At 62.3% G+C, this 55,648-nt stretch carries 57 protein-coding genes, 2 tRNA genes and 1 pseudogene (1 of these 60 cut by a window edge); 23 read left to right on the top strand and 37 right to left on the bottom strand.

Going from position 1 to position 55,648, the window contains the following annotated elements; translation table 11 throughout:
* From JWP26_RS07260 to JWP26_RS07250, 3 genes are all read left to right on the top strand, one after another.
* Positions 1-552: the 3' portion of a GntR family transcriptional regulator gene (locus JWP26_RS07260; RefSeq protein ID WP_299725278.1), read on the top strand. Its footprint begins 138 nt before the window's first position; 552 of the gene's 690 nt are visible here — the last part of the coding sequence; the start codon falls outside the window, past its left edge; it ends in the stop codon at positions 550-552.
* Between the two features lie 449 nt (positions 553-1,001).
* Positions 1,002-2,288: a CHASE3 domain-containing protein gene (locus tag JWP26_RS07255; protein WP_299725175.1), complete on the top strand. Its 1,287-nt coding sequence runs from the start codon at positions 1,002-1,004 to the stop codon at positions 2,286-2,288.
* A 68-nt stretch (positions 2,289-2,356) separates the two neighbouring features.
* Complete coding sequence (locus JWP26_RS07250) at positions 2,357-3,511, top strand: sugar ABC transporter substrate-binding protein (protein ID WP_299725173.1); 1,155 nt, start codon at positions 2,357-2,359, stop codon at positions 3,509-3,511.
* Positions 3,512-3,831: 320 nt separating this feature from the next.
* On the opposite strand, the gene JWP26_RS07245 is transcribed toward JWP26_RS07250, so the two are convergent.
* From JWP26_RS07245 to JWP26_RS07210, 8 genes are all read right to left on the bottom strand, one after another.
* Positions 3,832-4,347, bottom strand: coding sequence for a hypothetical protein (locus tag JWP26_RS07245; protein ID WP_299725171.1), 516 nt, complete (start codon positions 4,345-4,347; stop codon positions 3,832-3,834).
* Between the two features lie 742 nt (positions 4,348-5,089).
* Positions 5,090-5,908 (bottom strand): SDR family oxidoreductase, encoded by an 819-nt coding sequence (locus JWP26_RS07240; protein WP_299725169.1) that lies wholly within the window; start codon positions 5,906-5,908, stop codon positions 5,090-5,092.
* Positions 5,909-5,995: 87 nt separating this feature from the next.
* On the bottom strand, positions 5,996-6,559 hold the full coding sequence (locus tag JWP26_RS07235) for a TetR/AcrR family transcriptional regulator (protein WP_299725167.1): 564 nt from the start codon (positions 6,557-6,559) through the stop codon (positions 5,996-5,998).
* Between the two features lie 252 nt (positions 6,560-6,811).
* Complete coding sequence (locus JWP26_RS07230; RefSeq protein ID WP_299725165.1) at positions 6,812-7,918, bottom strand: ABC transporter ATP-binding protein; 1,107 nt, start codon at positions 7,916-7,918, stop codon at positions 6,812-6,814.
* Positions 7,919-7,926: 8 nt separating this feature from the next.
* Positions 7,927-9,855, bottom strand: a complete 1,929-nt coding sequence (locus JWP26_RS07225) for a beta-L-arabinofuranosidase domain-containing protein (protein ID WP_299725164.1) — start codon at positions 9,853-9,855, stop codon at positions 7,927-7,929.
* A gap of 22 nt (positions 9,856-9,877) precedes the next feature.
* Positions 9,878-10,690: a carbohydrate ABC transporter permease gene (locus JWP26_RS07220; RefSeq protein WP_299725276.1), complete on the bottom strand. Its 813-nt coding sequence runs from the start codon at positions 10,688-10,690 to the stop codon at positions 9,878-9,880.
* Between the two features lie 62 nt (positions 10,691-10,752).
* Complete coding sequence (locus JWP26_RS07215; RefSeq protein ID WP_299725162.1) at positions 10,753-11,661, bottom strand: carbohydrate ABC transporter permease; 909 nt, start codon at positions 11,659-11,661, stop codon at positions 10,753-10,755.
* 75 nt (positions 11,662-11,736) lie between these two features.
* Complete coding sequence (locus JWP26_RS07210; protein ID WP_299725160.1) at positions 11,737-12,990, bottom strand: sugar ABC transporter substrate-binding protein; 1,254 nt, start codon at positions 12,988-12,990, stop codon at positions 11,737-11,739.
* Positions 12,991-13,277: 287 nt separating this feature from the next.
* On the opposite strand from JWP26_RS07210, the gene JWP26_RS07205 reads away from it, so the two are divergent.
* The 6 genes from JWP26_RS07205 to JWP26_RS07180 all read left to right on the top strand — a co-directional run bounded on the left by JWP26_RS07205 (position 13,278) and on the right by JWP26_RS07180 (position 19,817).
* On the top strand, positions 13,278-14,315 hold the full coding sequence (locus JWP26_RS07205; RefSeq protein ID WP_299725158.1) for a LacI family DNA-binding transcriptional regulator: 1,038 nt from the start codon (positions 13,278-13,280) through the stop codon (positions 14,313-14,315).
* A 233-nt stretch (positions 14,316-14,548) separates the two neighbouring features.
* Positions 14,549-15,475, top strand: coding sequence for a galactofuranose ABC transporter, galactofuranose-binding protein YtfQ (ytfQ, locus tag JWP26_RS07200; protein ID WP_299725274.1), 927 nt, complete (start codon positions 14,549-14,551; stop codon positions 15,473-15,475).
* A gap of 95 nt (positions 15,476-15,570) precedes the next feature.
* The gene (locus tag JWP26_RS07195; RefSeq protein WP_299725156.1) at positions 15,571-17,088 is read left to right on the top strand and encodes a sugar ABC transporter ATP-binding protein; all 1,518 of its coding nucleotides are present in this window, start codon (positions 15,571-15,573) and stop codon (positions 17,086-17,088) included.
* Positions 17,085-18,089 (top strand): ABC transporter permease, encoded by a 1,005-nt coding sequence (locus tag JWP26_RS07190; RefSeq protein ID WP_299725154.1) that lies wholly within the window; start codon positions 17,085-17,087, stop codon positions 18,087-18,089. Before JWP26_RS07195 ends, JWP26_RS07190 begins: the two co-directional genes overlap by 4 nt.
* Positions 18,086-19,063: a galactofuranose ABC transporter, permease protein YjfF gene (yjfF, locus tag JWP26_RS07185; protein ID WP_299725152.1), complete on the top strand. Its 978-nt coding sequence runs from the start codon at positions 18,086-18,088 to the stop codon at positions 19,061-19,063. The genes JWP26_RS07190 and yjfF overlap by 4 nt, the downstream gene beginning before the upstream one ends.
* Before the next feature lies 1 nt (position 19,064).
* Positions 19,065-19,817: a FadR/GntR family transcriptional regulator gene (locus tag JWP26_RS07180; protein ID WP_299725150.1), complete on the top strand. Its 753-nt coding sequence runs from the start codon at positions 19,065-19,067 to the stop codon at positions 19,815-19,817.
* A 223-nt stretch (positions 19,818-20,040) separates the two neighbouring features.
* Here JWP26_RS07180 and mepA read toward each other — a convergent pair whose 3' ends face one another.
* From mepA to JWP26_RS07115, 13 genes and pseudogenes are all read right to left on the bottom strand, one after another.
* Complete coding sequence (gene mepA, locus JWP26_RS07175) at positions 20,041-20,898, bottom strand: penicillin-insensitive murein endopeptidase (protein ID WP_299725148.1); 858 nt, start codon at positions 20,896-20,898, stop codon at positions 20,041-20,043.
* 136 nt (positions 20,899-21,034) lie between these two features.
* Positions 21,035-21,381, bottom strand: a pseudogene (locus JWP26_RS07170) (oligopeptide/dipeptide ABC transporter ATP-binding protein); the annotation flags it as partial.
* On the bottom strand, positions 21,308-21,808 hold the full coding sequence (locus JWP26_RS07165; RefSeq protein WP_299725272.1) for an ABC transporter permease subunit: 501 nt from the start codon (positions 21,806-21,808) through the stop codon (positions 21,308-21,310). The pseudogene JWP26_RS07170 and the gene JWP26_RS07165, both read right to left, overlap by 74 nt.
* Positions 21,809-22,182: 374 nt before the next feature.
* Positions 22,183-22,569, bottom strand: coding sequence for an ABC transporter permease (locus tag JWP26_RS07160; protein ID WP_299725146.1), 387 nt, complete (start codon positions 22,567-22,569; stop codon positions 22,183-22,185).
* A 15-nt stretch (positions 22,570-22,584) separates the two neighbouring features.
* Entirely contained in the window at positions 22,585-23,349 is a 765-nt protein-coding gene (locus JWP26_RS07155) for an enoyl-CoA hydratase-related protein (protein ID WP_299725144.1), read from the bottom strand.
* Positions 23,349-24,542 (bottom strand): CoA transferase, encoded by a 1,194-nt coding sequence (locus JWP26_RS07150; protein ID WP_299725142.1) that lies wholly within the window; start codon positions 24,540-24,542, stop codon positions 23,349-23,351. The genes JWP26_RS07155 and JWP26_RS07150 overlap by 1 nt, the downstream gene beginning before the upstream one ends.
* A gap of 12 nt (positions 24,543-24,554) precedes the next feature.
* The gene (locus JWP26_RS07145) at positions 24,555-25,325 is read right to left on the bottom strand and encodes an SDR family NAD(P)-dependent oxidoreductase (protein WP_299725140.1); all 771 of its coding nucleotides are present in this window, start codon (positions 25,323-25,325) and stop codon (positions 24,555-24,557) included.
* A complete protein-coding gene (locus JWP26_RS07140; protein WP_299725138.1) occupies positions 25,325-26,506 on the bottom strand; it encodes an aldose 1-epimerase family protein in 1,182 nt (393 codons plus the stop codon). Before JWP26_RS07140 ends, JWP26_RS07145 begins: the two co-directional genes overlap by 1 nt.
* Before the next feature lie 10 nt (positions 26,507-26,516).
* A complete protein-coding gene (locus tag JWP26_RS07135; protein ID WP_299725136.1) occupies positions 26,517-26,849 on the bottom strand; it encodes an L-rhamnose mutarotase in 333 nt (110 codons plus the stop codon).
* 4 nt (positions 26,850-26,853) lie between these two features.
* Positions 26,854-27,744, bottom strand: a complete 891-nt coding sequence (locus JWP26_RS07130) for a carbohydrate ABC transporter permease (protein ID WP_299725134.1) — start codon at positions 27,742-27,744, stop codon at positions 26,854-26,856.
* 7 nt (positions 27,745-27,751) lie between these two features.
* Positions 27,752-28,687, bottom strand: a complete 936-nt coding sequence (locus JWP26_RS07125) for a carbohydrate ABC transporter permease (protein ID WP_299725132.1) — start codon at positions 28,685-28,687, stop codon at positions 27,752-27,754.
* Between the two features lie 29 nt (positions 28,688-28,716).
* Positions 28,717-29,991 carry an ABC transporter substrate-binding protein gene (locus JWP26_RS07120; protein WP_299725130.1) on the bottom strand — a complete coding sequence of 425 codons (1,275 nt, stop codon included), beginning with the start codon at positions 29,989-29,991 and terminating at the stop codon, positions 28,717-28,719.
* A 36-nt stretch (positions 29,992-30,027) separates the two neighbouring features.
* Positions 30,028-31,179 carry a mandelate racemase/muconate lactonizing enzyme family protein gene (locus JWP26_RS07115; protein WP_299725128.1) on the bottom strand — a complete coding sequence of 384 codons (1,152 nt, stop codon included), beginning with the start codon at positions 31,177-31,179 and terminating at the stop codon, positions 30,028-30,030.
* Positions 31,180-31,276: 97 nt separating this feature from the next.
* On the opposite strand from JWP26_RS07115, the gene JWP26_RS07110 reads away from it, so the two are divergent.
* A complete protein-coding gene (locus JWP26_RS07110) occupies positions 31,277-31,951 on the top strand; it encodes a GntR family transcriptional regulator (protein ID WP_299725126.1) in 675 nt (224 codons plus the stop codon).
* A 389-nt stretch (positions 31,952-32,340) separates the two neighbouring features.
* On the opposite strand, the gene JWP26_RS07105 is transcribed toward JWP26_RS07110, so the two are convergent.
* From JWP26_RS07105 to JWP26_RS07085, 5 genes are all read right to left on the bottom strand, one after another.
* Positions 32,341-33,027 carry an outer membrane protein gene (locus tag JWP26_RS07105; RefSeq protein ID WP_299725124.1) on the bottom strand — a complete coding sequence of 229 codons (687 nt, stop codon included), beginning with the start codon at positions 33,025-33,027 and terminating at the stop codon, positions 32,341-32,343.
* A 131-nt stretch (positions 33,028-33,158) separates the two neighbouring features.
* Positions 33,159-33,242, bottom strand: a tRNA-Leu gene (locus JWP26_RS07100).
* Between the two features lie 75 nt (positions 33,243-33,317).
* The gene (locus tag JWP26_RS07095) at positions 33,318-33,935 is read right to left on the bottom strand and encodes a hypothetical protein (RefSeq protein ID WP_299725122.1); all 618 of its coding nucleotides are present in this window, start codon (positions 33,933-33,935) and stop codon (positions 33,318-33,320) included.
* A 75-nt stretch (positions 33,936-34,010) separates the two neighbouring features.
* The gene (locus JWP26_RS07090) at positions 34,011-34,319 is read right to left on the bottom strand and encodes an AzlD domain-containing protein (RefSeq protein WP_299725120.1); all 309 of its coding nucleotides are present in this window, start codon (positions 34,317-34,319) and stop codon (positions 34,011-34,013) included.
* Positions 34,303-35,031, bottom strand: coding sequence for an AzlC family ABC transporter permease (locus tag JWP26_RS07085; RefSeq protein ID WP_299725118.1), 729 nt, complete (start codon positions 35,029-35,031; stop codon positions 34,303-34,305). The genes JWP26_RS07090 and JWP26_RS07085 overlap by 17 nt, the downstream gene beginning before the upstream one ends.
* A gap of 288 nt (positions 35,032-35,319) precedes the next feature.
* On the opposite strand from JWP26_RS07085, the gene JWP26_RS07080 reads away from it, so the two are divergent.
* Positions 35,320-36,675, top strand: coding sequence for an MATE family efflux transporter (locus JWP26_RS07080; RefSeq protein ID WP_299725116.1), 1,356 nt, complete (start codon positions 35,320-35,322; stop codon positions 36,673-36,675).
* Here JWP26_RS07080 and aac(3) read toward each other — a convergent pair.
* The 3 genes from aac(3) to JWP26_RS07065 form a co-directional block, all read right to left on the bottom strand.
* A complete protein-coding gene (aac(3), locus tag JWP26_RS07075; protein ID WP_299725114.1) occupies positions 36,659-37,438 on the bottom strand; it encodes an aminoglycoside 3-N-acetyltransferase in 780 nt (259 codons plus the stop codon). The two genes, JWP26_RS07080 and aac(3), sit on opposite strands and share 17 nt — an antisense overlap.
* A gap of 3 nt (positions 37,439-37,441) precedes the next feature.
* Positions 37,442-37,858, bottom strand: a complete 417-nt coding sequence (locus tag JWP26_RS07070; RefSeq protein WP_299725112.1) for a helix-turn-helix domain-containing protein — start codon at positions 37,856-37,858, stop codon at positions 37,442-37,444.
* 170 nt (positions 37,859-38,028) lie between these two features.
* The gene (locus tag JWP26_RS07065; RefSeq protein ID WP_299725110.1) at positions 38,029-38,598 is read right to left on the bottom strand and encodes a type 1 glutamine amidotransferase family protein; all 570 of its coding nucleotides are present in this window, start codon (positions 38,596-38,598) and stop codon (positions 38,029-38,031) included.
* Between the two features lie 166 nt (positions 38,599-38,764).
* Here JWP26_RS07065 and JWP26_RS07060 point away from each other — a divergent pair, with 166 nt between their 5' ends.
* A complete protein-coding gene (locus tag JWP26_RS07060; RefSeq protein ID WP_299725108.1) occupies positions 38,765-39,931 on the top strand; it encodes a D-alanyl-D-alanine carboxypeptidase family protein in 1,167 nt (388 codons plus the stop codon).
* Here the strand turns inward: JWP26_RS07060 and JWP26_RS07055 are convergent.
* The 3 genes from JWP26_RS07055 to JWP26_RS07045 all read right to left on the bottom strand — a co-directional run bounded on the left by JWP26_RS07055 (position 39,928) and on the right by JWP26_RS07045 (position 41,577).
* Entirely contained in the window at positions 39,928-40,158 is a 231-nt protein-coding gene (locus JWP26_RS07055) for a sulfurtransferase TusA family protein (protein WP_299725106.1), read from the bottom strand. The two genes, JWP26_RS07060 and JWP26_RS07055, sit on opposite strands and share 4 nt — an antisense overlap.
* A complete protein-coding gene (locus JWP26_RS07050; protein ID WP_299725104.1) occupies positions 40,148-40,636 on the bottom strand; it encodes a CAP domain-containing protein in 489 nt (162 codons plus the stop codon). Before JWP26_RS07050 ends, JWP26_RS07055 begins: the two co-directional genes overlap by 11 nt.
* Before the next feature lie 173 nt (positions 40,637-40,809).
* Positions 40,810-41,577 carry a fumarylacetoacetate hydrolase family protein gene (locus tag JWP26_RS07045; RefSeq protein WP_299725102.1) on the bottom strand — a complete coding sequence of 256 codons (768 nt, stop codon included), beginning with the start codon at positions 41,575-41,577 and terminating at the stop codon, positions 40,810-40,812.
* A 272-nt stretch (positions 41,578-41,849) separates the two neighbouring features.
* On the opposite strand from JWP26_RS07045, the gene JWP26_RS07040 reads away from it, so the two are divergent.
* From JWP26_RS07040 to JWP26_RS07000, 9 genes are all read left to right on the top strand, one after another.
* Positions 41,850-42,065: a hypothetical protein gene (locus tag JWP26_RS07040; RefSeq protein ID WP_299725100.1), complete on the top strand. Its 216-nt coding sequence runs from the start codon at positions 41,850-41,852 to the stop codon at positions 42,063-42,065.
* 37 nt (positions 42,066-42,102) lie between these two features.
* Entirely contained in the window at positions 42,103-42,378 is a 276-nt protein-coding gene (locus tag JWP26_RS07035) for a hypothetical protein (protein WP_299725098.1), read from the top strand.
* 371 nt (positions 42,379-42,749) lie between these two features.
* Positions 42,750-42,839, top strand: a complete 90-nt coding sequence (gene kdpF, locus JWP26_RS07030; RefSeq protein WP_299725096.1) for a K(+)-transporting ATPase subunit F — start codon at positions 42,750-42,752, stop codon at positions 42,837-42,839.
* A gap of 18 nt (positions 42,840-42,857) precedes the next feature.
* Positions 42,858-44,561, top strand: a complete 1,704-nt coding sequence (gene kdpA, locus JWP26_RS07025; RefSeq protein WP_299725094.1) for a potassium-transporting ATPase subunit KdpA — start codon at positions 42,858-42,860, stop codon at positions 44,559-44,561.
* A 131-nt stretch (positions 44,562-44,692) separates the two neighbouring features.
* Positions 44,693-46,765, top strand: a complete 2,073-nt coding sequence (gene kdpB, locus JWP26_RS07020) for a potassium-transporting ATPase subunit KdpB (RefSeq protein ID WP_299725092.1) — start codon at positions 44,693-44,695, stop codon at positions 46,763-46,765.
* Positions 46,766-46,837: 72 nt separating this feature from the next.
* Positions 46,838-47,407, top strand: a complete 570-nt coding sequence (gene kdpC / locus JWP26_RS07015; RefSeq protein WP_299725090.1) for a potassium-transporting ATPase subunit KdpC — start codon at positions 46,838-46,840, stop codon at positions 47,405-47,407.
* Positions 47,408-47,471: 64 nt separating this feature from the next.
* Complete coding sequence (locus JWP26_RS07010) at positions 47,472-50,177, top strand: sensor histidine kinase KdpD (RefSeq protein WP_299725088.1); 2,706 nt, start codon at positions 47,472-47,474, stop codon at positions 50,175-50,177.
* Complete coding sequence (locus JWP26_RS07005; RefSeq protein ID WP_299725086.1) at positions 50,174-50,902, top strand: response regulator transcription factor; 729 nt, start codon at positions 50,174-50,176, stop codon at positions 50,900-50,902. The genes JWP26_RS07010 and JWP26_RS07005 overlap by 4 nt, the downstream gene beginning before the upstream one ends.
* 14 nt (positions 50,903-50,916) lie before the next feature.
* A complete protein-coding gene (locus JWP26_RS07000) occupies positions 50,917-51,384 on the top strand; it encodes a PTS sugar transporter subunit IIA (protein WP_299725084.1) in 468 nt (155 codons plus the stop codon).
* Between the two features lie 27 nt (positions 51,385-51,411).
* Here JWP26_RS07000 and JWP26_RS06995 read toward each other — a convergent pair.
* Positions 51,412-51,488 (bottom strand) — tRNA-Arg (locus JWP26_RS06995).
* A 271-nt stretch (positions 51,489-51,759) separates the two neighbouring features.
* On the opposite strand from JWP26_RS06995, the gene JWP26_RS06990 reads away from it, so the two are divergent.
* Together JWP26_RS06990 and JWP26_RS06985 are read left to right on the top strand one after the other, a co-directional pair.
* Entirely contained in the window at positions 51,760-52,545 is a 786-nt protein-coding gene (locus JWP26_RS06990) for a thermonuclease family protein (RefSeq protein ID WP_299725082.1), read from the top strand.
* Positions 52,542-54,020, top strand: coding sequence for a M48 family metalloprotease (locus JWP26_RS06985; protein WP_299725080.1), 1,479 nt, complete (start codon positions 52,542-52,544; stop codon positions 54,018-54,020). The genes JWP26_RS06990 and JWP26_RS06985 overlap by 4 nt, the downstream gene beginning before the upstream one ends.
* Positions 54,021-54,029: 9 nt before the next feature.
* On the opposite strand, the gene JWP26_RS06980 is transcribed toward JWP26_RS06985, so the two are convergent.
* From JWP26_RS06980 to JWP26_RS06965, 4 genes are all read right to left on the bottom strand, one after another.
* Entirely contained in the window at positions 54,030-54,227 is a 198-nt protein-coding gene (locus tag JWP26_RS06980) for a Flp family type IVb pilin (protein WP_299725078.1), read from the bottom strand.
* 26 nt (positions 54,228-54,253) lie between these two features.
* Positions 54,254-54,661, bottom strand: a complete 408-nt coding sequence (locus JWP26_RS06975; protein ID WP_299725076.1) for a (deoxy)nucleoside triphosphate pyrophosphohydrolase — start codon at positions 54,659-54,661, stop codon at positions 54,254-54,256.
* The gene (locus JWP26_RS06970) at positions 54,658-55,407 is read right to left on the bottom strand and encodes a GNAT family N-acetyltransferase (protein WP_299725074.1); all 750 of its coding nucleotides are present in this window, start codon (positions 55,405-55,407) and stop codon (positions 54,658-54,660) included. Before JWP26_RS06970 ends, JWP26_RS06975 begins: the two co-directional genes overlap by 4 nt.
* Before the next feature lies 1 nt (position 55,408).
* On the bottom strand, positions 55,409-55,648 hold a 240-nt coding region (locus JWP26_RS06965; protein ID WP_299725072.1), incomplete at its 5' end, for a bifunctional ornithine acetyltransferase/N-acetylglutamate synthase.

Below are 55,648 nucleotides of genomic sequence, written 5' to 3'. Positions count from 1 at the left end.
CGCGGCGCCCTGGGCATCCTGCAGCGCGACCATCTGCTGGAGCGCAAGCGCAACCGCGGCACCTTCGTGGCGGAGCCCTCCATCGAAGAGGCCACGCAATTGTTCGAGGCCCGCCGCACGCTCGAGCATGCGACCATCGAGCGGGTTGTGGCACGGGCGACCGAAGCCGACCTCGACCAGCTCGACACGCTCAACGAAGAAGAAAAGCGCCTCTACGATGTCGACGGCCAAGCGGCTGGTCATGGCCTGTCCGGCCAATTTCATCTCGAACTGGCGCGGCTAGGCGGCAATGACGTTTTGACCGAACTGTTCAACAACGTCACCGCGCGCCTATCGCTGGTCATGGTTCTCTACGAAGAAGAAAAGCGCGACGACTGGGGCGCCGATCACCATCACAATATCGTCGCCGCTATCCGCAAGCGCGACGTCAAACTGGCTCAGAAGCTGATGGACGAGCACTTGGTCGACATCGAAAGCCGCGTCCGCCTCACCCAATCGCAAGGCGACCGCCACACCTTCGTCTCGGTGCTGGAGACGTTTTCCGCCAAGTGACGTGAGGTTTTCCTGGCAGCTTGAAACGGCCTCTGATCGTATCAGAAGCGTATTCGGAGGCTCTGGTCGGTGCCCATTAGCCGACCCGTCAGCGGGTTCAAAGCGCAGTGGAACCCGCCAACGACCAATCGAGATCCCAGATCCACTACACTGAACGACTGCTCGTTGGATCTCGAAATTCTGCCGCAAATGACCGGAATGGGGTCGGATGCTGCCGACCGCCCAGATACTTTATGCTAACCCCGATCGAGACCTCGCCGAGCGATGTCTTTTGATTAATGCCATCAGCAATGTCGCACGCTGGTAGAGATTTCTCTTTCCACATCTACTGCCAGACTGAGCCATGGCGCGACAGCGTGGAATAGGGCAGAAAAGCATTGATGCCCACGTCCACTCGACAGCTTATCCGCTCAACATCCGTGTTCCTGCTTGTCGGGTTCCTGGCCCTCATGGCTATCGTCGGAATGAACTTCTGGCTGGGGGAACGGGCACAGGCCTATTTTGCCGATGCGATGGCCGCCCGCGATACGCGCGTCGCCGCGGTGGAACTGCGCAGTGCCATGCAGACTGCGGAATCCAGCCAGCGCGGCTTCATCATTACCGGCAATGAAATCTACCTTGCGCCATACCAGTCGGCCAAGGCGCAGGACCAGCGATACCTGCTGGCCCTGCAATCCCTGTTGCTCCCCTACCCCAACGCGGACGCGACGCTCAGCCGGCTGTCGGAAATCCTCGCGACCAAATTCGATGAGTTCGATCGTACCATTGCCCTGAAGCGGGACGGGCGGGATGACGACGTCATCGCCATCATCCGCACGAACAGCGGCAAAGCGCTGACCGACGAAGCCAACGTGTTCTTCGCCGGCATCATCGGCATGGCCGATAGCCGGCTGACGGCCGGCGTCGCCGAACAGAGCGCCAATGCGGCATGGCTTCGCCTTGTCTCGGGGATCGGCGCACTGGTCATTGTCGCGGTGGTTGGCGGAGCGGCCTATGGCATCACGCGATATACGCGAGAACTGCGCGCCACGGGCAACGAGGTCACCGCACTCAACAACGAGCTTGAGCGGCGCGTCTCGACCCGAACGGCGGATCTGGCGATCGAGCGGGACCGGGCCGGCGTTTTGCTGGCTGAGGTCAACCATCGCGTGGCCAATAGCCTGTCGCTTGTATCGTCATTGATTACGCTGCAATCGCGGGCGGTCGCCGACCAGGTCGCCAAGGACGCATTGGCGGAAACGCAGGAGCGCATCTTCGCCATCTCGCTGGTGCATAAGCGGCTCTATGGCTCTGCCGATGTGCGGTCTGTGCAGCTCGATGAATACCTCACGGGATTGCTGGAACACCTGAGCACGTCACTGCGCGGCCAGGGGCATGGGGTGTCCTTGTCCTTCGCTATCGAGCCGATCGACCTCGATACCGACGCGAGCATCAGCCTGGGCGTGATCATCACCGAGTTGGTGACCAATGCGTTCAAATATGCCTATCCCGACGGTGTCGGCGAGGTCCGTGTTCGGCTCGCCAAGGCCGGCGAACAGATCGAACTGACCGTCGAAGACGATGGTGTCGGCCGCGCTGAGGGTGCGCCGGCCAAGGGGACTGGCGTGGGGACCCGCATCGTCAAGGCGATGTGCATGAGCCTGTCGGCAACGATCGAATACCGCCCTCGCCAGCCGGGCACTGCGGCTCACCTCATGTTCACGCCGAAATCGACTTCGTCCGCTGCGGTACAGTAGACCGGCTAGCTGAATATGTGAAAAGGTCCGCCAAAGAGACACGCGATCGGCGTGGCGGCGAGGGACGAATGGCATTGTATCGAAGTGTTCGCCGGCGCCTTGTCGTACCTCTGGCTCTCGTGCTCGCCGCGATAATCGGCGTCCCTGCCGCAATCGCCCAGGAAGGGCCGTCCGGCATCACGCAGCGCACGGTGTTTCCGGCCTTCAATCCCTCTGCCCCGGCGTGCACGGCGCCGGAAGACGTTTCCCGGGTGCTGGCCTATGTGCAGGAGAATGGGCGCGATTTCCTGCAGGGCATCGGCTATGGGCTGGGAATGGCAGCCAAGGATCGGGGCCTTGAATATCGCCACAGTGTCACCGACGACGACGTCGCCAAGGCATTGCAGCAGATAGCGGCGTTTCGCGAGGCGAAGGTCGGCGGCCTCGTCGCGACATCCTCGGACCCGACGGCGATCAGCAAAAGCCTGCAGCAGGCCATCTGGGCAGGCACTTTCGTCGGTACCGTCGTTCCGCCTCCGGCGACCTTGCTGCTCAACGCACCGCAATATGCCACCGGCAAGGCGCTGACCGACGCCGCCATCGCCCACATCAATGCTCATCTCGGCGGCAAGGCCAACGTGGTTCTGCTGACGCAGGACAGCATGGAATATCTGACGCCGCGGTTCGAAGCGATGCGGGACGGCTTCAACGCCATGCCGGGGGTAACGATCGTCGCCGATATCGCGCCAAGTCCCGTAAGCAAGGAGGGCGGGTTCGCGACGATGAATACGATCCTTTTGGCCAATCCGAATATCGACGTCGTCCTGGGCGGCGATGCCGTCGTGCTCGGCGCGCTCGATGCTCTGCGGGCCGCCGGCAAGGATCGTCCCGACCAGTTTTTGGGCGGCATCGATGGCGAGGCCGAAGGGGTGGCCGAAATCATCAGGGGTGACAGCCCGTACAAGGCCAGCATCGCCCTATCCTCGCCGGTGTTCGGCTATGCGATGGGCCAATTTGCCGCCGACTGGCTGGACGGCAAGAGCGTGCCGCAGGCAATGGACATCCTTCCCGTCGCGTTGACGGCAGACAATATCGTGCAATACCAGGCCGATCTGGCCGATCCGGCATCTGTCTTTGCCGATCCTGCCCGGCGCGCCTCCTATCTCAAGATGTATGGCAACACTTGCTCCGACACACGCGACCAGTACGTCAACTTTCCATGGTCGTCCGAACTGAAAGATTGAACGGCCTACCTGACACGCCTTGGCGTTCTGGTGCTTCATCATCGGCGTGCGGCCATTACATCAGGGCATATGCTTGCGTGACGTACCCACTCGCCCCGTTTGTAACGACAGGGTCACCGCAAGTTAGAATAGACGACATTTCGCCTAGTTTAGAGCCCGATATGGCGTCCGAGCAGCATACAAAAATCGCGCCTTCCGACTGAAACCGGCTCGTTTCCGGCTGGGCGGCAACGGGGTGGGTAACGGTCAGTCCGCTTCGAGTCAGTTGCGGCAAAGAGCAGCCGTTCCCCTCATCTGATGCGCGAGTGTGTAGGCCGAAATTAACCGCCTGCTTCACTGAGCCAAGCTGCAACCAGGGCGATTGGCGTGGCAGCGGCGAGAATAAGAAGTTTATATATGAGTGGATGCGCCTTCTGCGGCGTGGGCAGCAGTATTTCAGCGCTCACAGGCACCAATGCCAATGCCGCTCCGATCGCAACTCGAACTTCGGGCGGCCCCGGAATAAGGAAGGCGCTCACGCAATAGGCGATGAAAATCGCGCTCAACGAAAATTTGAATAATTCTGACCGATGCCCCAACACCTCAGGATATGGTGCGGCGTCGATGCCTCTGAGCCGCGAGAATAAGAACGAAAGCTTAGGACCCCCTAACATCACCAGGCTGATTACGGCTCCCAGCAAGAGCCAGCTTGTATATTTTGGGCCATAAAAGATTGCGAAATAAAGGGCCAACAGTACCAGCAACCAACATGCAGAACCTGAAGCGATAATAATAAGTCGCGCTCGAAGCCCGAAGGGCCTCAAGAAACTTGTCGCTGGATTTGGTGCAATCTGCATGTGCCCTCCAACTCGCACACTAGGAAAGCGCCTTGCAGAAATGAAGTCGGTTCTGTGGTCTCAATAAACAGAAAATGAAGGGCCAGTACCTTACAGTCTGCAATGCAGAATACAGGCGCGCAACCGGTTCGCTGATCGCAGGTCCGCTTTTAGGAACCTGACGACTAAGGTCCTAGGGCAGCAATGGGGTCGGCCCCCGCCGCTCCTAACGTTGCCAAATCGTTTCTCTTTCGGCCGCTTTGCCGCAGCAGGCCTGGAATGCGGGCAGGCAGGTTGGCGCTAAGCGCGCTCCAAAAGTAAGACAGATTTAGTCGATCCGCTTCATTCTCGACCGTGAAGGCAGGATGAGAGACCGCGCGTCCTTCGACCTCGCGATCGATAGCAAGCTTCGGGGGCTGCGACCTGGTGAAGATCAAGTTTGGTACGTTGGTGGCCGGATCGACCATCGGCCCCCGATCAATATCTCGGCGTGGACGTCGATGACGCCCTCTCGCTGTCCGAGGATACTGAAATTTGACCTTAGCGGCTTCGCCGACGATCATTGGGCCGTCGTCGGCGAAGCGCCCCATTCCTGCCGTAGCGGGTCGGTGCCCGCGCTGGGTAAAATCTGTCGCTCAATGGGCTTGCATTCAATGTCCGTGGGACGCGAACCTACAGATTAGCGATCGGCGGTCCAGACTTGCCGAATCGAAGCGAGACGACAGCGGCACGTCCCGTACGACCGCCGTCCTAATTTGGCTATCTATGCGAAATTGGCCGCAATTTTCGCCAGATACTCTTCGATCGGCACGCTGTTGCGCAGTGCCATCAAGTCCTTGCCCGCCCGGCCGACCAGCGTCCTGAACCTCTGGTTTTCGCCCGTCGCCAAAGCGTGGATTTCATCCACAATGTCCTGTGGATCATCCAAAGCTGCGTCTTTAGCGGAGGCGAACATAGCCTGCACCTTGCCGAGCATGGCGTCGTAGTCGGTGATCCCGGAATGCGTATTGAACACGACGCTGTCGAGGAAATTATTGCCCTTCGATCCTCCCTGTTCGATCAGGCGAAGTTCGATATTGAGGGGCTTGAGTTCATAGTAAAGGCCTTCAGTCAGGCCTTCGAGCGCGAATTTTGACATGTTGTACAGTGAGCCGGTCGGCACCGCAGTGGTGACCCCCATGAACGAGCTGATATTGATGAACATGCCGCCCTTGTTGGCGCGGAAATGGGGCAGGAAGCTGCGGATGACATTGATCGGGCCACGCACATTGAGGGCGAATTGCCAGTCGATGGTCTCCTCGTTCGCAAATTCCAGCGGGCCATAGGAGCCAGCGCCAGCATTGTTGACGACGACGTCGACCTTGCCAAACGTAGCAATTGCCGCCTCAGTGGCCGCTTGGACCTGCGCCACATCGGTCACGTCCAGCTTGAACAGCCTGATGTTGTCATATCCCGTCAGCTCGGTTTCCTTTTCCGGCGTCCGCATGCTGGCCGCAACGTTCCAGCCCGCCTTGGCAAAATGCATTGCCGTCAATTTCCCGAGGCCACTGCTGGTGCCCGTGATGAAGATGGTCTTGGTCATCGTCTTCTCTCTTGGTTGGTATAGAAATTATAGACTATTCAGTCTAAAAAAGGGCGTGCGGAAGCATGCGGAGCTTGCTTTGAAGCTCTAGGCCAAACTCCTCAGCGCCAGGCGCATAATGTCTCGGAGGGCTTCGAGGGGCGCGCCGCCACGGGCCGCAACCTTTATCCCCGAGAGGGTCGCCATAACGAAGTGGGCCGCCGCCGTTTCGTTGATGCCTGCATCGATCTCGCCAGATGCCTTTCCCTCCGAGATCCGCCGCTCGAGTGCGGCGCGCAGGGCCCTGGCTGCGGTGTCGTTCAGCATGGCAATCTCGGGGTCCCTATGGCCGAACTCGCAGACGGCGCTGACCCCTAGGCAACTCTTGGAAGGCCGGAGAATAAAGGCATTGAGCATTGACTCGATACCCTTGAGCGGCGAGCCGCCATTGAGCGACTGCAGCTGCTCGGCTATGCTCTGGGCCGCATAGGTCTGCAACGCTTCCAGATAAAGCTGCCGCTTATCGCCATAGGTATTGTAGAGGCTTTGGCGGCTGATATTCATGGCGTCCAGCAACTTGTCGGTCGAGGTGCCTTCATAGCCGTGCTCGGCGAACGCCGAAATGGCGTTCCCCAATGCTGCTTCGCGATCAAACTCTCTTCGTCTAGCCATGAGCGAGGATGTAGTAATTCAAGACTGAGTTGTCAAGAATTTGGATGGTTTCGATCCCGAAGGACGCGGGCCAATCTGAGCAGTGCCCACTGACCACATTTTGTGAGACAGGTCTGCCGGCATTCCTGTGCTGTGCTCGCATGACCGAACTGGTCGACCGCGGAGGCGAAAGGCCGCCTCCTGCTCTGTGGCACCAGAGGAGCCCGTCAGCAAGGCGTCCGTGTCGACCGTTCAGCGAAAACTGCGTACGTCCTAAAAGCGGACATCCGGACGAATGGCCTGTTCTGTCTGCGGATCGAAGATATGGATTTTTTCCATGTCGATACTCAGCGCCATCTGCTGACGCGATGGCGGCGCCGCCTCGGGGATGACGCGAGCGCAGACAACAATTTCGCCAATGTTGAAATAGAGCAGCGTCTCCACGCCCAGGGGTTCAACAATATCCACGTTGACTAAAATCGGAGCGGCATTCTGCCGCCCCACAGGCTGACTGATGGTTTCGGGCCTTATACCGACAATAACCTGACGGCCTTCTGTCAGAGCGGGGCTTCGCATGGCGGGTGGCAAAGCCAGCGCCGTGCCATCGGCCAAAACGAGGCTGATCGCATCCGCACCGAACGCTACCCGCGCTGGCAACAGGTTCATTGCGGGCGAGCCAATGAACCCGGCGACGAACAGGCTGACCGGGCGATGATAGAGCTCCTGGGGCGGGCCGACCTGCTCGATGCGGCCTTTGTTCATCACCACTACCCGATCAGCCATGGTCATGGCCTCGATCTGATCGTGGGTGACGTAGACCGTGGTGGTCGGAAGCGCCTGATGCAGCCGCTTGATCTCGGTGCGCATCTGCACACGCAGCTTGGCATCCAGATTGGACAGGGGCTCATCGAACAGGAAGACTTTCGGATTGCGCACAATGGCGCGGCCCATGGCGACGCGCTGACGCTGGCCACCCGAGAGCTGGCCGGGCCGGCGCTCGAGCAAGTCGGAAATGTGCAAGGTTTGCGCCGCTGTGGCGATGCGCTGGGCGATCTGCTCCTTGGGCATCTTCTTCTGCTGGAGGCAAAAGGCAATGTTCTCGGCAACGCTCATATGCGGATAGAGCGCATAGTTCTGGAACACCATGGCGATATCGCGCTCGCCCGGCCCCAGATCGTTGACCACGCGCTCATCGATGGCGATCTGGCCGCCGGAAATGTGCTCCAGCCCGGCAATCATGCGCAGCGTCGTCGACTTGCCGCACCCGGACGGTCCCACCAGTACGACAAACTCCTTGTCGGCCACCTCGAGATCGATACCACGCACCACCTGGTGCTCCTGATAGGCCTTGATGACCTTGCGAAGGGAAAGCTGGGCCATGATGTTTCCTATTGCTCCCGGAGCCAGACGAGCATGCCGCCGGCCTGGCGGTTGGCCCAAAGGTGATACGGAATTGCGGTGAGCGTTGCGGCTTCCTTCGACGGGCGACTGCGCTGGTACAGTTTGCCGTCCCAGCCTGCGTCGCTGGCCTTGCTGGCCGGCGCCGAGAGACGCACTGCCCCTCCGAGCAGGTCTGCGTCGAACGAATGACTGATCGCCGCCTCGGCCGGCAGGGAAAGGCGTTGTGGAGCAAACCCGATATCGGCTTGCTCCACGCAGTAGACCACCGGCCCGCGCTTGAGCGCCACGCGCCCGGCATCTTCGCTCACCTCGGGATGGGCATAGAGGCGCTGGACCGGCATATCCAATGACAGACGAATAACGTCCCCCGCCGCCCATTCGCGCTCAATAGCGAGATAGCCCTTGCGCGCTGCGGCGACATCAACCGCATTGCCATTGACCCACACCTCCGCCTTGCTGCACCAGCCGGGCAGGCGCAAGCGCACCGTGAAATGCGCCGGAGTGACGGGATCGACCGTCAGCGCGATATCGCCATCCCACGGATAGGCCGTGACCTGCGCAATACGCACGGTCTGACCCGCGATTTCCGCCTCGGCGGTGTTGGCGCCGTAGAGATGGACCGCCAGTTCATCAGGCTTGGTGGTGTAGAAATAGCTCCCAAGCGAGGCGATCAGCCGGGCGATGTTGGTCGGGCAGCATGGGCAGTAGTGCCACTTCCAGCGTTGGTGCTGGCCATGGCTTTCCAGAACATTCTCATAGAAATAGTGCTCGCCATCGCGGGCGATGCCCGAGAGCGCACCATTAAAGATCGCCAGTTCGACGTGGTCGGTATAACGGCTGTCGAGATCGATCTGCGCCATGCGATGCCCCCAGAAGGCCAGCGCGATGGCCGCGCAGGTTTCCGCATAAGCGCTTTCATTGGGCAGGTCGTATTCGCGGGTAAAACCCTCATTGGCGCCCGATGGGCCAAGCCCCCCGGTCACATAAAGCTGGCGTCCGGTCAGGTTGTCGAACAGCCGGTCACAGGCCGCCAGCAGCGTCAGATCGCTTGTCTCAGACGCAAGGTCCACCATGGCCGAGAACAGATACATCGCCCGGACGGCGTGCCCAACCACTTGCGTCTGCTCGCGCACCGGGCGATGGGCCTGACTGTATTCATAGTTCTGGCCATAGTGATACTTGGCCGGATCCTCGCCGCGGCGGCGGGCTTCGTCGTCATAGTAAGACGGTTGCTGGCCACGCTCATCGACAAAGTATTTGGCGAGCCTGAGATGCTTGGGATCCTTGCTCACCCGGTAGAGCTTGACCAGCGCCAGTTCGATTTCCTCATGGGCGTCATAGCCGCGCAGCTTGCCGGGCTCGGGCCCGAAGGTCGCGTCGATATGATCGACGGCTTTGGTCATGACGTCGAGGAACCGGCGCTTGCCGGTCGCCTCGAAATAGGCGACCGCGCCCTCCAGCAGATGTCCCATCGAATACATTTCGTGCAGGTCGCGCAAATTGGTCCAGCGCTTGTCCGGCTCGCGGCGGATGAACCAGGAGTTGAGGTAGCCATCCTTCATCTGCCCCTTGGCCAGCTTGTCGACGATATCGTCAATCTTGGCTTCGAGCGCCGGATTGGGATGGGCCTTGAGGGTGTAGCTGGCCGCCTCGATCCATTTGCCGAAATCGCTATCGAAGAAGTGCTGCATCGACAGCCCGGACGGCTGAATCGGGCGTGCCAGATCGGCCGGGGGCTGATCGAAATTGAGCACTTCGAGGAAGCGCTCCTCATCGAGTCGCATGTGCTGGGTCGGCACGGTCACCTTGCGCACCGTTTCACTCCAGCTCTCCCAGAAGCCGCCGGTGAAATCGACCTTGGCGTGATCGACAGGAACATAGCGATCGAGGCGCGCGCGTGTGGATTGGTCAGTCATGAGGCAAACTTTCGGAAGAGAGTTATTTGACGGCGCCGGCCGTCATGCCGCGGACGTAGTAGCGCTGCAGCAGGAGGAAGAGGATGAGACAGGGGATCATCGTGACGGTGACACCGGCCTGGAGTGCGCCCCAGTCGATGATGCCGTAAATACCGGACGAGACGTTCACCAGCATGATCGGCAAGGTGAATTTGTTCTGGTCCGACAGGAAGATCAGCGCCGCCAAAAACTCATTCCACGAGTTGAGGAAGGCGAACAGCGCCACGGTCGCCACGCCCGGAAAGGCGATGGGGATCATGATGCGGCGCAGGATGGTCCATTGCGATGCGCCATCGATCCGCGCGGCTTCGATCAGCGCCTTGGGCACGGCATCGAAGGCGTTGCGCATCATGAAGATGGAGAATGGCAGTTGGAACGTCGTGTAGATCAGCACCAAACCCACGAGACTGTTCTGCAGCCGGAGCGCCTTGAGGATCAGGAATAGCGGCGTCAGGATCGACTGGAACGGGATCATCATAGTGGCCATGATGAGCACGAACAGCACGATCTGTCCGGGGAAGCGGAACTTGGAAAACCCATAACCAGCCGGCACTGCGATGAGAACTGTGAGCAGCACCGTGCCGGCGGCAATCATCAGTGAATTGCCGACATAGACATACCATCCCGCCCCAACCCCTTCGAGCCGCCGATAATTGTCGAGCGAGAACGCCTTGGAAAACAGCGCCAGCGGATTGGCGAGGGCCTCCGCTGGTGGCTTGAACGAATTGGCCACGGACCAGATCATCGGTAGCAGGAACAGCACCGCGATGATCGTCGCGACGATGTAGAATGCCATGGTGCCGATGAGCTGGCGCCGGGACTGGCGGTTGAGCGGCGCGTTGAGGCTAAGGTCGGCCATCAGCTTTCCTCCGGACGGGTGCGCAGGAAGGCGAGCTGGATCGAGCTGATCGCCACCAGAACCACGAGCAGGACCAGCGACAGCGCCGAGCCATAGCCCAGGCGATAGGAACTGAATGAGGCCAGATAGATCTGGAACACCGCCGTGATGGTCGAGTTCTGCGGCCCGCCTTGAGTAATGACGAAGAACTGATCGAAGGCGAGCATGGATGAGGTGACGTTGAGCACCAGCGCCAGCAGCACCGAATTGCGCATCAGCGGCAGGGTGATGTTGCGAAAACGACTCCAGGCATTGGCGCCATCGATCTTGGCTGCCTCGATGATTTCGCCCGGCACGCTTTGCAGGCCCGTGAGCAGGATCACCATGGTGAAACCGGCGCTCTTCCACACCACCATGAGAATGATGACGCCGAGCGCGGGCCAAAAGCTTTCGATCGGCCGAGGCGCCGCGCTGACCAGATGCAGGCTGCGCAACAGCTGAGCGAAAACGCCGCTATCGGGATTGAGCAGCCAGAGCCAGAGCGTTGAGGCCGCGCCAAAGCCGATGACCACCGGCATGAAATAAATGGTCCGGAAAAATCCGGCGGCGCGCAGTGGCCGATCGACCAGCAGCGCCAGCGGGAACGCCACGGCAAACAGGGCCAGCGTCACCAGCACCGTATAGAGCATGGTGAAGCCAACGCTGTTCCACAGCTGGCTATCACCCATGATCTCGACAAAATTGCCGAGGCCGATGAAGCTCGAGCGACCCAGCAAAGGCCAATCATGCAGGCTCATCCACACCGTCATCAGCAGCGGTACGATGAAGAAGACGCCGATCATGATGAGGCTTGGTACGATAAAGAAGGCGCCCAACCACTGGTGCGGCTCGCGCGTGTGGGGTGCCGGCTGGTCTAGAGGCACGGTCAAGATAGGTCACTCCGTACTGGCGGATCAGACGGCGGACGGAACAGGGTTCCGCCCGCCCACGCTTCGGGAGGAGCGTTACTTGGGATTGGTGCGATCGAGAATGCGGGTAAAATCTGCCTGGGCCTTGGCGATGGCCTCATCGATCTTGCCGTCAAAGATCGCCGACTGCAGCAGATTGACCCATGGACCGGTGCGAGCGACGAACAGTTCGTCGGACGCATAGGTATAGGGGGTCTTGGCGCTGGCCAGGATGTCATAGGCGACCAGATTGCGCGGATCGAACGCACCATAGGCCTCTTTGGCCAGGTCCGTACGAGGGGGCATGCCCGACTCTTTGGTAATCAGCACCTGTTGTTCAGGCTGCATGTAGAAGTCGATAAAGCTCTCGGCCACGGCCTTCTTCTCGGGGCTGATGCCCTTCATCAGGGAAAGGGTATCGCCACCGGCAAAGCTGGATGCGCCACCATCCGGCCCCGGAATTGCCGCGACGCCGAAATTGACGTCCGGGTACTGGCTGGTCATCAGGTTGACGATGTAGGAGCCCGTCATCAGCACGCCGACCTTACCCGAGGCGAAGGCCGCGACAGCATCATTGCCGACGCCCGAACGGGAGGTCGGATGAATGGCGCCGGCTTTCCACATGTCATTATAGGCGGCCAGCGTCGCGCGCATCGCCGGCGTGTCAATCGTGGCCGTGCGGCCATCTTCGGAAAGGATATCGGCTCCGGCAGCCCAGATATGGGGCGTGAAGTCATAAACCAGCCAGCTGCCCGAACTTGCCACAAAGAACAGGCCGTAGGTGTCATTGCCAAGTGCGGTGATCTTCTTGGCGTCCTCGGCGATTTCAGCCAGCGAGGCCGGTGCCTTTTCCGGATCGAGACCCGCCTTGGCAAAGAGATCCTTGTTATAGGCAATGATCGAGGCATCCGGCAGCGCCGGCACGCCGTACTTCTTGCCATCAAACGTGGCGAGACGGATATGGGACGGGCTCAACGCGGCGGCATAAGGCAAGCCGTCGATGAAATCGGTGAGGTCTTCGAGGCTATCGGTGGCTGCAAATGTCGGCAGATAAATCAGGTCGAGCACTGCGCCGTCTGGCGCTGCGCCAGCGGCGATCGACGCACCAAGCTTGGGCACCATCTGTTCGGCGGTGATGCCAGTGATGACCACCTTGTCGTCATGGCTGGCATTGTAGAGGTCGGCGAGCTTTTCGAGCACGCCGGCGGAGGAGGTGCGTACCCACAGATTCAAATCCTCGGCTTGCACCGGCATGGACATCAGTCCTGCGGTCGCAATCGCCGTGGTCATCAGCATCCAATTCTTCATCATCGTCCCTTCCCTTTATCCCTGTTGACCAAGGCCCCTCGGCTCCTGGATTTCGCCCGCCCTGCGGCGGGGCAGATGGTCGTCGTCGCTTTCTGCGTCTAGCAGTCCGCCTCGTGCGGAAAAGCGGGATCTAAAATATGCGAAAACGCTTTCGCAGTTTCGTCAGACTATCGTGAATTTCATTGTGATCAAGCGGATTCTCGAAGACAAATTCGCAGGTTTTGCGAAAACATGCGAAAATACCCGGGGCGACCACTTCTCCGAATACGCAGCGCCTGCTACGAGACCGCATGAAAGCCCCGCTGACGCCCCCTGACCAAAAGCCCAAAGTCGCCACTCTTGAGGATGTCGCGCGCGCGGCAGGCGTATCGCTGGCCACGGCATCCAAGGCGCTGAATGGCCGCGACCGGGTCAGCGATACGACGCGCTCGCGGGTAGAGGACGCTGCACGGACCCTGTCCTATGTGCGTAACCCCATGGCTAAGGGGCTCTCGGAGGGGCGCTCCGGCACTGTCGGTCTACTGACATCGGACCTGGAGGGGCGCTTCAGCCTACCCATCCTGATGGCGGCGGAGGACAGTTTTGGCGCCGGGCAGATATCCGTATTCCTGTGCGATGCACGCGGCGATGCCATTAGGGAGCGTCACTACATCTCAGCCCTATTGGCGCGGCGGGTCGACGCGATCATGGTGGTGGGCAGCAAGACCGATCATCGCCAGCCCATCGGCCGCGATCTGCCGGTGCCGGTGGTCTATGTCTATACGCCGTCCCGCGATCCTCGTGATTTGTCCATCACGCCCGACAATGTGGTCGGCGGCCGTCTGGCGGCGGAGCACTTGCTCGCCACGGGACGCAAGCGCATTGCCCACCTGACGGGCCCGCGGACCGAGCGAGCTGCGGCAGATCGCGCCATTGGCATTGGCCAGGTTCTTGCGGAGACAGGAACCAGCCTGGTGTATGAGACCGGCTATGGCGAATGGAGCGAGCGCTGGGGCCGCTCGTCCTGCGCCATGATGCTGGACCAGGGGATCGCCGTCGACGCCATCCTCTGCGACTCCGACCAGATCGCCCGAGGCGCTCTCGATGCGTTGCGCGAACGCTCCATTCGCGTGCCTGAGGATGTCGCTGTCGTCGGCTTCGACAATTGGGACGTGATCGTGGAGGGCACGCATCCAGCCCTCACCAGCATCGACATGAACCTGGAACTGCTGGGGCGCAGTGCCGCCGAAAAGCTGTTCGCCGCCATCGGTGGAAAGCCGCTGGCACAGGGGGTCGAGCTAGTCGACTGCCGCCTTGTGGTGAGGGGCTCGACGACCCAGACAATCTAGGGCATGGCCGCCGGCATTGATTGACTGTCGCCGCACCCGTTTCGAAGCATTTTCGGCTGTGTCAGGGGGCAGAACACAAGGCGTCGCCGTAGGCATTTTTGAGACTTTACATATAATAGTACTTTATATAGCGTCCCTCTACCGTCGCAGGCGAATACGCCGTGACGGCCACATGGGAGGACATCGTGACCATCATTTCCAAGCTTGCCATCGCGGCAAGCCTCGTTACCGCTTTGACTTCAGTCAGCTTCGCGCAGGAAAATCTGAAGGGCCTGACCATCGGCTTCAGCCAGATTGGGTCTGAATCCGGCTGGCGCGCCGCCGAGACATCGGTGACCAAGCAGCAGGCCGAAGCCTTGGGCATCGATCTCAAATTTGCCGATGCGCAGCAGAAGCAGGAAAATCAGATCAAGGCTTTGCGCGGCTTCATCGCCCAGGGCGTCGACGCCATCCTGGTTGCCCCAGTGGTCGCCACTGGCTGGGAAGACGTGCTGAGCGAAGCCAAGGAAGCCGAAATTCCGGTGATCCTGCTCGACCGCGGCGTTGATGCCCCCGAAGACCTCTACCTCACCTCGGTCGCGTCGGACCAGGTCAAGGAAGGCCGCGTTGCCGGCGACTGGCTGGTTGGCGCAGTGGGTGATGCCGATTGCAAGATCGTCGAACTCCAGGGCACCGTCGGCTCGACCCCGGCAATCAACCGCAAGAAGGGTTTTGAGGAAGCCATCGCTGGCCATGCAAACCTGACCATCGCGCGCAGCCAGACCGGCGACTTTACCCGCGCCAAGGGCAAGGAAGTGATGGAGGGCTTCATCAAGGCTGAAAACGGTGGCGCCGATATCTGCGCGGTCTATGCCCATAATGACGACATGGCCGTAGGCGCCATTCAGGCGATCAAGGATGCCGGTCTCAAGCCAGGCACCGACATCAAGGTGGTCTCGATCGACGGCGTGCCGGATATCTTCCAGGCCATGGTCGCCGGCGAAGCCAATGCCTCGGTCGAACTGACCCCGAACATGGCCGGTCCGGCCTTCGCGGCCCTTTCGGCCTACCTTGCCGACGGCACGGCACCCGCCAAGTTCATCATCACCGAGTCCAAGCTCTATACTCCGAAGGACAACCCGCAGGGCGAGTATGACACCCGCAAGGGTCTGGGCTACTAATCCAGAGACGAAGACGGGCTCCGCCGGTACGCTGGCGGGGCCCACTGTTGCGACACGACAAAAATGGCGGCGCGACGTGAATGGGGGAGGGTTGCATGGCAGATGGCGAATACGTGCTCGAAGCACGCGGCGTCATGAAGATTTTTGGCAACCATGTCGCCCTCGACACTGTCGATTTCGGCCTGCGTAAGGGCGAAGTGCATGCCTTGCTCGGCGAGAACGGCGCGGGCAAATCCACGCTCATCAAGGTTTTGACGGGCGCCTACCAGCCTGACGGTGGCGGCATTTACATGGATGGCGCGCAGATATCGCTCGACAATCCGCTCCACGCGCAGTCTTTCGGCATCGGCACGGTTTATCAGGAGGTGAACCTGCTGCCCAATCGCTCGGTGGCGGAAAATCTCTTTCTCGGTCACCAGCCGCTGCGCTTCGGCTTCGTCAACTTCCGCAAGATGGAAGCAGACGCCCGCGTGCTGCTGGCCAATTACGACCTGCAAATCGATCCAGCCAGCGAACTGGGCACCCATTCGGTGGCCGTCCAGCAGATCGTCGCCATCGCCCGCGCGGTGCAATTGTCCGGCAAGGTGCTGATCCTGGACGAGCCCACCGCGAGCCTTGATCGCAACGAGGTGGAACGCTTGTTCGAGGTGATACGCGGCCTCAAGGCCAAGGGCCTGGCGATCATCTTCATCACGCATTTTCTCGATCAGGTTTTCGCCATTTCCGACCGCGTTACCGTGCTGCGCAATGGCAAGCTGATCGACACGCGCCCGCTCGATGATCTGAGCCGCACCGACGTGGTGCGCCTGATGCTCGGGAAGGACATCGCCTTTTCGGGCGCCACTGACATCGAGAGCAACGCAGCGCAAAACGAGGTGCTGGTCGAATTCAAGGGCTATGGGCGCAAGCGCGGCGTGCTGCCCTTCGACTTGACCATCCACAAGGGCGAGGTCGTCGGCGTCGCAGGCCTGCTCGGCTCCGGCCGCACCGAGGTGGCGCGCATCATGTTCGGCGCCGATCCTGCCGATCAGGGCACTGTCACCGTCAACGGCCAGCTCACGGCCATCCGCAAGACGACCGACGCCATCCGGCACGGCTTTGGCTTCTGTCCGGAGGATCGCAAGGCCGAGGGCATTCTGGGCGACCTGTCGGTGCGCGAGAACATCGTTATTGCACTGCAGGGCAAGCTGGGCTGGTTCAAGGCGCTCAACCGCGACGAACAGTTTGAGATTGCCGGCAGGTTCAGCGAGGCCATGGACATCAGGGCCGCCTCGCTGGACATGCCGGTCAAGCTGCTCTCGGGGGGGAACCAGCAAAAGGTCATCCTGTCGCGCTGGCTGGCCACCGATCCGGCATTTCTCATTCTCGACGAGCCAACGCGCGGCATCGACGTGGGCGCCCATGCCGAAATCGTCCGCACCATCAACCGGCTGCGCGACGAGGGCATGGCCATGCTGGTCATCTCGTCCGAGCTTGACGAGGTCGTGGCCTACAGCTCCCGAATTGTGGTGATGCGGGATCGCGAAATGGTCGCCGAACTGCGCGGTAAGAATATCAACCCCGGCATCATCGTGCAGGCGATTGCCAATAACACTGACGAGGCTGTCGCATGAAGCGGCTCCATCTCGAACGCCTCGCCAATCCGCAGTTGCTGGCGCTGGTCGCCGTCCTGCTGATCAACTGGCTGCTATTTCCCAACTTTTTCCGCATTGCCTGGCAGGACGGGCGCCTGTTCGGCAGCATGATCGACGTCATCAATCGCGGTGCGCCGGTGGCAATCCTGGCCATCGGGATGACCGGCGTCATTGCCACCAAGGGAGTCGACCTTTCCGTCGGCGCTATCATGGCAGTCTGTGGCGCGGTGGCTGCGACCATGGTGGTGGCGGGCTATCCGACCCCGATCGCCGTCATTGCGGCGCTGGCCGTCGGCTTGGCTTGCGGGCTGTGGAACGGGTTCCTCGTCGCGGTGCTCGATATCCAGCCGATCATCGCCACACTGGTCCTGATGGTCGCAGGGCGCGGAATCGCGCAGCTGATTACCGAAGGCTCCATCGTCACATTCAACGATCCGGCTCTGGTTTACCTCGGCACCGGCTCGTTCTTCGGCTTTCCGATGGCGGCGGTCATCGCCCTGGTGTTGATGATCGTCGTGACCCTCTTGGTGCGGCGAACCGCCATTGGCCTCTTCATCCAGGCCATCGGCGTTAACCGGGCCGCTGCATCGCTGGCCGGCATTCATAGCCGCATGCTGCTGATGCTGGTCTATGCGCTCAGCGGCTTCTGCGCCGCCATTGCGGGCATCGTCGTGGCCGCCGACATTCGCGGTGCCGATGCGAACAATTCCGGGCTATGGCTCGAACTCGACGCCATCCTCGCTGTGGTCATTGGCGGCACCTCGCTGCTGGGCGGCAAGTTCTCGATCCCCCTGGCCGTGGTCGGAGCGCTGATCATCCAGGCGATGAATACCGGCATCCTGGTGTCCGGCTTCCGGCCCGAGTTCAACCTCATCGTCAAGGCCGGGATGATCATCCTGATCCTGATGCTGCAATCTCCGCTGCTCGGAAACGCCATCGGTTTCTTCAAGCGCGACCCCAAGCAGGCGAATTCCCGATGAAACGCAGTCTTCGTCCGCTGGCCGCCACCGCCGTCATCTTCCTCATCGCTTATGCGGTGAGCGTGCTCCAGTTTCCGGGCATGCTCTCCACCCGCGTACTGGGCAATTTCCTCACCGACAACGCCTTCCTTGGCATCGCCGCGGTGGGCATGACCTTCGTCATCATCTCAGGCGGCATCGATCTGTCCGTCGGCGCGGTGATTGGCTTTACCGGCGTATTGGTGGCGGTCCTTATAACCTGGTTCGGCGTGCATCCGCTTGTCGCATTCGCCATCGCGCTTTTGGTTGCTGCGCTGTTCGGCGCCGCCATGGGCCTGACCATCCACTATCTGCAGGTGCCGTCCTTCATCGTGACGCTTGCCGGCATGTTCCTTGCGCGCGGTGGCGCGTCGGTAATCACCCAGGACTCGGTGCCGATCAATCATGAGTTCTACCGCACCATTTCCGAAGCGATCATCCGCCTGCCGGGTGGGGGCCGCCTGAGCTTCATTGGTCTGCTGATGGTGGCTGTGTTCCTCGTCGGCGCTCTGCTGGCACACCGCACCCGCTTCGGCTCTTATGTGTATGCCCTGGGGGGCAATACGGTTTCCGCCCTGCTGATGGGCGTGCCGGTGGCGCGCACCACAGTCCAGATCTACATGTTATCGAGTGTGCTGGCGGCCTTGTCGGGGATCGTGTTTTCGCTCTACACCTCGGCGGGTTATCCGCTGGCCGCGGTGGGTGTCGAACTCGACGCCATCAGCGCGGTGGTGATCGGGGGTACGCTGCTGACCGGGGGCTATGGCTTCGTGCTTGGCACCTTTGTCGGCGTCATGCTGCTGGGGCTGGTTCAGACCTATATCATCTTCGACGGTACGCTATCGAGCTGGTGGACCAAGATCGTGATCGGCGTGCTGCTGTTCTTGTTCATCGTGTTGCAGCGCATCATATTTGCGGCCTCCGCTCCCGGAGAAGAGTCGTCCGAGAAAGTGTAGAATGATCGAAGCAGGCAGCCTTATTCGCTCTCTATCCGGGCGACCCGCTGCACGGAATTTCCACACCTTCGTTCTGAATGAAATCGGCCTTGGCATCGTCACGGGCAGATTTCCTGTCGGCTCGATCCTTGCAAGCGACGCTGTCATGATGGAAACCTATGGGGTGTCGCGCACCGTGTTGCGCGAGGCGCTGAAGACGCTCGAGGCAAAGGGCATGATTGAAGCCCGGCCCAAGGTTGGCACGCGGGTTTCTCCCCAAAGCCGCTGGAGTTTCTTTGATCCCCAGGTCCTCAGCTGGCATTTCTACGCCAAGCCGGACCGCAGATTTTACGAGAGCCTGTTCGATATCAGACGGGCACTCGAGTTACGCGCCGTTATATTGAGCAGCAAACATCGCACCGCCGAACATGTTCGCCTGATGAAGTACTGGCTTCATCAGATGGACATGTCTGAAAGCACGTTGGAAACGCATGGTCTGGCTAGCCTTGAAATCCACAGGGTGATCGCCGAAAGCTCGGGCAACATTCTGCTGAGGTCGGTTACCGGCATTGTTGAGCTTACTTTGGCTTTGGCACTTAAGTCGCTCGCAGGGGCGGAGGCGGTCAGTTACCGCAATGGCGCCATGGAGGCTCACACAAGACTTCTGGTGGCCATCGAAGGCGGCAACAGCGCCGATGCCGAACATGCGGTCAGCGAAATCATCGACATGGATGCCGAGCACGCAATGAAAGCTGTTTCATCGCAATCCATGTAACGCTCGCGCCAATGCCGATACCCGACATGCGAATTGACGCGTTCCGCCCCAGTTTCAGCTCCATTCCGCACTACGCGCCGCCTGACCTTGGCGCTCAATACGATTGGCACAGACCGGTATTTCACGCCGACATGTCGATGTCCGCGTTCAGAATGGCAAAGAATGCCTGAACGTCCGAACGGGTGCGCCTAACCGCCGTCGGCAGGAGCAACAGAAAAGTCTATCAATTCGCCCGCAGCACCGCCTTGCAGGCGTTGGGGAGGTCGGCCAACGTCAGTGGCGGGGATGGAGGGCTGGTGCTTGGCCGATAGGGGGCGTCGGTGAACCAATAGTCGAGATCTGACCCGCAGCCATCACCGGCTGGAACCGGATTCTGATCGATACAGGATTGAGACGCGGCGGGGCATGCCAGCCTCACATGGAAGTGGTCGTCATGCCCATACCAGGGCCGAAGCTTGGCAAGGAAGCTTCGCTCGCGCCAGTTGATCGCACAGAGCGACCTCTTGATGCCAGGGGCGACAAAAACACGAGCGACGCCAGGCAGTTGTGCCGCGCGATAGATGAGAAGGCGCTGGGCTTCGCCGAATAAAGCAGGGTCAATGTCGCGAGTGCCCGCCTTCAGCACCGATATGGCAGACAGGCTCTCCCGCTCGTTCGCGGCAATGGTATGGTTCGGCATCGGCTGCAACCAGATATCCACATCGAGGCCGATTTGATGGGAAGCATGCCCACTCGCCATCGGGCCGCCACGCGCCTGCCCCATATCGCCCACAAGGATGCCCGATAGGCCATCCTGCGCTACCGCCTGGGCCAGCGACTCGATGTACTGGACAAGTTCGGCGCTCCCCCAGCGCCGGTCACGCGATAGCCGCATCGCCTGCCAACCCGGTCCATCGGTTGGCAACTGCACCGCGCCGCCGATACAGCCCTTAGCGTAACTGCCGATGACCAACTCGGGGCCCGCGGCGGGCTGGTGCATCGCGCCAAAGAGATCGCGCGCGGGCTGGGCAAAGGCGGGAGAGGCCAGCAACAGGGCGGTGATGAATGCAGCAGCCAGAATACGAAGAAGCGTCATCGCCATGCCGTCCAAATCCAACCCGCCCAGCGCCGGTCGCTGTTGGGATGTCGCAAGCAAGCTAGCATCTTGGACACGAGATGGCGACGTCATGGACTCCCGGTGCCGCTTCGCTTTGCGCCTTTGCCGGGCAATGCTGTCGTCAGCCCGTGATGACGCTTATCGGCTCTGCATACTGACAGGCCGTCAAAAGCATTGGGTCGTTCCCGCGAGCCATCAGTTCGGGAGCCTCGCGAGCGCAAAGTTCGGTGGCCTTCCAGCATCGCGTGCGGAAGCGGCAGCCGCTTGGGGATTGCTTGGGCTGGGCAGGTCACCCTGGAGCACGATCCGCTTGCGCTTGCCGCGCTGGGTGGGGTCGGGCGTCGGCACCGCCGAAAGCAGTGCCTGGGTATAGGGTGGGAAGCGCGATTGAAGATTACCTGTGGGGCCGCTTTCGATGATCTTGCCCAGATACATCACCATCACCCGATCCGAGACGTGGCGCACCACGATGCGGAACCAGTTGGCGAGGAGGTTGAAACTCATGGTGGTGAGCATGACGGCAAGGCCGGGGAAACAGGCGAGCCACCAGGCGGTCGCCAGATAACCCTGTCCCTGCGCCACCATCAGGCCCCAGCTGACGGCCGGGGCCGGATGCCGAGCCCCAGATAGGACAGGCCTGACTCGAACAGCATCGCGGCCCCACCATGCTGATCCTGGCCTCGGTCAATGTCGCCATGGTGACGATGGGCAGGATGTGATTGCGCAGGATCCAGAAAGGGCTGGCCCCGAACACGCGCGAGGCGAACAGGCGCTCGCGCACTTCGAGCGCTTCGGCGCGGGCGACGCGCATGTAGGCCGGCATGCGGGTGATGGCGAGCACAAGGATGAGATTGGTGATGCTGGGACAAAACAGGTAGAGCCCGACCAGCGCCACCAAGAGGGTTGGGAAGCCATGACGATATGGGACACCCGCATAATCAGATTGCCGACATGGCCGCCGAAATAGCCGGCCGCTATGCCGATCGACGCGGAGGCCGCTTCCGCCAGACGCGCCAGCAAGGGGCGGCCCAAAGCATCGGCGCTGAGCCAGAGCTTCCAACTGAATGAAATATCGAAAGGCGCAGGTTGCGCGCCTTGAGGTCGATGCGGTCGCCGGAGAAGGCGCCCAGGTTGAAGGCGATAATGCCCGCGACCACAATCAGGAGCCAGATCACGGCGGCCAGTGCCGTCGGGTCCCCGACCAGAGCGCGCCACGGCATTTGAGCCGGGACAGCAGGGACGAGCTGGGCGTCCGGCTTTCAACCGCACTCATTGTTCGATCCTCACGCGCGGATCGATGGCGGCATAGAGCATGTCGACAGCGATATTGATGATGAAGATGGCAACGCAGAAAATCGACGCCTGCACCAGCGCGAAGGCGCGCTTGAGAATGCCGTCGATCAGTAGCTTGCCGATGCCGGGAAAGCCGAACACCATCGTCAACCACGCCGCCACCGCCGGCAAACTGCGCCGCCAGATCCCGGTCACCGTAATGGCTGGCAGTAGCGCATTGCGCAGGGAATGCACGAAGGTGACGCGGCCGGTCCGGGTACCCTTGGCGCGGGCGGTGCGGACGAAGGCGGCATTGAGCGCCTCCCAAGGCGCGGTATGAAGTCTGGCGCCTGCAGAATAGGTGAGGTTCCTATGGAGGCACAAGCTCGCTTTGCCAGGCTAGCGTCGTCGAAATATCGGAGACCGTTTCTCCTTGAAGGCGGCCCGCCCTTCCCTGGCGTCCTCGGTTGCAAAGCAGATGGCCTGGAGATCGCGCTCATAGGCAATAGCGTCCTCAATGCTGAGGGCCCAGGCGGCGCGGAGATTGAGCTTGGCGGTTTCGGCGGCGATGGGTGCGCGCGAGGCGATGGTTTTGGCGATGGTTTTGGCTTCGGCCATCAGGGTCTCCCGAGGCACCACGCGGGACACAAGGCCCCAGCGTTCGGCCGTTGCGGCGTCGATTGGGTCGCCAGTCATAATCATCAGAGCGGCGTTGGACGGGCCCACGGCGTGGGCGAGGTTGACCGCCATGCCACCGCCGCCGATCCAACCCAGCTTGATCTCGGGCGCGGCCAAGCTGGCATTGGTGGAGGCGATGCGGATGTCACAGGTCATCGCTGTTTCGAGGCCACCCCCAAACGCGTAGCCATTGACCGCCGCGATCGAAGGCTTGAGCAGCGCCCTTATGGCGTCGCAATAGTCCGGCCGGTTGCGGAAATTCCACGCCGAGTCGTAATCGTCCAGCGTGCGGATATCCGAGCCCGCGCAAAACGCCTTCTCGCCGGCCCCGGTGATGATGACGCAGCGGATCGCATCGTCACCGTTGAAATCCTCGACCGCCGCGACCAGCGCGGCGGCCATATCCGGCGTCATCGCATTGAGCTTTTCCGGGCGGTTGATGGTGATGATGCCGACCCCATCCTCGCGTTCGACCAGGATACTCATCAGATCTTCCCCTGCACGATGGCGCCTTCGCCCAAGAGCCGGGCGATGGTGGCCTCGTCGTAGCCCGCCTCGCGCAGCACGTCGGCGGTGTCCTGCCCCGTCACAGGCGCGCCGCGATCGACGGTCGAGGGGGTCTTGGAGAACCGGATCGGAAAGCCCGGCGTCTTCACATGGCCTTCGGTTGGGTGGTCATATTCGACAAAGGTGCCGTTGTGCTTGATCTGCTCGTCCTCGAGCAGATCGGCATAGCCGTAGACCGGACCGCACCAGATATCGGCGGCGCGCAGTAATGCCAGCCATTCCGCCGAGGTTTTGGTCTTGAGGCGCTCGCGAGTCTTGGCGAAAATTTCGTCACGCCGGCTCCAGGTATCGACCTCATCGTCCATGGTCAGGAAACTGGGCTCACCGATGGTCTGCCCGAGGTTGGCCAGCTTGGGGAAGGCGACAATGATGAAGCCGTCCGAGGTGGCGAAAGCGCCGTAAGGCGCTCGGATGTAGACGTGCGCATGGGGCTCGGCCGAACGGGTCTGCGGCTTGCCGCCGACTGTGAACACCGAGAGTTCCTGCATCTGGATGGTGGTGATGGCGTCGAGCATGTTGACCTCGACTTTCTGGCCCTCACCCGTGCGCTCACGATGCAGCAAGGCGGCCAACGCACCTTCGAAGGCGTTATAGGCGGTGATGCCGTCGACGAGGTATTGCCCGGCGGCATTGGGTGGCTCGCCCTCTCGGCCGGCGGATAGCATGGCGCCCGACATGCCTTGCAGCACCAGATCCTGGCCCGGGCGGTTGAGATAAGGCCCATCCTCGCCATAGCCTGAGATCGAGACGTAGATCAGCCGCGGATTGATGGCACTCAGCGTCTCATAGTCGACGCCCAACCGTTTGGCGACGCCGGGGCGGTAGTTCTGCAGGAACACGTCGGCGGTCTTGACCAGTTCGAGCAGGATGGCCTTGCCGTCGGGGTGTTTGAGGTCGACGGCGAGGGACCGCTTGTTGCGGTTGAGCGAGAGGAACGAGACATTGACCTTGTTGCCGCGCGCGCCACCGGCAGCGGTATGGCGCTGCCATTCGCCAGTCACCGGCTCGACCTTGACCACGTCGGCGCCGAGATCGCCCAAGCGTTGCGCCGCGAACGGGCCGGCCATGGCGATGGAGCAATCGAGAACGCGATAGCCGCTGAGGATACCCATGGGAACTCCGGGTCAGTACATGATCCAGCCGCCATCGACATTGATGGTCTGGCCGGTGATGAAGGACGCTGCGTCCGAGGCGAGGAACATCAGCGCATTGGCGATATCGTTGGAATTGCCGCGGCGCTTGATCGCCTGGCTGTCGAGAATGCGCTTCTCGTAGGCAACGAGATCGGGATGGATCTTTTCGGCGTCGGTCGGGAAGGCACCGGGCGCGATGGCGTTGACGGTGATGCCATGGGCGCCGAATTCACGGGCCCAGGCGCGCGCCAGGCCAACCACGGCCGCCTTGGACTGCACGTAGGGCGTCAGGTCCGACCAACCGCCGCTGCGGGTGATCGAGGACATGTTGATGATCCGCCCCCAGCCCTTGGCCTTCATGAACGGCAGCGCGACCTGCACGCAGACGATGCCGGCATCGACATTGATGGTCTGCACGCGCTGCATTTCGGCCAGCGTGTAATCCTCGAATTTCTTTGAGGGATAGATCGCCGCATTGTTGATGACGATATCGAAGCCGCCGATGTCGTCAGCGATGGCCTGCAAGGCGCGACGCAGGCCTTCGAGATCGGATAGGTCGAGCTTGTGGATGGCGAGGCCATCGAGCTTTTTCTCAGCGGCCGCAGCCCGCAGCGTGGCGATCTTGGCGTCGTCGTTATCGACGGCGATCACGCGGGCGCCGGTCCCCAACAGATGCAGCGTGGTTTCGAGCCCAAGGCCGCCGGCGGCACCGGTATAGAGCACCGTCTTGCCCGCCAGCGAGCCGAAATTATCCTTGCCCATCAGCCGCGTCCTTCGATCTTGATATGATTGTTCGACGGCACCGGATAATCGTCATCCGGCTGTGCGGAAATGGCGCGGATGCGCGTCTCCGATGCTGCGATGGCGGCGGCGCCATCGAGAATGCGGAAGGTTGAATCATACCGCCGCTCCTCGCCATGCTGCAGCCAGATCATCTCGCCGCGATCCCGCGCCGCCTGGTTGCCCAGCACGTGGTGGGTCGATGGCTCGATGCCCAGAGCATATTGACCGGCTTGAAAATTCTGCCATTCGAACTGGCAGGGAAACTGGTCCTTGCGGGTCGTGACTTCGAAGCCAACGCCCAGCCGGTCGTTGACCAGCGCCACCGGCACTTCCCCGTTGGCGTCAGCGCCAAGCTCGTGCTGCCAGACCTGTTCGTGAAAACCGAGCTTCGGCGCCGGCAGCGTGCGATAGCCGGTATCCTGCTTGCGGTAATCGGCGCCGGCATGCGCCGCCCAGACCACGTCCTTGATCGGGGCGAGGTAGCGCGAGCCCGCGTCGAGCACCGGATGGCCGACATTGATGTGGTAACACAACATATGCGGCGTCTTGTAGAAGCCGTGATTGACCACGCGATCGGTGAGCCGGATTTCGTTGGTCCCCACCTCCGCCTCGATCCGCCGGATCAGGTGCAGGTCCTCGCCAAACACGGCCGATTGCTGCACCACGCCCTCGGCCCAGAGCAAGCAGCGGTCGCCCTCCCAGCGCTCGCCATAACCGACGAGGCGCGCCGGGATGGTGCCGACGCGGCCATGCAGCGAATGGCTGACCGTCTGCTTGGGCGAATAGACATAAGTCTCGGCGGAGACCTCGTTCATGAACAGGATATGGTCGAGACCGCAGGTGACCATCAGGCCGGAGAACGAGCGGGCCCAGGCTAGACCACCTTCCCCTTCATATTCGTGCAGACCCGGATGCCGGAAGCCGGCCGGGGAGTTCCAGCCGATGGCCAGCCCCCTGAACTCGCAATCAGCGATGTCCATCGCCCGATCGACCAGCGCCGTGAAGCGCAGACCGGTGCCGGTGCGGAATTCCAGCATGCGGATGCCGCGCTCGACGCCGTCACCCAGCGTCATCAGCCGGACGCCCGCGAACTGGCTGAGTGCGCCGGCATTTTGGGCGATCTCGCGGCGGGTATAGGTCCGTCCATTGAGCTGCACCATCGAGGTCTCCTCAGTCCAGGTGGTAGATTTCGGGGATAGTGCTCCACCACTCGCCTGGCGCGGCAGTCTTGAGCGGCGCCTGGCACGGGTCGGTCAATGCCAGCCATTGTTTGGTGATGGAGCGCTCGCCGAGCAGGGCCATGTCGGCCGCGTAGTCGGTCCCGGTGTACTCCCAATAGCCGAACAGCAGCATTTCGGGCTCGCGCAGGTAAATCGAGTAGTTGGCGATGTTTGCCGCCTTGAGCGCGGCGTCCATTTCCGGCCATGGGGTGGCATGGAGGCGCTTGTACTCGTCGAGCTTGTCGGGCTTGACCCCGATCACCATGCCCATGCGCTGGACCATCTGCCTATCCCTTGATGCCGCCGGCCGTCATGCCGCTGACGAGGTAACGCTGCGCGAACAGGAACACGATCAGCACCGGCGCAATGGCAAGCAGCGTCCCCAGCGCCAGTGACGACAGCGAGATGGTGGTCGAAGCCGCATTGGTCGGATTGAAGGCCGGCACGTTGGAGAGCAGCTCCGCCAGCCCCACCTGTACCGGCGACTTCCTGCCCGGCAATGTCACATAGGGCAGGAAGTAGTTGTTCCAGTTGCCGGTGAAGTTGAAGAAGCCCACGAGCGCAATCACCGGGGTAGCGAGCGGCATGGCGATCTTGGTGAACACCTGGAACTCATTGGCCCCGTCGACACGCGCCGCGTCCAACAGGTCGCGGGAGATGGCGGTCGAGAAGTAGATGTAGGTCAGGTAGACGCCGAACGGGAAGAACGAGAATGGCAGGATCGCCGCCAGCGGATTGCCGATCAGCTTGACGGCGCTGAGTTCGAGAAAGATCGGCAGCACCAGTGCGGTCGAGGGCACCAGCATCACGATCAAGGTCGCGGCCAGCAGAGCGCGGCGTCCGCGGAACTCGGTCAGCGCCATGGCGTAGCCGGCCGGGATCGAGATGATCAGTGTGATCGCCAAAGCTGCTAGGCAGTAGAAGGCCGAGTTGCCAATCCAGGTCCAGATCAGCCCCTTCTGGAAGGTGACAAGCGTCGTCCAGTTGGCGGCAAGTGTTTCAAAGCTGCCGAAGGCAAAGGGCATTTCCAACAGCAGCTGCCGGTCGGTCTTGGTCGGCGCCAGGACGAGCCAGACCAGCGGCACGATGAAGAACAGCACGAAGACAATGAGGATCAGGATGGCAAAGGCACGGCCCAGCCACCGGCCGGGCGTCATGCCGCCGACCGCCCTGTCCATGGAAAAATCAGACGCGCTCAAACAGGCCACCCTTGAAGACGAAGTACACGGAGAGGCCCAGCGCCACCGCCAGCAGCATCAGCGAGATGGCCGCGGAGCCGTTGAAGTCGGATTGCTTGAAGGCATAGAGGAAGGCCAACTGGTTGAGCGAATAATCCTGCCCGACCACACCACGGCTCGCCTGCGACAGCACGCGCGGCTCGACGAAGAGTTGCGTGCCGCCGGCGAATGACATGATCACCATGTAGGCGATCCACTTGCGCATGAGGGGGATCTGGATCGACCAGGCGATGCGGATGGGGCGGGCGCCATCGACGCGCGCGGCCTCGATTACGTCCTTCGGGATGTTGTTGAGGGCGCCGTACATGACGACGATCCAGCCACCAGCGCCGGTCCAGAACGCGATGACCGCAAGAACGAACGGCAGCCGATCGACCTGGACCGCGTCGACCAGCGAGGTCGAGCCGAAGGCCCTGAGCAGGAAGCCGACGGGGCTGACTGTGGGATCGAGCACGAACAGCCAGAGCATGACGCTGGAGGCGCCGGCCAGGGCACCTGGGATGTAAAACAGGAAGCGGGTGCCGGTCGAAAGCCAGCGGATGCCGATCGAATGCACCAGCAGGGACAGCAGCACGACCAGGATTACCAGCATGATCAGCCAGACGACGAGGAAAATGCCGACATGCTCGACCGCCGGCCAGAAGCGGTAGTCCTTGAACACCTTGAGGAAGTTGTCGATGCCGACGAAGGCGCCTTTCTTGGTGAAGGCGAGATAGATGGCATAGAGCGCCGGCAGCACGCCGAACGCCAGCAGGAACAGGGTATAGAGGCTGACGAACGCAGTGCCCATCCGCCCCTGCGCACGCTCGATGCTGTGGCGTTGGCCCTTGGCCTTCCGCCCGCTCGTGGTCGAGCGGGCAGTCGATTGGTCAAGCGTGGTCACGTCGTCAGACCTCCGGTCCTGCTCGCAGGTTACTCGACTGTGTAGCCGACGACCTGCGCCTCGTTCTTCATTTCCTGCTGCCAATCGGCCGACAGGTCCTTCATCGTCTTGCCGGCCACGAGGCCCGGCGTGATGATCTTGGCCCACGCGGTTTCGGGCGAGAAGTTGGGGTAGCCCCAGCCATTCCAGACGCTCGACGCCGCAGTGTTGATCGCCGCCTTGAAGTCGCCGGCATAGAAACCGCTCGCCACCTGCCCGTCGAGCCATGCATCGGCCGCCGCCTGGTAAGCCGGCAGGCCACCAGTGCCCGCAACCTTGGGGTCGGAGACGATGAACTGGAGGAAGGTCTTGATCGCCTCAGGGTTGGCGCTATGGCTCGAAGCATACCAGACGCCGCCGCCGACATTGCCGGTGACCTTCTCGCCGTCCTTCCAGTGGAGCGGAGGCGCCGCGACCCAGTCGCCCGCCTTGGCGTTGACGCCGCCCGGGTTCTGGAACAGTGCGCCGGCATACCAGGCGGGGCCCGGGATGGCGACGAGGTTGGCAGCGGTGGCGACGAAGCTGGCGCCGAACACGCTGTCGAGCGTCAGCGACTTGTTGGCCACCATATGGTCGATGAGGTTCGAGACCTTCACCGAATTGGCATCGGTCGTGTTCGACTTGAAGGCATCGCCTTCGAGCTGGAAGATCGGCGCCTGGCCGCTCCAATAGTAGATATAGGGGCCTTCGAACGCATCACCGATGCCGCCGAGGAAGTAACCCTTATGATCGGCGGCGAGCTTGTCGCCCAGCGCCTGGTATTCCTCCCAAGTGGTCGGGGCGGCATAGCCGAAGCCATCGAGCAGCGTCTTGTTGTACCAGAACAGCACCGGCGCGAGGTCGTTGCGCAGGCCATAGACCTTGCCATCAACGGTCACCGGATCGAGCGCCCCGGGGGTGAAGCCCTTCAGGAATTCCTCACCGAGGAAGCCCTCGTTCAGCACCTGCGCGAAGGCCTGAACGCCATTGGTCTCTTTGGTGGCCCAAGCGGCGTCGTTGTTCTGGGTCGAGAACACCACGTCCGGCCAGCCTTCGCCGGCTTGGTCGGCGAGGCTGATCTTGGTCTGGAAGGTGCCCGAGGCACCCGATGAGCCATCGTCCACGACGAGATTAACCGGAACTTCCGGATGGGCGGCGATGAACGCCTCGACGGCCGGCTGGCGGTTGGCGTCGGCCCAGACGGTGATGCCGGTGGCATCCTGGGCGAAGGCGGCGCCGGCGGCGAAGATCGCCGAGAGCGCTACCGTGGTGCGCAGAAGATTCATGTTGCTCCTCCCTGGAGTCGTTGTTTGCTCGAAACGTCAGGCCGCGCGCTGTTGTCCTCCGGTGCGCGGATTGAATGGGGCTTCGCCGAGCTGATCGCGCGGCAACAGATTTGGCCGCGACCAGTTTTTTCGCGCTGTTTCGCTCAGCACGAGGCCATGGCCCGGACGGTTCGGCGCATAGGCCACACCATCGCGGATCAGCACTGGTTCATCGACAAGATGATCAAAATTCTGGAACGAGTATTCGAGCCACTCGACCTCGGGCAAAGCCGCCGCCATATGAACGCCGGTTTCGAGGAAGGTATTGCCCAGCGACACCGGAATGCCGCGGTCAGCGGCAAGCCAGCCGATGCGCATGACGTCGGTCACCTGACCGTGCACATTGAGAATGTCGGTGCCACCCGCCTCCATCAGCAGGCGCTTGCCATTCGCATCGAGATATTCGCCCGAATTGATCATGGTCCAGGGCGCGGATTCACGCAGCAGGCGCAGGCCGTCATGGTCGTTGCGCAGGATCGGGTCCTCTACCCAGAGCAGCTCGTACCCGGCCTTGCGGATCGTCTCGAGCTTCATCAGCGCCTCTTTGGCGCCCCAGGCCTCGTTGGCGTCGACCATGATCTTGGCGTCCTTGCGGACGGTGCGGGTCACCAGATTGAGCCGGTGCAGATCCCATTCGAAATCGGGATTACCGACCTTGATCTTGAACGCGGGGTAGCCGATCGCGTCTGCGTGGCCGAACAGATTGACGAACTCGTCGTCGGACAGATGATAGTCCAGTCCGGACGCGTAGGCGCGAACCTGGTCGCGGGAGGAGCCGAGCAGCTTGTGCAGGGGCAGATCGACCTGCTTAGCCGCCAGGTCCCAGAGCGCAACCTGCAGCGCCTCGTGAAATGGCAGCGTATAGGCTCGCTGCTTGCCACCGCGCGGCCTGCCGACACGGTGCGCCAAGGCGGCAGGCGCTTGTCCTTCCAGCCCGGGCCAGACTTCGCTGCGAAACACGCGTTCGATTTCGGCGACATCGGGCAGCGGAAAAAACAGGGTCTGTATAAATCCCAGACCGACCGCGCCGGTATTGGCAATCAGCTCCAAGGCAGCCAAATTCGCGTCGTCGGCGCGGACCTGGCTATCGCCGATTACGCGATCGCGCGCAAACTGGAATCGAGTGAGTCTGAAATCGGCGATTTGCATGATACAACGTTCTGATCGACTAATTGATCTGTCTGATCTATCAGACGACCAGCGTAATATAGAACCGAAGAGGTCTTCGCAAGTGGGTGAACGTCACTTGGCCGTTCCGGCAAGCGGGCCGGTCCATGCCGGCCGGTTGAGCGATCTGGCTTATGAGCGCATCCTGGCGCACCTGTTCGATCGGCGGCTGCCCGCCGGCGCATTCGTCTCACAGAGCGAACTGGTAGACCTGCTCGGCGTGCCCGTTGCGCCATTGCGCGATGCATTGCGGGTTCTGGAAGCCGAGGGTGTGCTAAAAATCCTGCCGCGCTCCGGAATCCAGTTCGTCAAGCCGGGGCTGGAGCTGACCAAATCGACCTACCAGTTCCGCACGATCATCGAGCGCGCCGCGGTGCGCGTCTTTGCCGAAACCGCAGACGAAGCCGTACTGGATGCTCTGGCCACCAGCCATGCGGCCCTGATGCGCCATATCGAGGACCATGGCCTTAATGCCTACACGAACGAAACCATGGAAGTGCTGGAATCCGAGCTGCATGACGCCATCATCGGAGCGCTGCAAAATCCGTTGATAGATGGCAGCTACAAACGGATGCACCACTACTTGCGACTGGTGCGCCTCGAACGCAAGATTACCCCGCCGCTGGTGCTGCGCTCACTCCGCGAGCACATGGAGATCATCCAGGCCTGTAGGGTCCGCGACGCCAATGCTGCAGAAGCGGCGCTGCAGGCACATTTCACCGCAGCGCTACAGCGGCACATGGGACTGTTCTAGCAGGGGTGCCATACCTGGTATGAGGGCTGGCATCATATAGCGCCCAAGTTGGGGACAACGCAGCGGCCACTTTGCGTCCCATCCGCATAGAGAGCTTAGGACGTCCGCTAATTGACCATCGTCCACAGAAGCTGCCAGTCTGCTGTCGGCCGAGAACTGGCCGCCCCTGGAGAAAGTTCAATCGACCTGTGGGAGATGGGACAAACTGAGGCTTAGCCACGCAGTGAAGCGGCCGCTTCCACGTCTGCTGCATCTTGAACGTCGTCGATGCGATTGGTGGAGCGATAGTCAACTTGGAGTTCAACAGAATCGCTCTGCTTCAATAGTTTGCCGATTACCTCACTGATTTTGGGCGAAACTATTGATGCGCCGACAGCCGCCGCCTGTTCCTAGAACTTGTAGTTGATGCCGGCGCGGACCAGGCCGAAGCGTTGGGTGGCGTCGATGTTGCCGCCGGGCGCGGTGGTGTAGGTCTTGGCGCCGAGGTCGACATAGAGATATTCGGCCTTGATGGTGATGTTGTCGGTCGCGGCGGCTTCGAGGCCCGCGCCGATGGTCCAGCCCAGATGGGTATTGGTTTGGGAGGTGACCACATTGGCCGGGTCGGTCAAGCTGACGGTGCTGTTCCCGAAGGCGACGCCGCCAGTGACATAGGGCATGACGCGGTCGAAGGCCATGCCGGCGCGGGCGCGCACGGTGCCAAAGCCGTCGACGCTGGCCTTGAGCGTGCCCGCTGCGCCCAGGTCCTCGCTGTGGCTGATCGATGACCATTGCAGGTCCGCTTCCCCGCCGAGCACGAAGCCACCCATATCGGCATTGTAGCCGGCCTGGGCACCGAGGCCCCAGCCATTGGTGTTGTTCTCGGTGACAACGCCGCCAGCGCTGGGCTCGCGGCTGAGCGTGCCGAAACCGTAGCCGCCGTTGACGCCGGCGTAGAAGCCGGACCACTGGAAGGCGGAGGAGCCGCTATACATGCTGTCGACCGGGGAAGAGCCATTCCAGCCGAGATCGGCGGCCTGGGCGGTGGCGGTCAGCAGGGCGATGCTGGTCAGGGCCAGAACGAGTTTGCGCATCATGATTACCTCGGCGTGTACTTCGGCGCCAAAATGCAATGCGAAAATTAACACCCGGGTAACGAACAAGGTTAACGGCGCGCCTTATCGAGCTGGCGCCATCACAAAGTTTTGGTGGAACTGTTTGGGTGGAGTGGTGCCCTCCGCCGGACTCGAACCGGCACACCTTGCGATATCTGATTTTGAGTCAGACGCGTCTACCATTCCGCCAGGAGGGCACGAGTGGTTGCATAGCGCAGGCAAAGCCGCGCCGCAACAGGCTGGCAAGTGGAGAAGACGCAGAATTTATCGCGTCAGACCGGGCCGGGCTGGTTGTCGAGGCCGCGGCGCTTACGAATCTCGTCGGGCTCGAAGGGGGCGGCATCGGGGTCGAAATATTGCCAGCCCTCCTGCTCGAAGCGGGCGCGGCGCTCGGCGATGTCGATCTGGTTGGAGGCGGCGAAGATGGCCTGCACTTCGCTTTCCCGGCTCTCGTCGGTGCGCACCGATACCACGCTGCCGCCGCGGCGCACGCCTTCGGCAAAGACGTGGGCGTCCTGTTCGTGAATGCCCGAACTGGTGAGGCCGCCGATGACACTGCCGGTGGCCCCGCCTACGGCGGCGCCCGCGACTGCGCCCACGGCGGTGGTGACCAGCCAGCCAGCGGCGATTACCGGACCGATACCGGGGATGGCGAGGGCGCCAAGTCCGGCCAGAAGCCCGCCGGCGCCGCCCAGCAGCGCGCCGATGCCGGCGCCGGTGCCAGCGCCTTCGGCGGAAATGCCGTCGTCGGGGACGGTTTCGCCGACGGCGTCCTCGTAGGTGCTGACCACGAGGGAAACATCGTCACTGCCGAAACGGGCGGCCTCAAGCTCGCGCACGGCCTTGGCGGCGTCGGCATAGTCGTCGAACAATGCGGTAATGGTTTTCATGATGTCGCTCCGCAAAACTCAGGACCCAAGAGGTGGGCCTTGTGAGGGGAACGGTCAAGACTGGGTGATGTTCCCTCAGGCGCCTAGCGCCATGCGGAGCAGGAACACCGCCAAAACGCCCGTGGCCATGGCGGCGAAGAGGTTGCGAGTCACGACGAACACCAGGGCGGTGGCGGCTGCGGCCAGGGCTTCGGCGGGACCGCCGGTGGCAACGGCCGGGGCGACCAGCGAGGCCAGTACAGCGCCGGGAATATGGCGCAGCCAGGCGGCGATGAAGCCGGTCTGGGGCAGCCTATTGGCCAGCAGCAGGCCGCTGGCCTTGATGGCCAGGGTGACTGCCAGCATGCCGGCGATGGCGAGGAGCGCTTCAGGACTGGTGAGCATAGCCACGCCGCCTTTCTGCAATCGCGCCGGCGAAGCTACCGGCAATGCCGCCGGTGAGGATGTACCAGCTGCCCGGAATGAGCTTGGCCGAAATGATGGCGACGAGGGCCGCAACCAGCCAGGGCAGCAGATCGGCCTTACCCTTCCACATGCCGAGCAGCAGCGCGAGGAAGGTGGCGGTGAAGGCGAAATCGAGGCCGTATTTGGTGGGGTCATCGATGGCGGAGCCGATGAGGCGCCCGAACACGGTCGCGACCATCCAGGCGCACCAGACCGTGGCACCGCCGCCGACGAGGAAGGCGATGGAGCCGCGGCCCTTGGCCATTTCGCCCACCGTCATGGCCCAGTTTTCGTCGCTGAGCAGCCACATGGCGGCAGCGCTGCGCTTTTCGGTGCCGGGGCGCACCAATGGCCGCATGGTGGCGGTCAGCAGCAGGTAGCGCAGGTTAACGATCAGTGTGGCGAGGATGATGGGGCCGATGGGCAGGGTGGAGGGGGTCGCGGTCCACAGGTCGAGCGCCACGAACTGGGCGGAGCCGGCGAATACCAGCCCGCTCATCAACATGACTTCCAAGAGGCTCAGGCCGGCCTGCTTGGCCAGCACGCCCCACACGACCCCATAGGCGGCCACCGAAATGGCGACGGGAATGCAGGCGCGGGCGCCAGCGAAGAAATGGTCGGAGGTCCAGGCGGGGGCAGCGCGATTTTGCATTTGTCCTGTCTAGCGTCCGGCGCGGCGGCGCGCATCGGGAAAGTGCGCCACGGGCCATGACAAGTGGTGATGCACGCTATCGGTGGCGGTGATGGGAGGTTCGTAGTCGTATTCGGATGCCGTTGACGCTGTCCCGGTCGGGGCGTAGAGAGCTGGTCGTGTTATTTCCACGCCTCTCGCGCCCGTCCAGCCGGCATTCCGTTTTCGGAGTGTAAACAGGTCCCGGCAGCCTAGCTGCACTTCAGGGCCTGTGACGTGACGCGTATTTTGAAGTTTTGGAGAGCACGGATGAACCCCGTACCCAAACCGCTCTGGCAGCGGTTTCTTATTTTCCTCGTGCCGCTGATGGCTGCCAATATCCTGCAGTCGCTATCGGGCACACTCAACAATATCTATATCGGCCAACTGCTCGGCGTGGACGCGCTGGCGGCTGTCTCGGTGTTCTTTCCGATCATGATCTTCCTGATCTCGTTCGTGATCGGGCTCAGTTCGGGGGCGACGGTGCTGATCGGGCAGGCCTGGGGCGCCCACAATGTCGACAAGGTCAAGGAAGTGGCCGGCACGACCTTCACGGCGACGTTCCTGCTGGGCCTGGTGGTGGCGCTGCTTGGCATCTTTTTCACCGGGCCGATGATGCAATTGCTGGGCGCGCCGGCCAATATTTTGGAGCCGGCGACCAATTACGCGCGGGTCTTGCTGATCGGGATGCCGGGGCTCTTCATCTTCCTGATGGCGACCTCGGTGTTGCGCGGCGTGGGCGATACAGTGACGCCTCTGGTGTCGCTGGTGATTTCGCTGGGCGTTGGGTTGATCGTGACCCCGGCGTTGATCCTGGGCTGGTTCGGGCTGCCGCAGATCGGCATCATGGCGGCCGCGGTGGCGACAATCTCCGGATTTACCCTAGTGCTGGTGTTCCTGTTTTTCTACATGCGGGCGAGGAAGCATCCACTGGCGCCGGACCGGGTGCTGGTGGGGTATCTGCGGATCAATCCGGGCCTGTTCCTGATGGTGCTGCGGCTGGGTATTCCGGCCGGCGTGCAGATGGTGGTGTCGTCGATTTCGGCCATTGTGGTGGTGGGGCTGATCAACCGCTTCGGCTCCGATGCAACGGCGGCCTATGGGGCGGTCAACCAGGTGCTGAGCTATGTGCAGTTCCCGGCGATGTCGATTGCTATCGCGGCCTCGATCTTCGGGGCGCAGGCGATCGGGGCCGGCCAGGTCGACCAGTTGCGGGCGATTACCCGCACTGGTCTCGTGATGAACCTGATCATTACCGGTGCGCTAGTGCTGCTCGCCTATTTGTTCTCGCGACATCTGGTGGCGCTGTTCATCACCGATCCGGCGGTGATCGAGATGACAGAAGGGCTGCTGCATATCGTGTTGTGGAGCGTGGTGCTGTTTGGGCTGAGCGCAGTGTTTTCGGGCATCATGCGGGCGTCGGGCACGGTGCTAATGCCGATGGTGCTGTCGCTGGCCTGTATCCTCTGCGTCGAACTGCCGGGCGCCATCTGGCTGTCGAGCACGAGTCTGGGGCTACACGGCATCTGGTGGGCTTATGCCGCGAGTTTTTCCACCATGCTGATCCTGCAGGCGAGCTGGTATCAGTTCGTCTGGCGCAAGAAGAAGATCACAGCCTTGGTCTGAGCCGGGTTTCCAGCCAGCCGACGGCGAACGCCACGATGGCGGGAGCCGGGACCAGAACCGAGGGCGCGGCGCCGATGGTGCCGCGTTTTCCGTTTCCGGCGGCGAGGAAGGATTCCACGATCTCGATAAAGTAGTCCTCTGGCAGGCCGTCGGGCGAGTGGGAGGTGTCGAATTCCTCGAATTGACGCCAGACGGTCTGGCCGTCGATGAGCATCGGGCTTTCGTAGCGGCGGATGCGCTTGTTGGGGACGTCGGCCAGATGCTCGGCATGGTGCAGCAGCGTCATCTTGTCGAGCGGGGTGCCAATCAGCATGGTCTTGCCATTGGCGGCGACCAGCTTGCCGAGCGGCGATTGCGGGCCATAGCCATAATCGAGGGCGTGATCGGCGGTGAACCAGTCGGCGCGACCGCCCAGCGCTGCCATCGAGGCGCCGGGATTGCGGCTGCGGCGCGCGCCGGGCGTGGTGCGCAGCAGTTCGGGGAAGGCGCCATTGTCGCGCGTCGAGCGGGACCGCGCCGGATCGAAGGGTGGGATATGCGCGCGCAGGCCCGGGTCGTCGAGAATGGTGTCCTCGCCCTGCCAATCGCAATAGGCCAGTAGTGTGCCTTCGGGCCCGATGACGTCGCCGATGGCTGCGATCAGCGCGTCGGGTCCGCCCAGGATGGGGCCGACCGAGCGCAGACCCGCATGGGCCAGAACGCTATCGCCGCGTTCGAGGCCAAGCGCGGCGAGGTGTTCGACGAGGACTTGCCGCGTCCACAAGTCCTAGCCTCGTGCGTAAGCAATCTTGCGGGGAGCCTCGGCGGCGACAGCGGTCTGGCGGTCGTCGTAGATGCTGCGGGCGTCGATGATCGAGCCATGGTGTTCGGCCGACCAGTCCCAGAGCGAGTTGATCGGGCCGGTCAGGGTCTTGCCCAACTCGGTCAGGCCGTATTCGACGCGCGGCGGCACTTCGGGATAGATGGTTCGGGTGACGAGGCCATCTCGCTCCAGATTGCGCAACGTCAGCGTCAGCATGCGCTGTGATACGCCGTTGATCGAGCGCTTGAGTTCGTTGAAGCGGATGGTGCCGCTGCGCGACAGGATGCCCACCACCATGACGCTCCACTTGTCGCCGATGCGGTTGAGCACATCGGACATGGCGGTGCAATTGGACGCCTGGGCAGTGTCTTTGAGGGACATGATCGATGCCTTGGGTTCGAGAGTAACTTGGGCATCAATATAGTGATGGTTCCTATTCGTGCCTAGGGGGCAAATATGTTCTTTGGGGAGGCATTCCCGTGCGGACGATCCATCCTGAGCTTGGAGGCCGGAAGCAGGATGGCGGTGCCCGCACGGGAATGATCGGGTGGCTAAGCCGCCTGGTGCTCGGCGGCGTGCAGCCCGAGATAGAATTTGAGATTGTCGTCCTTGAGCCCGAGGGTCTGCATAACGCCGGCCATGAAGCTGACCGGCGCGGTTCCGGGCGCGGTGACGACTTTGCCATCAACGACCGCCATGGGCTGGTCCTGGTAGTGGCTGGCGCCCGCATAACCGGTCGGGGTCAGGTTCTCGGTGGAATTGCTGGTGTGGTTGACGGCGTCGAGCACGCCAGAGCGGGCCAGCGCTAGCGTGCCGTCGCAGATGCCGGCGACGGTCTTGCCGGCATCGCGCGTGCGGCGCAGCAGGTCGGACAGATCGGGCGCGCCCGGTTTGGCCCAGGCCTCGCCGCCACAGATGATCAAAGCGTCGAGCTGGGCCGGGTCGATATCGGCGATGGCAAGGTCGGGCGTGACGCGCATGCCGCCCGCCGAGGTTACCGTTTGGCCGCCCTCGGTCGCGAAGTGGGTATCGACCTTGTAGTAGGTGCGGCACGCGGCATTGAGCAGGGCGGTTTCCCAATCGGCAAAGCCGGGTGTGAGGATGGTGACGATCTTGGTCATGGCGGTTCTCCACTGCATCTGGTGCGGCTTGGATAAACGCGCTGGCCGCCAAATCGTGTCAGCAGGGTTCAAAACCCTGTCAGCGTCGGGCTGCCGCATTGAGATCGGCGGCCACCGCTGCTATGAGATGGCCCGATTTCTGCGATTATTCCGGAGCCTCTTCCTCGTGCAGCTTGCCCGACAGCTTTGTGTTTTTGCCCTTGCGGTGCTCGTAAGTTCGTCCTCGATGCTCGGGCTGGCGCGCGCCAATCCGATGCTGCTGGTGGATATGGACACGCTCGAAGTGCTCTATGCCGACGATGCAGGCCTGCCCTGGCATCCGGCGTCGCTGACCAAGCTGATGACCGCCTATGTGGCCTTCGAGGAAATCGCCAAGGGGACGATCACGCTGGATACCCCGGTGGTGCTGTCGCGCCATGCCATCAACCAGGCGCCCAGCAAGTCAGGCCTGCCGGTCGATAGCGCGATGACCATGAAGGACGCGCTCTATGTGATGCTGGTCAAATCGGCCAACGATGTCGCCATGGCGATCGCCGAGACGGTGGGCGGCAGCGAGGCCGGGTTCGTCGCCAAGATGAACGACGCGGCCGCGCGCATGGGGCTGACGGCGACGCATTTCGCCAATCCGAACGGGCTGGACGATCCCGAACAGCGCATGTCGGCGCGGGACCTCGCGGTGCTGGCGCTCTATATCCGCCAGACTTATCCGCAATATGATCCGATTTTCAGCACCCAGGCGGTGCAATTGGGCGGCAAGGTGCTGGAATCCGAAAACAAGCTGCTGACTAGCTTTGCGGGCACGACCGGTATGAAAACCGGTTTCGTGTGCGCATCGGGGCTTAATATGGTTGCCACCATCGAGCGCAACGGCCGCCGGCTGCTGGCAGTCGTGCTGGGTGCGTCGTCGGGCCGTGACCGCAATGAGCGGACGGCCGAACTGGCGTTGCGTGGGTTTTCGGGTTCCGCAGCGGGTACCGGGCAATCGGTATTGGGTCTGGTCAACAGCCCCAATGTTGCCCCGGTCAATATGCGCGCGCAGATCTGCGGCAAGGAGGCAGCGGTCTATGTCAAGGCGCAGGAAGCCGCCTTCCCGATGGGAATGAAGGGGCAGCCGAGCTATCTCAACGACGTGATCGCCGCTAATTCCTATCAGGCCACCAATCTGGGCCGGGTGCGGGCTGGTGTTCTGCTGCCACGGCCACGACCGCCGCATACGACGATCTTTCCGGTAGCCATCGCCGAAGAGTTGGGTGTGACCGCGGATTTGCGGCCGAGCGTGTCAGCGGATGGCAGCGTGCCATTCCCGCGGCCGCGGCCAAATTTCACGAATTAGGCTGCTTTGACAATGTCGAAGCGCATGACCTCGCCGTCCTGCGTCATGGCGCAGGCATGGCCGTTTTGGCGGCAATAGAGCGGAATATCGATCCGGGCAATCGGGTCCGTGGCCAGCACCACGAGGGTGGCGCCGGCTTCCAGTGTCTCAAGGCGCTTTTCCATCTTGAGGACCGGCAGCGGGCATTTGAGCCCGCGTGCGTCGACCAGGTCCGGCTCAGTTGCCAAGGACGAGCACCCAGTAAACGCCGTAGCTGCTGTCGGCGTTGAAGGCGGCGGCGACGCCGGCCTTGGTGGCATTGGCCGTCATGCCCGCAGCATCGGCTGGATTGTTGCGCCAGCCCGAAAAGGTCTCGGCAAAGGTGGCGTAGCCCGCGCTCAGTTTCATGGTAACGCCACCGGGCGTCTTGGGCGCGATGCCGGTCGAGGCATATTGGTTGACCAGCGCCTGGGCCGTGCCATCGAGGCCGCTATCGGGCGTGAGGGCCGGCACGCCCTGGGTGGCGCGGTAGGCATTGACCATGCCGACGGCCTGGGCGCGGTCGAGCGAAGTATTGGGCTGATCCATGCGGGCCGACAGACCCGATGCCAGCGCCATGCTGGTGCTGGCGCCACCGCCGCCCATACTGCAGGCGGCCAGCGTCGTGGCAAGAGCAATGGCGAGGACTGGCGCGACGGCTGATCTGGAAAACGACAAAACGGACACTGGCAAATCCTTGCACTGACATAAGGGGCAGGGGGGCGGCCTAGACGCAGATCGAACGCGATCCCAAGTTTAGGAAAGAGCGTTCAAATCCTAAATATTTCGACAATTTTACTAAATTGCCGCCCTCAAGCCGGATGTGACTAACCGTCTCACTGCGGCGGTTCCATGACGCCTCAGTCGAATGTGCAGGACACTTTGCCGATGGTCTCGAACTCGACCGACAGGGTCTGCCCGGGCAGCACCTGCAGGATCGGCGACCATGAACCGGTGGTTACCACTTCGCCGGCATTGATCTGCTTGCCTTGGCCGGCCAGTTCGCGCGCCAGCAGCGCCACCGCTTCGAGCGGGTGGCCCAGAATGGCGCTGCCCTTGGCGGTGACCACGCTCTCGCCGTTGATGCGGGCGGTCATCTGGACCTGATCCAGGCCGTCCCAATCGACGCGGATGGCCGGTCCGCAAATGGTGGCGACCTGCAGGCCGAAATCCGCGATGGCAACGATATCGCTATGCGGCGCGCCGAATGCCCTGCGGCCAAGCAGCCCGATCGTCGGCCGGCAGGCAATGATGGTCTCCGCTACGCTCTGACGATCGATCTCGTCGCCCTTGAGGGGGAAGCTGTTGCCGATAGTGAAGGCAAGCTCGCATTGGGCGCCGATAGTGCCCTGTGGCAGGTGGACGTGGCCCGGGCCGTTGAAGAAGTCACGACTGGCAATGGGGCCAAAGATAGGTGCGTGCAGCCCCAGTATTGTCTGGCAGGCCGGATTTGTGCCCGCCATGGCATGGCCCTTGAGGTCGCTGTTATAGGCATCGAGCGCTGCGAGCTGGACCTCATCGGCGTCCAGCCGCGACACGACGCCGGCGAAGGCCAGCCCGGATACGGTACCCGAGGCGCGGTTCCGCGCCAAGGCAATGGCAAGATCGTCGAGTGAATTTTTGTGCATGTTGGTGACCTCCAGCGGCGCGGAAACAGACGCCGCGACGGCCAGAAGTCAAATAAAAATGCCCCTATAGGTGGCGTATTTATGGCCGCCCTGAAAATTACTATGACGTTTTTATATCGTGACTGTTTGGCTCCAATCGAAAAGCTATGCGGACCTCTCTACCTTGCTGCTGTGCCTGGGACCAACCGGCGCGCTCGAAGTGGCCAACACGCATGATGCGCCGCGCCCCGCGCCCGCCGACCCGGCACGATCGGTAGAAAGGATGATCAGCAATGTATTCCCGTTTTGGCATGAGCCACATCGCCGTGGAGGCCGCTCAGGCCCGCATGCGTGCAGCTCAGCTCCAGCAGCATGACAACCGGAGGTCGAAGCCCCGCGCCGCCGTCCTTTCGGCAGCTCATGATGATGACACCGGCGCGCTGTGGCGGATGGGTGCCGTCATCGTCGTTATCCTGGCGCTGGTCGGCACCTTCGCCTGGTTCGCCTGAACGTGCGGCATCAGAATCAACAGAAAGGCCTATTCCTATGGGCGAAGCATTTCGGCGCACACCTCCTGCCTCGCGCGACAGCCGGTTCATGATCGGTCGGGACGCGCAAGGTCACTGGGTCGTGTGTGACGTGAAGGGACTGGTCGGGGGCATTTTCTTCGACCGGTCGGCGGCTATCCATTTCGCAGTGGCGGAAAGTGGCTATGCGCCGGGCGCGGTATGCTGCGCTCCCGATGATGCGGTGTTGAGCATGGACCCGCTGTTCAAGCCGACTCCGACGAGGCAATGGCCGCAAGGGGTTCGTACGCTCTAGCCCCGACTCTGCAGTTTTGCCGGTTGCTGCATACGCCGGCAAATAACCGAGGCCCCGACCTTGCCGCTCAACCCGGCACGGCGGGGCATCGTCATGTCGGGCCTCCCACGAGGCCAATTTCATATATGAAATTCCTATAAAATAGGCAGTAGCCCTGTCTCGAATTCCTATGCGGTTCGGGTCCAGTCTCCACTCGAAATCGAGGCGTCGACCTTCACTGTCCAACTGGCGGCGGGGCGACGCCGCGTCTGCGGCGCAACAAGGAGACACACGGTCATGGACATCATCGTTTTGGGCATAGGGCTAGCGTTTTTCGCCCTGGCGCTGGGCTACGTCACAGCCTGCAACAAGCTGTAACCGGGAGAGCGACCATGCTTGTCGATTACATTCTGGGTGGCGGCGTGACGGTGTTCCTGCTGGCCTACCTTGTCTACGCCCTCGTTCGACCTGAGCGCTTCTGAGCGCCGAAAGACACAATCATGACCCTGATCGGATGGATTCAGATTGCCGTATTCTGCGGCATCATCATCTTGCTCGTCAAACCGCTCGGCGGCTACATGACGCGCGTCTACAACGGCGATCGCACGTGGCTGTCGCCGGTGATCGGCCCCATTGAGCGGTTGATTTACCGCATTTCGGGAACCAGCGAGAAAGAGGAGCAACACTGGACCACCTATGCGGTGGCCATGGTGCTGTTCAATCTTGCTGGATTTCTTGTGCTCTATGGCTTGCAGCGCTTCCAGGGCGCGTTGCCGTTCAATCCGGCCGGCATGGGGGAAGTAGGCCCTGAGCTCGCCTTCAACACGGCCGCCAGCTTCGTCACCAATACCAACTGGCAGAACTATGGTGGGGAATCCACCATGAGCTATCTGACCCAGATGGCGGGCCTGACGGTGCAGAACTTCGTTTCGGCCGCGACCGGCATGGCCATCGCGCTGGCGGTGATCCGCGGCTTCTCGCGCAAGTCGGCTAGCTCACTGGGCAATTTCTGGGTCGATATGACCCGGTCCACGTTTTACATCTTGCTACCGCTCTGCATCGTATTGACGCTGGTTTATGTCTATCTCGGCGTGCCGCAGACGCTTGGCGCCTATGTCAACGCCACGACGATCGAAGGCGCCCAGCAGACTATCGCGGTCGGGCCGGTGGCCTCGCAACTGGCGATCAAGATGCTGGGCACCAATGGCGGCGGCTTCTTCAATGCCAATTCGGCCCATCCGTTTGAAAATCCGGGCGCATTGTCGAACCTGATCCAGATGGTGTCGATCTTTGCTATCGGCGCCGCGCTGACCAACGTGTTCGGCCGGATGGTCGGCAATCAGCGCCAGGGCTGGACGATCTTCGCCACCATGGGTGTGCTGTTCATCGTCGGCGTCGCTGTCTGCTACTGGGCCGAAGCTGCGGGCAATCCGCTGCTGCATGCACTCGGTCTCGAAGGCGGCAACATGGAGGGCAAGGAAGTCCGGTTCGGCGTTCCGCTTTCGGCGCTGTTCGCGGTCATCACCACGGCGGCCTCGTGCGGGGCGGTCAATGCCATGCATGACAGCTTCATGGCGCTCGGCGGCATGATCCCGATGATCAACATGATGCTCGGCGAAATCATCATCGGCGGCGTCGGCGCGGGCTTCTACGGCATCATCCTGTTCGTGGTGATTGCCATCTTCGTGGCGGGCCTGATGGTCGGCCGCACGCCCGAATATCTGGGCAAGAAGATCGAGGCCAAGGAGGTCAAGATGGCGATGCTTGGCGTCCTTTGCCTGCCATTGGCGATGCTCGGGTTCAGCGCCCTGGCGACGGTGTTGCCGGCAGGCGTGTCTTCGATATGGAATCCCGGACCGCACGGCTTCTCGGAAATCCTCTACGCCTATACGTCCGCCACGGCCAATAATGGCTCGGCCTTTGGCGGGCTGTCTGGCAACACGCCCTGGTACAATATCACTATCGGCATCGCCATGCTGATGGGGCGGTTCCTCGTCATCATCCCGGCATTGGCCATCGCCGGCTCCCTGGCGGGCAAGAAGACGGTCCCTGCCTCGGGTGGCACGCTGCCGACCGATGGAACCCTGTTCGTCGGGCTGCTGCTGGGCGTGATCGTCATCGTTGGCGGGCTGACCTTCTTCCCGGCGCTGGCGCTCGGGCCGATCGTCGAGCACCTGGCCATGCTGGCGGGGCAGACCTTCTAGGCCATCTCTCATCAATTCCGCGCCGGTTATCCGGCGCGGGGGCAGGCCGAACCGGTGCTTGCAGTTCTTTTGTCCCAATTGTTCGCGGCGATCTGACCGATCGTTCCGCAGTCACCACGCTGGAGTCATCCATGAGCCAGTCCAAATCAACGAGCATTCTGGACACTCGCATTCTCGTCCCCGCCCTGGGCGGCGCCTTCACGAAGCTCGATCCGCGCACGCTGATCAAAAGCCCGGTCATGTTCGTCGTCGCCGTCGTTTCCGCTTTGACGACAGTTCTGCTGGTCAAGGATCTGGTGACGGGGGGCGAAAACCTCGCCTTTTCGTTCCAACTGACGATCTGGCTATGGTTCACCGTCCTGTTTGCCAACTTCGCCGAGGCGGTTGCCGAGGGGCGCGGCAAGGCGCAGGCCGAATCTCTGCGTCGGACCCGCACCGAGACTGAGGCCAAGCTACTGTCGGGGGACGATCGCACCAAGTTCCGGCTGGTGCCCGGCAATAGCCTCAAGGTCGGCGATGTCGTCATCGTGGAGGCTGGCGATATCATCCCATCGGATGGTGAAGTCATCGAAGGCGTGGCCTCGGTCAATGAAGCCGCCATTACGGGCGAGTCCGCCCCGGTTATCCGTGAATCGGGTGGCGATCGCTCGGCGGTGACGGGTGGCACGCAGGTGCTCTCCGACTGGATCAAGGTGCGCATCACCGCCGCCGCCGGCTCGACCTTCATCGACCGGATGATTGCGCTGGTCGAAGGCGCCGAGCGCCAGAAGACGCCCAATGAGATCGCGCTCAATATCCTCTTGGCCGGTCTCACGCTGATCTTCGTGCTGGCGACGGTCACCATTCCGTTCTTTGTCAGCTATGCGGGCGGTGCCGTCCCGGTGATCGTGCTGGTGGCTTTGTTCGTGACGCTGATCCCTACCACGATCGGCGCGCTGCTCTCGGCCATCGGCATTGCGGGCATGGATCGCCTGGTCCGCTTCAACGTGCTGGCCATGTCGGGTCGCGCGGTGGAGGCCGCCGGCGACGTCGATACGCTGCTGCTCGACAAGACCGGCACGATCACGCTGGGCAACCGACAGGCCAGCGAGTTCCGCCCCGTCAAGGGCGTGACCGAGCAGGAGCTGGCCGATGCCGCCCAGCTCGCCTCGCTTGCCGATGAGACTCCGGAAGGGCGGTCCATCGTGGTGCTGGCCAAGGAAAAATACGGCATCCGTGAGCGCGACATGGCGAGCTTGCACGCCACCTTCGTGCCCTTCACCGCCCAGACACGGATGAGCGGCGTCGATCTTGAGGGCTCCTCGATCCGCAAGGGCGCGGTCGATGCCGTGCTGGCCTATGTCAATCTGTCGACCTCCGCCGGCGCCAGCCCAAAGGCCTCCAGCCAGACTATTGCCGATCTGCAGGCGATTGCCGACCAGATCGCCAAGTCGGGCGGCACGCCGCTGGCCGTGGTGCGGGACGGCAAGCTGCTGGGCGTCGTCCACCTCAAGGACATCGTCAAGGGCGGCATCAAGGAGCGCTTCGCCGAACTGCGTCGCATGGGCATCCGCACGGTGATGATCACCGGCGACAATCCGATGACCGCCGCAGCGATCGCCGCCGAAGCTGGGGTGGACGATTTCCTGGCCCAGGCGACGCCCGAGAACAAGCTGGCGCTGATCCGCGAGGAACAGGCCAAGGGCAAGCTCGTCGCCATGTGCGGCGACGGTACTAATGATGCGCCAGCTCTGGCGCAGGCCGATGTCGGGGTGGCGATGAATACCGGCACCGTGGCGGCGCGCGAAGCGGGCAATATGGTCGATCTCGACAGCGATCCGACCAAGCTCATCGAAATCGTCGGTATCGGCAAGCAGTTGCTGATGACGCGCGGCGCGCTGACGACGTTCTCGATCGCCAACGACATCGCCAAGTATTTTGCCATCATCCCGGCGATGTTCCTGGCCTTTTATCCGCAGCTGTCGAGCCTCAATGTCATGGGCCTGCACAGCCCGCAGAGCGCGATCCTGTCGGCCATCATCTTCAATGCGCTGATCATCGTGGCGCTGATCCCACTGTCGCTGCGCGGGGTCAAATATCGCCCGGTCGGGGCCGGGGCATTGCTCGGTCGCAACCTGCTGATCTACGGGCTCGGCGGCGTCATCGTGCCCTTCATCGCCATCAAGGCGATCGATCTGACCATCACTTCCATCGGCCTCATCTAGCGATGAGGCCGATGGTCACAAGACTCATCATTCCGGCTCGCCACAAGCGGCCGACATTTCGGGACAATTCCGATGCTTAAGCAAATCCGGCCTGCGATCTTCATGATCGTCATCCTGACCATCATCACCGGCCTTATCTATCCCCTGGGCATGACGGGTCTCGCCCAAGCCATTTTCCCGCGCCAGGCCCAGGGCAGCCTGATCGAACAGGATGGGCAGGTGATCGGCTCCGAACTGATTGGGCAGGTGTTCACCCAGAAGCAATACTTCCATGGTCGGCCATCGGCGGCGGGCAAAGGCTATGATGCGGCGGCGTCCGGCGGCTCCAATCTGGGGCCAACCAGCAAGGCGTTGATCGAGCGCGTCGGCACCGATGTGGCGGCGCTCAAGGCGGAGAACCCCGATGGGACGATCCCGATTGACCTCGTGACCACATCGGCCAGTGGTCTTGATCCGCATATCTCGCCCGAGGCCGCAGCTTTTCAGGTCAGGCGCGTGGCAGAGGCCCGTGGCATGGATGAGGCCGCGATCCAGACTCTCGTGGACCAGCACATCGAAGGCCCAATGCTGGGCTTCATGGGCGAGCCCGTGGTCAATGTGCTCGAATTGAACCTGGCTCTCGATAGCGCGTCGCGCAAATGACACTATAAGGTCCGGACACCGCAAGCGGCGCCCGGACCTGGACGACCAAGCAGAGAACAGGCCAATGCTCGACGACAACCGCAATTCCGATGGACGGCCGTCTCCCGATGCGTTGCTGGAAGGCGCCGACCAGGAAACGCGCGGGCGCTTCAAGATTTTTCTGGGTGCGGCGCCCGGCGTCGGCAAGACCTATGAGATGCTGATGTCGGGGCGCGCCAAGCTGGTGGATGGCGTGGATGCTGTCATCGGAGTGGTGGAAACGCATGGTCGCAAGGAGACCGAAGCGCTGGTGACCGGCTTCGAGATCGTGCCGCGCGCCGGCGTGGATTATCGCGGCCAAAAACTCGACGAGATGGATATCGACGCCATCCTGGCTCGCCGCCCCGGCCTCGTGCTGGTGGATGAGCTGGCGCACACCAATGCGCCGGGGAGCCGGCATCCCAAGCGCTACCTCGATGTCGAGGAAATCCTGGCTGCGGGCATCGACGTCTATACCACGCTCAATATCCAGCACGTGGAAAGCCTCAACGATGTGGTCGCCCAGATTACCGGCATCCGTGTGCGCGAGACGGTTCCCGATTCCATCGTTGACCGGGCCGACGACATCGAGATCATCGACGTCACCCCGCAGGATCTGATCAAGCGGCTGCACGACGGCAAGGTCTATCTGCCGACCACGGCCAAGCGCGCGGTCGAGAACTATTTCTCGCCCGGCAATCTGACGGCGCTGCGCGAACTGGCGCTGCGCCGTACCGCCCAGCGGGTGGATGATCAGTTGCTGACCCATATGCGCTCGCACGCCATTCCCGGGCCGTGGGGCGCGGGTGAGCGGGTGGTGGTGTGTATCGATGAGCATCCGCGTGCCCCCTCGCTGGTGCGCTACGCGCGCCGGCAGGCCGAACGGCTGCGGGCGCCCTGGCTGGCTTTGCATGTTGAGACAGCGCGCATCACCTCGATGTCGGAGGAGGACAAGGATCGCCTGGCCGCGACCCTGCGTCTGGCCGAACAACTGGGCGGCGAGGCGATCACCCTGCCGGGGCAGGATGTCGCCACCGAGATCGTGCGCTACGCCAATGCCAACAATGTCACCCACATTGTCATCGGCAAGCCGCGCAAGGCCCGTTGGCGGGAGTATTTCGAAGGCTCGGTATCGCATGAGCTGATCCGGCTGGCCGGCGATATCAGCGTGCATGTCATTGCGGGAAGCGAGCAGGATGCCGTCACGAGGCCACGCGGCGTGGTGCTCGCCGAACCCCGGCGTTACCAGGTCAAAGCCTATCTGTTCAGCATTGCCTGCGTGGGGGTGGCGCTAGGGTTTGGGCTGCTGCTCAATCGCGGGCTCAATGTCACCAATGTGGCGCCGGCATTCCTGATGGCGGTGCTGGCTTCGGCCATTTTGGGGGGGCTGCGCCCTGCCCTCCTGGCATCGGTGCTGGGTGCGCTGGCGTTCAATTTCTTTTTCCTGGCGCCGCTCTACACGCTCAATGTCAGCGATCCGGAAAGCGTCATCGCGCTGGGATTTTTCTTCGGCGTCGCAGTGGTTGCCAGCAATCTGGCGTCAAGAGTGCAACGGCAGGCGTCGGCGGCGCGCCAGCGCGCCCGGACGACCGAAGACCTCTATCTGTTCAGCAAGAAACTGGCCGGCACCGGCACGCTGGATGATGTGTTGTGGGCGACGGCGTTTCAGATCGCCTCGATGCTCAAGCTGCGCGTCGTGCTGTTGCTGCCCGAGGGGGGCACGCTCAGCGTCAAGGCGGGTTATCCACCCGACGATAGCCTGGTGGACGCCGATATCGCCGCGGCGAACTGGGCCTGGGACAACAATCATCCCGCCGGGCGCGGAGCCGACACGTTGCCGGGCGCCAAGCGGCTCTATCTGCCGTTGCGCACAGGTCGCAGTCCCGTCGGCGTCGTCGGCCTCGACAATGACAAGCAGGGACCGCTGCTGACCCCCGAGCAGCAGCGGCTGCTGGATGCGCTGATCGACCAGGCGGCGCTCGCCATCGAACGCATTCAACTGGTCGCCGATGTCGACCGGGCCAAGCTCGCGGCCGAAGCGGACCGGCTGCGCTCGGCGCTGCTCACCTCGATCTCGCATGACCTCAAGACCCCGCTTGCCTCGATCATGGGTGCGGCGGGCACATTGCGCGATTATTCAACCTCCATTCCGGAGGCGGACCGCACTGAACTCCTGACCTCGGTGATCGACGAGTCCGAGCGTCTCAACCGCTTCATCGCCAATCTGCTGGATATGACACGGCTGGAATCCGGCGCCATGGCGCCGAACTTCGCGCTGCATTTTGTCGGCGATATCGTCGGCACGGCTTTGCGTCGGGCTGCCAAGATCACCGCGCAGCATCAGACCCATGTGGACCTGCGGCCTGATCTGCCGATGCTGCGGCTCGATCCGGTGCTGTTCGAGCAGGTGTTGTTCAACCTTTTGGACAATGCGGCCAAATATGCGCCGGAGGGTTCGACTATCCAGATCGTGGGTTGGACCGATAACGGCTCCGCGGTGCTGCAGATCATCGACGAGGGGCCCGGCATTCCGCCCGACGACCTCGATCGTATCTTCAACAGCTTCTACCGGGTGCGCAAAGCCGACCACATAAGGGCCGGGACCGGGCTGGGGCTCTCGATCTGCCGTGGCTTTGTCGAGGCCATGGGCGGCACCATCGTGGCGGCGAACCGGGTCGACCGGTCGGGCGCCATTTTCGCCATCAGGCTGCCGGTGCCAACCGACACTCGAAAACTGGAAGAATTGCCATGACGTCATCCACGATAAAGATACTGGTGGTGGACGACGAGCCGCCGATCCGCAAGCTGCTGCGGGTGGGGCTGGGCACCGAAGGCTATACGATCCTCGAGGCGGGGAGCGGCAGGGAGGCGATCGAGCTCTTGGCACAGACACGCCCCGACCTGATCCTGCTCGATCTCGGCCTGCCCGATATCCAGGGGCATGACTTGCTGGCCAAATGGCGCAACGAGCTGTTCGACCTGCCGATCCTGATCCTGTCGAGCCGGACCGACGAGGCGGGTATCGTCAAGGCGCTCGAACTGGGCGCCGACGACTATGTCACCAAGCCCTTCGGCACCAAGGAACTGGTGGCGCGTATCAGGGTGGCCTTGCGCCACCGGTTGCAGCAGCAGGGTGAGCGGGCCTTGTTTCAGGCCGGCGAGTTGAGCGTCGATCTGGTCAAGCGCATCGTGCGGGTGGCGGGCAAGGAGGTGAAACTGTCGCCTAAGGAATACGATATCCTGCGGATCCTGGTGCAGCATGCCGGCAAGGTCTTGACCCACCAGCACCTGCTGAACCAAGTCTGGAGCGGGTCGACCGATGTGCAGTATCTGCGCGTGTATGTGCGCCAGCTCCGGCAGAAAATCGAACAGACCCCGGACCAGCCGCATTACATCATGACCGAAACCGGCGTGGGGTATCGGTTGCGCGAGGCCGACGAGGTTTTGGTGCCGCACGCGCCGGACGGTGCATTGTGAGCGAGACGCCAAGCATGCCGATTTCCGAATTCCTGGCGCCCGAGCACGTGCTTGTCGATCACCCTGCGCCGTCTAAGCAAAGCGTGATCGAGGCACTGTCCAGCCGGGCCGCGGCATGGTCCGGGGTGGATGCCAATGTCATTTTCATCGCCCTCAACAATCGTGAGCAATTGGGATCGACCGGGATGGGGCAGGGGATTGCCATTCCGCACGCCACGGTTGCGGGCCTCGCTAAGCCGATGGGTCTATTGGCGCGGCTGGCCAAGCCGGTCGACTTCGATGCCATCGATGAGGGTAAGGTCGATATCGTCTTCGTGTTGCTGATCCCGGTGGACGATCGGGCCGCCGGACTGAAACTGCTGTCGGCCGCCGCGCGTGTCCTGCGTTCGGAGGAAGCCCGAGCGCTCATCCGAGCCGCCCCCGATGGCGCGGCGCTCTACGAGGCGATCAGCAGGGCCTATGGCGCGCAGTCGCCTGGCTAGTGCTTGGCTTGTCCCGGGCGACAAGTGTGGTGACCCCGATGAGATTCGAACTCATGGCCTTAGGATTAGGAATCCTACGCTCTATCCAACTGAGCTACGGGACCACGAGCCTTGAATAGCAAAACTTGGGCCCAGTTCAAACCAGAACTTCGTGCCGCTCTCAAATGCTGTCCAGACATAGCGTGAGCTTGAAGCACCGATTCCGGAAGAGGTGAAGGGCGGTAGCGGCAAAGGGGCAACAGATGGGGACAAACACCCAGGGGCGGTGTTTGGGATGGGTCATTGTCAACTCGTTAATCCCTTTTTGCCCTATTTGGGTGCATGGTGAACGAATTGTTTTTCGGGGCTCCATTGGTCAGGACCAGCATTGTTCGGTTGGCCGCGCTCGCGGCGCTATCGTCAGTTTCGGCGGCGGCTTTGGCATGCGAGGACCTGCGCTTCGCGCCGGGCGGCGTGGTCGTGCAGGTGACGGATGGCGATACGGTGGTGCTCGATAGCGGCCTCGTGGTGCGTTTGATCGGCACGCAGGCGCCCAAATTGCCGTTGGGCCGCGAGGGTTTTCCGACTTGGCCCAAAGCCGAGGAATCCAAGGCAGGGCTTGCGGCGCTGGTGCTCAACAAAACCGTGCGGCTGGGCTATGGCGGGGAGGCTGTCGACCGCTACGAGCGGGCGCTGGCGCATGTTTTCGTCGAGGCGCCGGGTGGCGAAATCTGGGCGCAGCAGCAGATGGTCGCGCAGGGTCTGGCGCGGGTCTATTCGTTTCCGGACAATCGGGCGTGCCTGGATCAATTGTACGCTGCCGAAGGGCGGGCGCGCATGGCTGGGCTTGGCATCTGGGGCGATCCCTATTACAGCGTGCGGGCGGCGGACAAGCCAGCCGATTTGCTCGCGCTTGCCGGTCATTACGAACTGGTCGAAGGGCGAGTGCTGCTGGCGGACCAAGCGAGCGGGCGGCTCTATCTTAATTTCGGCCGGTTCTGGAAAGAGGACTTCACCGCAGTGATCGAAGCGCCAGCGTTGCGTCTGTTTGTGGCGGCGGGTATCGATCCCATGGGGCTCGAAGGCGCACTGGTGCGAATCAGGGGGTGGGTGGATGACCGGGATGGTCCACGCATCGAAATCACCCATCCCGAACAGATCGAGGTTTTGGCCACACGATGAACCTTCTGGGTGGCATTGCTATTGGGGTGCGCAATTCGGTGCTGGCGGTCTCGCTGCTGGCGCTGAGCGGCTGCACGACCCTGACCAGCACCGGCGGCATTGCGGTAACGCAAACCGGCGATAATCCGGCACCCACAGTGGTGCCTGAGGGCACCGATCCCGATGACGTGGTGATCGGGCGGCGCGAGCATCCGCGCATCATCGCGGCCTATGGGGGGGTCTATTCGGACCGTCCAGCGGAAATCATGGTGGCGCGCATCGTCGGGCGGCTGCTGGCGGCGGCCGACCAGCCCAATGCGCAGTTCCAGGTGACTATCCTGGACAGTGCCGAGGTCAACGCCTTTGCGCTGCCGGGCGGCTATATCTATGTGACGCGCGGCATTCTGGCTTTGGCGTCTGACACCAGCGAACTGGCGGCAGTGCTGGCGCACGAAATCTCGCACGTGACCCTGCGCCATGCGCGGGCGCGCACCAATAGGACGCGCACCACCGAGATCGTCGATCGGGTGATCAGCGGTGTGTTCGGTGGCGAGGCAGGGGCCGACCAGGCAGCTGACCGGTCCAAGCAGTCGCTGGCCGCCTTCAGCCAGAACCAGGAGCTTGAGGCCGACCGCGAGGGCATCAAATATGCCGGCAAGGCTGGCTACGATCCGCAGGCGGCGGCGCGCTTCCTCGGCGTCATGAGCCGCTTCGCCACCTTCTCGGCCGGGCAGAACCAAGGCGAAGGCTTCCTCTCCTCGCATCCATCGACACCCGACCGCATTCAAAAAGCCGTCCAGGTGGCGACGCAGATGTTCGGCGCCGCGGTCGGCGAAGTGGATCGCGAGGGCTATCTGGCCAGCGTTGCCGGCCTGACCTTTGGCGATAGCGTCTCGCAGGGCTCGATCGTGGGGCGCCGGTTTATCCATAGTGCCAGCAAGTATACCTTCGCCGTGCCGCAGGGGTATACCTTGCAGAACTCGCAGAACGCGGTGGTTGGCGTCGCGGGGGATGGCGAGGCAGTGCGCTTCGACAGCGCCGAGGTCGGCGCCAATGTGGGACTGGCCGATTACCTGAAATCGGGCTGGATCGCGGGGCTCAAAGCCGACAGCGTGACGACGCAGAGCTTTAACGGCGTCGACATGGCGTCGGGCATTGCGCAGACCGACCAGTGGTTCTTCCGCGTCTCGGTGATGCGGCTGGACGGGCAGGTCTATCGGTTCATCTTTGCCGCCAAGGCGGACAGCGCGCGGTTTGCCCAGGGTGCTGAGGCGACGCTCAAGAGTTTCCGGCGGACCGACGCGACCGATCTGGCGCAGATCCGCAAGGTGGGGATCAAGATCGTGGTGGCACGAGCCGGCGACAGCGCCGATTCGCTGGCCAAGCAGATGGCCGGGCTCAATCGCGGCACCGAGCTGTTCTACATCATCAACGATCTGTTCCCTGGCGATCCGATCGTGCCGGGGCAGAAGTACAAGGTGGTGGCGCTGCAGTAGCGCCGCTGCCTAAAGGCTATTGGCGGCGTTGCCGATGACCGTGGCGGCGCTGCCGGTGCCGCCGGCATAGAGCGCGGTCAGGTTGGCGCCGAACACCACCAATGTGCTGATGATGGCGACGGCAACCAGCGCTGCGATCAGGCCATATTCAATGGCGGTGGCGCCCGATGGGTCGCGCAGAAATCGTGCAATCGCAGTCCGCAACATGGCTGTCCCCGGGCTTCGTTCGGCGCTCAGAGAAGGTCGCAGAGCGCGGCGATCAATGGCGCGTCGGCCGGGGGCATGGGATAGTCGTGCAGGGCCTGCGGCCGCACCCATTTGAGTGCGGTATGCTCCCTGGCTTGCGGCTGTCCCTGCCATTTCCGGCAGGCGTAAAGTGGCATTAACAGGTGAAAATTCTCGTAAGAGTGACTGGCGAAAGAAACCGGAGCCAGGCACGCGGTCTTGGTGGAAACCCCAAGCTCTTCCTCGAGTTCGCGGATCAAAGCGGCTTCGGGCGTTTCACCGGCTTCGACCTTGCCGCCGGGGAATTCCCATAGGCCGGCCAGGGACTTGCCGGGCGGCCGCTGGGCGATGAGAACGCGGCGGTCGGCATCGACGAGAGCGCAGGCGACGACCAGCAGGATAGGGTAATCGCTCATTTGCGGCCACCCGGCACGCGATAGCTGTAATCGTATTGGTGGGTGTAACCGAGGCCATTGTAGAGCGCCTTGGCCCCGGCATTGTCGGTCTGGACATTGAGGGCGGCGGTATGGGCGCCCTGGGTTTTGGCCCAGGCAAGGCCCGAGTGCATCATCGCCGAAGCAAGGCCCTGACGACGGCGGGTGCCGTCGGTGACCACGTTGCCGGTCAGGACGATACCATTGGCGACCGCCATGATCGAGGAGGCCACGGCCTCCCCATCGCGCGCCAGCACAACGCCAACGGCGGGCACCTTGAACGCGGCCAGCAGGTTCTTCAGTCCGGTCATGGACTGCTCGTTGTAGCCCCGCAGCTTTTGCGAGGCCGCGAGGAACTTCGGATCCAGCACCGGCAGCAATTGCGCGTCCTTGTCGGCCTCGTGATCGCCAAGCTCCATGGCAAACAGGTGGCTCGAATCAATCTCCTCCCAGCCGGCCTCATCGAGGGTGGCATTGAGTTCGGGGCTGGACAGGGGCGTGATGCGGAAGACGGGATTGAGCTTTCGGATCACCATCCAGGAGCTGGCCGAAATGACGCGCAGGTCGGCGTCTTCGAAGTCGTCCGGGTCAAAGCACTGAATGGAATTGGCGCGCTTGGTATAGCCGCCCGCGGCGCGACGAACCCACGAGCCGTCCCATTTCTCCTCGATGCCGGGCCAGGCCAAGAGGCTCGCCCGTTCAATGGCTTCGACATCCGGAATGCTCATTTCAGCTCCGATAATCGCCATTGATGGTGATGTAGCCGTGGGTGAGGTCGCAGGTATAGACCGTGGCCTTGCCCTCGCCGAGACCGAGGCTGACGGTGAGTTCGAGGTCCTCGCCCTTCATGTAGGCACTGGTGGCGGCTTCGTCGTAGATCGGCGCGCGTTCGCCGTCCTTGGCGACGAGGAGATCGCCGAAGCGGATGGCGAGCTTGTCGCGGTCGGCGGGTTCGCCGGCCTTGCCGAC

The sequence above is a fragment of the Devosia sp. genome, from assembly GCF_028290435.1.
In the GTDB taxonomy this organism is placed as follows: Bacteria; Pseudomonadota; Alphaproteobacteria; order Rhizobiales; family Devosiaceae; genus Devosia.
Note: the sequence above shows the minus strand (reverse complement) of the source record. Positions and strands in the feature narration are given on the sequence as shown.

What these genes read in the sequence shown, in the direction of transcription:
- JWP26_RS07005 (WP_299725086.1), top strand. Translation starts at nt 50,174, where the DNA reads ATGACGTCATCCACGATAAAGATACTGGTGGTGGACGACGAGCCGCCG.
- kdpA (WP_299725094.1), top strand. Translation starts at nt 42,858, where the DNA reads ATGACCCTGATCGGATGGATTCAGATTGCCGTATTCTGCGGCATCATC.
- JWP26_RS07210 (WP_299725160.1), bottom strand. Translation starts at nt 12,990, where the DNA reads ATGATGAAGAATTGGATGCTGATGACCACGGCGATTGCGACCGCAGGA.
- mepA (WP_299725148.1), bottom strand. Translation starts at nt 20,898, where the DNA reads ATGGCGATGACGCTTCTTCGTATTCTGGCTGCTGCATTCATCACCGCC.
- JWP26_RS07135 (WP_299725136.1), bottom strand. Translation starts at nt 26,849, where the DNA reads ATGGTCCAGCGCATGGGCATGGTGATCGGGGTCAAGCCCGACAAGCTC.
- JWP26_RS06970 (WP_299725074.1), bottom strand. Translation starts at nt 55,407, where the DNA reads ATGAGCATTCCGGATGTCGAAGCCATTGAACGGGCGAGCCTCTTGGCC.
- JWP26_RS07145 (WP_299725140.1), bottom strand. Translation starts at nt 25,325, where the DNA reads ATGGGCAAGGATAATTTCGGCTCGCTGGCGGGCAAGACGGTGCTCTAT.
- JWP26_RS07195 (WP_299725156.1), top strand. Translation starts at nt 15,571, where the DNA reads ATGGCAGATGGCGAATACGTGCTCGAAGCACGCGGCGTCATGAAGATT.
- JWP26_RS07105 (WP_299725124.1), bottom strand. Translation starts at nt 33,027, where the DNA reads ATGATGCGCAAACTCGTTCTGGCCCTGACCAGCATCGCCCTGCTGACC.
- JWP26_RS06985 (WP_299725080.1), top strand. Translation starts at nt 52,542, where the DNA reads ATGAACCTTCTGGGTGGCATTGCTATTGGGGTGCGCAATTCGGTGCTG.
- kdpB (WP_299725092.1), top strand. Translation starts at nt 44,693, where the DNA reads ATGAGCCAGTCCAAATCAACGAGCATTCTGGACACTCGCATTCTCGTC.
- JWP26_RS07040 (WP_299725100.1), top strand. Translation starts at nt 41,850, where the DNA reads ATGTATTCCCGTTTTGGCATGAGCCACATCGCCGTGGAGGCCGCTCAG.
- JWP26_RS07000 (WP_299725084.1), top strand. Translation starts at nt 50,917, where the DNA reads ATGCCGATTTCCGAATTCCTGGCGCCCGAGCACGTGCTTGTCGATCAC.
- JWP26_RS07070 (WP_299725112.1), bottom strand. Translation starts at nt 37,858, where the DNA reads ATGTCCCTCAAAGACACTGCCCAGGCGTCCAATTGCACCGCCATGTCC.
- JWP26_RS07035 (WP_299725098.1), top strand. Translation starts at nt 42,103, where the DNA reads ATGGGCGAAGCATTTCGGCGCACACCTCCTGCCTCGCGCGACAGCCGG.
- JWP26_RS07240 (WP_299725169.1), bottom strand. Translation starts at nt 5,908, where the DNA reads ATGACCAAGACCATCTTCATCACGGGCACCAGCAGTGGCCTCGGGAAA.
- JWP26_RS07245 (WP_299725171.1), bottom strand. Translation starts at nt 4,347, where the DNA reads ATGCAGATTGCACCAAATCCAGCGACAAGTTTCTTGAGGCCCTTCGGG.
- JWP26_RS07090 (WP_299725120.1), bottom strand. Translation starts at nt 34,319, where the DNA reads ATGCTCACCAGTCCTGAAGCGCTCCTCGCCATCGCCGGCATGCTGGCA.
- JWP26_RS07080 (WP_299725116.1), top strand. Translation starts at nt 35,320, where the DNA reads ATGAACCCCGTACCCAAACCGCTCTGGCAGCGGTTTCTTATTTTCCTC.
- JWP26_RS06975 (WP_299725076.1), bottom strand. Translation starts at nt 54,661, where the DNA reads ATGAGCGATTACCCTATCCTGCTGGTCGTCGCCTGCGCTCTCGTCGAT.
- JWP26_RS07150 (WP_299725142.1), bottom strand. Translation starts at nt 24,542, where the DNA reads ATGGGTATCCTCAGCGGCTATCGCGTTCTCGATTGCTCCATCGCCATG.
- JWP26_RS07010 (WP_299725088.1), top strand. Translation starts at nt 47,472, where the DNA reads ATGCTCGACGACAACCGCAATTCCGATGGACGGCCGTCTCCCGATGCG.
- JWP26_RS07065 (WP_299725110.1), bottom strand. Translation starts at nt 38,598, where the DNA reads ATGACCAAGATCGTCACCATCCTCACACCCGGCTTTGCCGATTGGGAA.
- JWP26_RS07255 (WP_299725175.1), top strand. Translation starts at nt 1,002, where the DNA reads ATGGCTATCGTCGGAATGAACTTCTGGCTGGGGGAACGGGCACAGGCC.
- yjfF (WP_299725152.1), top strand. Translation starts at nt 18,086, where the DNA reads ATGAAACGCAGTCTTCGTCCGCTGGCCGCCACCGCCGTCATCTTCCTC.
- JWP26_RS07235 (WP_299725167.1), bottom strand. Translation starts at nt 6,559, where the DNA reads ATGGCTAGACGAAGAGAGTTTGATCGCGAAGCAGCATTGGGGAACGCC.
- kdpC (WP_299725090.1), top strand. Translation starts at nt 46,838, where the DNA reads ATGCTTAAGCAAATCCGGCCTGCGATCTTCATGATCGTCATCCTGACC.
- kdpF (WP_299725096.1), top strand. Translation starts at nt 42,750, where the DNA reads ATGCTTGTCGATTACATTCTGGGTGGCGGCGTGACGGTGTTCCTGCTG.
- JWP26_RS07085 (WP_299725118.1), bottom strand. Translation starts at nt 35,031, where the DNA reads ATGCAAAATCGCGCTGCCCCCGCCTGGACCTCCGACCATTTCTTCGCT.
- JWP26_RS07115 (WP_299725128.1), bottom strand. Translation starts at nt 31,179, where the DNA reads ATGCAAATCGCCGATTTCAGACTCACTCGATTCCAGTTTGCGCGCGAT.
- JWP26_RS06980 (WP_299725078.1), bottom strand. Translation starts at nt 54,227, where the DNA reads ATGTTGCGGACTGCGATTGCACGATTTCTGCGCGACCCATCGGGCGCC.
- JWP26_RS07230 (WP_299725165.1), bottom strand. Translation starts at nt 7,918, where the DNA reads ATGGCCCAGCTTTCCCTTCGCAAGGTCATCAAGGCCTATCAGGAGCAC.
- JWP26_RS07220 (WP_299725276.1), bottom strand. Translation starts at nt 10,690, where the DNA reads ATGGCATTCTACATCGTCGCGACGATCATCGCGGTGCTGTTCCTGCTA.
- JWP26_RS07250 (WP_299725173.1), top strand. Translation starts at nt 2,357, where the DNA reads ATGGCATTGTATCGAAGTGTTCGCCGGCGCCTTGTCGTACCTCTGGCT.
- JWP26_RS07095 (WP_299725122.1), bottom strand. Translation starts at nt 33,935, where the DNA reads ATGAAAACCATTACCGCATTGTTCGACGACTATGCCGACGCCGCCAAG.
- JWP26_RS07130 (WP_299725134.1), bottom strand. Translation starts at nt 27,744, where the DNA reads ATGGACAGGGCGGTCGGCGGCATGACGCCCGGCCGGTGGCTGGGCCGT.
- JWP26_RS07205 (WP_299725158.1), top strand. Translation starts at nt 13,278, where the DNA reads ATGAAAGCCCCGCTGACGCCCCCTGACCAAAAGCCCAAAGTCGCCACT.
- JWP26_RS07180 (WP_299725150.1), top strand. Translation starts at nt 19,065, where the DNA reads ATGATCGAAGCAGGCAGCCTTATTCGCTCTCTATCCGGGCGACCCGCT.
- JWP26_RS07155 (WP_299725144.1), bottom strand. Translation starts at nt 23,349, where the DNA reads ATGAGTATCCTGGTCGAACGCGAGGATGGGGTCGGCATCATCACCATC.
- JWP26_RS07190 (WP_299725154.1), top strand. Translation starts at nt 17,085, where the DNA reads ATGAAGCGGCTCCATCTCGAACGCCTCGCCAATCCGCAGTTGCTGGCG.
- JWP26_RS07120 (WP_299725130.1), bottom strand. Translation starts at nt 29,991, where the DNA reads ATGAATCTTCTGCGCACCACGGTAGCGCTCTCGGCGATCTTCGCCGCC.
- JWP26_RS07225 (WP_299725164.1), bottom strand. Translation starts at nt 9,855, where the DNA reads ATGACTGACCAATCCACACGCGCGCGCCTCGATCGCTATGTTCCTGTC.
- JWP26_RS07045 (WP_299725102.1), bottom strand. Translation starts at nt 41,577, where the DNA reads ATGCACAAAAATTCACTCGACGATCTTGCCATTGCCTTGGCGCGGAAC.
- JWP26_RS07140 (WP_299725138.1), bottom strand. Translation starts at nt 26,506, where the DNA reads ATGGTGCAGCTCAATGGACGGACCTATACCCGCCGCGAGATCGCCCAA.